General features: G+C 42.0%; 45 protein-coding genes and 2 pseudogenes (1 of these 47 running past the window's edge). 36 read left to right on the plus strand and 11 right to left on the minus strand.

Annotation, left to right across the window (positions count from 1 at the left end):
* From HA044_RS09600 to HA044_RS09635, 8 genes and pseudogenes are all read left to right on the plus strand, one after another.
* Positions 1-852: pseudogene (locus HA044_RS09600) on the plus strand (type VII secretion protein EssC); the annotation flags it as partial.
* Positions 853-866: 14 nt separating this feature from the next.
* Positions 867-1,235 (plus strand): hypothetical protein, encoded by a 369-nt coding sequence (locus HA044_RS09605; RefSeq protein ID WP_187540958.1) that lies wholly within the window; start codon positions 867-869, stop codon positions 1,233-1,235.
* 1 nt (position 1,236) lies between these two features.
* Positions 1,237-3,162 (plus strand): hypothetical protein, encoded by a 1,926-nt coding sequence (locus tag HA044_RS09610; RefSeq protein ID WP_187540959.1) that lies wholly within the window; start codon positions 1,237-1,239, stop codon positions 3,160-3,162.
* Between the two features lie 16 nt (positions 3,163-3,178).
* A complete protein-coding gene (locus HA044_RS09615; RefSeq protein ID WP_187540960.1) occupies positions 3,179-4,231 on the plus strand; it encodes a hypothetical protein in 1,053 nt (350 codons plus the stop codon).
* Positions 4,231-4,605 carry a hypothetical protein gene (locus HA044_RS09620; RefSeq protein ID WP_187540961.1) on the plus strand — a complete coding sequence of 125 codons (375 nt, stop codon included), beginning with the start codon at positions 4,231-4,233 and terminating at the stop codon, positions 4,603-4,605. Before HA044_RS09615 ends, HA044_RS09620 begins: the two co-directional genes overlap by 1 nt.
* A gap of 201 nt (positions 4,606-4,806) precedes the next feature.
* Complete coding sequence (locus HA044_RS09625) at positions 4,807-5,334, plus strand: hypothetical protein (protein ID WP_187540962.1); 528 nt, start codon at positions 4,807-4,809, stop codon at positions 5,332-5,334.
* Positions 5,335-5,656: 322 nt separating this feature from the next.
* Positions 5,657-10,051: a PolC-type DNA polymerase III gene (locus tag HA044_RS09630; RefSeq protein ID WP_187540963.1), complete on the plus strand. Its 4,395-nt coding sequence runs from the start codon at positions 5,657-5,659 to the stop codon at positions 10,049-10,051.
* 289 nt (positions 10,052-10,340) lie between these two features.
* The gene (locus tag HA044_RS09635; protein ID WP_187540964.1) at positions 10,341-11,204 is read left to right on the plus strand and encodes a helix-turn-helix domain-containing protein; all 864 of its coding nucleotides are present in this window, start codon (positions 10,341-10,343) and stop codon (positions 11,202-11,204) included.
* 9 nt (positions 11,205-11,213) lie between these two features.
* Here HA044_RS09635 and HA044_RS09640 read toward each other — a convergent pair whose 3' ends face one another.
* On the minus strand, positions 11,214-12,797 hold the full coding sequence (locus HA044_RS09640; RefSeq protein ID WP_187540965.1) for an ABC transporter ATP-binding protein: 1,584 nt from the start codon (positions 12,795-12,797) through the stop codon (positions 11,214-11,216).
* A 191-nt stretch (positions 12,798-12,988) separates the two neighbouring features.
* Here HA044_RS09640 and HA044_RS09645 point away from each other — a divergent pair, with 191 nt between their 5' ends.
* The 3 genes from HA044_RS09645 to HA044_RS09655 all read left to right on the plus strand — a co-directional run bounded on the left by HA044_RS09645 (position 12,989) and on the right by HA044_RS09655 (position 17,978).
* Positions 12,989-13,252 (plus strand): type II toxin-antitoxin system RelB/DinJ family antitoxin, encoded by a 264-nt coding sequence (locus HA044_RS09645; protein WP_187540966.1) that lies wholly within the window; start codon positions 12,989-12,991, stop codon positions 13,250-13,252.
* A gap of 269 nt (positions 13,253-13,521) precedes the next feature.
* Positions 13,522-16,374: an AAA family ATPase gene (locus HA044_RS09650; protein ID WP_187540967.1), complete on the plus strand. Its 2,853-nt coding sequence runs from the start codon at positions 13,522-13,524 to the stop codon at positions 16,372-16,374.
* 362 nt (positions 16,375-16,736) lie between these two features.
* Positions 16,737-17,978, plus strand: a complete 1,242-nt coding sequence (locus HA044_RS09655; RefSeq protein WP_187540968.1) for an aminopeptidase — start codon at positions 16,737-16,739, stop codon at positions 17,976-17,978.
* A 221-nt stretch (positions 17,979-18,199) separates the two neighbouring features.
* On the opposite strand, the gene def is transcribed toward HA044_RS09655, so the two are convergent.
* Positions 18,200-18,814 carry a peptide deformylase gene (def, locus tag HA044_RS09660; RefSeq protein WP_187540969.1) on the minus strand — a complete coding sequence of 205 codons (615 nt, stop codon included), beginning with the start codon at positions 18,812-18,814 and terminating at the stop codon, positions 18,200-18,202.
* 54 nt (positions 18,815-18,868) lie between these two features.
* Positions 18,869-19,561, minus strand: coding sequence for a cyclic nucleotide-binding domain-containing protein (locus HA044_RS09665; protein WP_187540970.1), 693 nt, complete (start codon positions 19,559-19,561; stop codon positions 18,869-18,871).
* A gap of 145 nt (positions 19,562-19,706) precedes the next feature.
* Between HA044_RS09665 and HA044_RS09670 the strand changes: the two genes are divergently transcribed.
* The 7 genes from HA044_RS09670 (at position 19,707) to trxA (ending at position 27,003) form a co-directional block, all read left to right on the plus strand.
* Positions 19,707-20,873, plus strand: coding sequence for an MFS transporter (locus HA044_RS09670; RefSeq protein WP_187540971.1), 1,167 nt, complete (start codon positions 19,707-19,709; stop codon positions 20,871-20,873).
* Positions 20,874-21,260: 387 nt separating this feature from the next.
* The gene (locus tag HA044_RS09675) at positions 21,261-22,412 is read left to right on the plus strand and encodes an MFS transporter (RefSeq protein ID WP_187540972.1); all 1,152 of its coding nucleotides are present in this window, start codon (positions 21,261-21,263) and stop codon (positions 22,410-22,412) included.
* A 2-nt stretch (positions 22,413-22,414) separates the two neighbouring features.
* A complete protein-coding gene (locus HA044_RS09680; RefSeq protein WP_187540973.1) occupies positions 22,415-23,143 on the plus strand; it encodes a pseudouridine synthase in 729 nt (242 codons plus the stop codon).
* A 222-nt stretch (positions 23,144-23,365) separates the two neighbouring features.
* Entirely contained in the window at positions 23,366-25,435 is a 2,070-nt protein-coding gene (locus HA044_RS09685; protein ID WP_187540974.1) for a Cna B-type domain-containing protein, read from the plus strand.
* 273 nt (positions 25,436-25,708) lie between these two features.
* Complete coding sequence (rpsO, locus tag HA044_RS09690; RefSeq protein ID WP_187540975.1) at positions 25,709-25,978, plus strand: 30S ribosomal protein S15; 270 nt, start codon at positions 25,709-25,711, stop codon at positions 25,976-25,978.
* A gap of 473 nt (positions 25,979-26,451) precedes the next feature.
* Complete coding sequence (locus HA044_RS09695) at positions 26,452-26,676, plus strand: DUF4649 family protein (RefSeq protein ID WP_187540976.1); 225 nt, start codon at positions 26,452-26,454, stop codon at positions 26,674-26,676.
* Positions 26,677-26,688: 12 nt separating this feature from the next.
* Positions 26,689-27,003, plus strand: a complete 315-nt coding sequence (gene trxA, locus HA044_RS09700; protein ID WP_187540977.1) for a thioredoxin — start codon at positions 26,689-26,691, stop codon at positions 27,001-27,003.
* Positions 27,004-27,072: 69 nt separating this feature from the next.
* Here the strand turns inward: trxA and HA044_RS09705 are convergent, their stop codons facing one another.
* The 3 genes from HA044_RS09705 to pepF all read right to left on the minus strand — a co-directional run bounded on the left by HA044_RS09705 (position 27,073) and on the right by pepF (position 30,303).
* Entirely contained in the window at positions 27,073-27,402 is a 330-nt protein-coding gene (locus tag HA044_RS09705; RefSeq protein ID WP_262407565.1) for a thioredoxin family protein, read from the minus strand.
* A 109-nt stretch (positions 27,403-27,511) separates the two neighbouring features.
* Positions 27,512-28,378 carry an excalibur calcium-binding domain-containing protein gene (locus HA044_RS09710; RefSeq protein WP_187540979.1) on the minus strand — a complete coding sequence of 289 codons (867 nt, stop codon included), beginning with the start codon at positions 28,376-28,378 and terminating at the stop codon, positions 27,512-27,514.
* A 128-nt stretch (positions 28,379-28,506) separates the two neighbouring features.
* A complete protein-coding gene (gene pepF / locus HA044_RS09715) occupies positions 28,507-30,303 on the minus strand; it encodes an oligoendopeptidase F (RefSeq protein WP_187540980.1) in 1,797 nt (598 codons plus the stop codon).
* 332 nt (positions 30,304-30,635) lie between these two features.
* On the opposite strand from pepF, the gene HA044_RS09720 reads away from it, so the two are divergent.
* From HA044_RS09720 to HA044_RS09780, 13 genes are all read left to right on the plus strand, one after another.
* Positions 30,636-31,601 (plus strand): hypothetical protein, encoded by a 966-nt coding sequence (locus HA044_RS09720; RefSeq protein WP_187540981.1) that lies wholly within the window; start codon positions 30,636-30,638, stop codon positions 31,599-31,601.
* Positions 31,602-31,648: 47 nt separating this feature from the next.
* Positions 31,649-34,294 (plus strand): SEC10/PgrA surface exclusion domain-containing protein, encoded by a 2,646-nt coding sequence (locus HA044_RS09725; protein WP_187540982.1) that lies wholly within the window; start codon positions 31,649-31,651, stop codon positions 34,292-34,294.
* Between the two features lie 78 nt (positions 34,295-34,372).
* A complete protein-coding gene (locus HA044_RS09730; RefSeq protein ID WP_187540983.1) occupies positions 34,373-35,674 on the plus strand; it encodes a DUF6287 domain-containing protein in 1,302 nt (433 codons plus the stop codon).
* A gap of 101 nt (positions 35,675-35,775) precedes the next feature.
* Positions 35,776-36,507 carry a hypothetical protein gene (locus tag HA044_RS09735; RefSeq protein ID WP_187540984.1) on the plus strand — a complete coding sequence of 244 codons (732 nt, stop codon included), beginning with the start codon at positions 35,776-35,778 and terminating at the stop codon, positions 36,505-36,507.
* Positions 36,508-36,770: 263 nt separating this feature from the next.
* On the plus strand, positions 36,771-38,993 hold the full coding sequence (pnp, locus tag HA044_RS09740; protein WP_187540985.1) for a polyribonucleotide nucleotidyltransferase: 2,223 nt from the start codon (positions 36,771-36,773) through the stop codon (positions 38,991-38,993).
* A gap of 24 nt (positions 38,994-39,017) precedes the next feature.
* Positions 39,018-39,635 (plus strand): serine O-acetyltransferase, encoded by a 618-nt coding sequence (gene cysE, locus HA044_RS09745; protein ID WP_049518232.1) that lies wholly within the window; start codon positions 39,018-39,020, stop codon positions 39,633-39,635.
* 12 nt (positions 39,636-39,647) lie between these two features.
* Positions 39,648-40,514 (plus strand): GNAT family N-acetyltransferase, encoded by an 867-nt coding sequence (locus HA044_RS09750; RefSeq protein WP_187540986.1) that lies wholly within the window; start codon positions 39,648-39,650, stop codon positions 40,512-40,514.
* Between the two features lie 4 nt (positions 40,515-40,518).
* Positions 40,519-41,283, plus strand: a complete 765-nt coding sequence (locus tag HA044_RS09755; protein WP_187540987.1) for a nucleoside phosphorylase — start codon at positions 40,519-40,521, stop codon at positions 41,281-41,283.
* A gap of 41 nt (positions 41,284-41,324) precedes the next feature.
* The gene (cysS, locus tag HA044_RS09760) at positions 41,325-42,668 is read left to right on the plus strand and encodes a cysteine--tRNA ligase (protein WP_187540988.1); all 1,344 of its coding nucleotides are present in this window, start codon (positions 41,325-41,327) and stop codon (positions 42,666-42,668) included.
* Positions 42,661-43,047 carry a Mini-ribonuclease 3 gene (locus HA044_RS09765; protein WP_187540989.1) on the plus strand — a complete coding sequence of 129 codons (387 nt, stop codon included), beginning with the start codon at positions 42,661-42,663 and terminating at the stop codon, positions 43,045-43,047. The genes cysS and HA044_RS09765 overlap by 8 nt, the downstream gene beginning before the upstream one ends.
* Positions 43,048-43,051: 4 nt before the next feature.
* The gene (locus HA044_RS09770; protein ID WP_187540990.1) at positions 43,052-43,915 is read left to right on the plus strand and encodes a helix-turn-helix domain-containing protein; all 864 of its coding nucleotides are present in this window, start codon (positions 43,052-43,054) and stop codon (positions 43,913-43,915) included.
* Between the two features lie 107 nt (positions 43,916-44,022).
* A complete protein-coding gene (locus tag HA044_RS09775) occupies positions 44,023-45,153 on the plus strand; it encodes an ABC transporter ATP-binding protein (RefSeq protein WP_187540991.1) in 1,131 nt (376 codons plus the stop codon).
* A gap of 64 nt (positions 45,154-45,217) precedes the next feature.
* Complete coding sequence (locus tag HA044_RS09780; protein ID WP_187540992.1) at positions 45,218-46,885, plus strand: alpha-glucosidase; 1,668 nt, start codon at positions 45,218-45,220, stop codon at positions 46,883-46,885.
* 59 nt (positions 46,886-46,944) lie between these two features.
* On the opposite strand, the gene HA044_RS09785 is transcribed toward HA044_RS09780, so the two are convergent.
* The gene (locus HA044_RS09785) at positions 46,945-50,163 is read right to left on the minus strand and encodes an LPXTG-anchored zinc carboxypeptidase (RefSeq protein WP_187540993.1); all 3,219 of its coding nucleotides are present in this window, start codon (positions 50,161-50,163) and stop codon (positions 46,945-46,947) included.
* Between the two features lie 114 nt (positions 50,164-50,277).
* Complete coding sequence (locus HA044_RS09790) at positions 50,278-51,240, minus strand: aromatic acid exporter family protein (protein WP_187540994.1); 963 nt, start codon at positions 51,238-51,240, stop codon at positions 50,278-50,280.
* A 96-nt stretch (positions 51,241-51,336) separates the two neighbouring features.
* On the opposite strand from HA044_RS09790, the gene rlmB reads away from it, so the two are divergent.
* The 5 genes and pseudogenes from rlmB to rpsI all read left to right on the plus strand — a co-directional run bounded on the left by rlmB (position 51,337) and on the right by rpsI (position 54,296).
* A complete protein-coding gene (rlmB, locus tag HA044_RS09795) occupies positions 51,337-52,065 on the plus strand; it encodes a 23S rRNA (guanosine(2251)-2'-O)-methyltransferase RlmB (protein ID WP_187540995.1) in 729 nt (242 codons plus the stop codon).
* A gap of 19 nt (positions 52,066-52,084) precedes the next feature.
* Positions 52,085-52,387, plus strand: a pseudogene (locus HA044_RS09800) (NYN domain-containing protein); the annotation flags it as partial.
* Between the two features lie 35 nt (positions 52,388-52,422).
* Positions 52,423-53,286 carry a DegV family protein gene (locus HA044_RS09805; RefSeq protein ID WP_187540997.1) on the plus strand — a complete coding sequence of 288 codons (864 nt, stop codon included), beginning with the start codon at positions 52,423-52,425 and terminating at the stop codon, positions 53,284-53,286.
* Positions 53,287-53,438: 152 nt separating this feature from the next.
* Positions 53,439-53,885 (plus strand): 50S ribosomal protein L13, encoded by a 447-nt coding sequence (gene rplM, locus HA044_RS09810; RefSeq protein ID WP_001044622.1) that lies wholly within the window; start codon positions 53,439-53,441, stop codon positions 53,883-53,885.
* Positions 53,886-53,903: 18 nt separating this feature from the next.
* Positions 53,904-54,296, plus strand: a complete 393-nt coding sequence (gene rpsI, locus HA044_RS09815; protein ID WP_000075973.1) for a 30S ribosomal protein S9 — start codon at positions 53,904-53,906, stop codon at positions 54,294-54,296.
* Between the two features lie 110 nt (positions 54,297-54,406).
* On the opposite strand, the gene HA044_RS09820 is transcribed toward rpsI, so the two are convergent.
* The 3 genes from HA044_RS09820 to HA044_RS09830 all read right to left on the minus strand — a co-directional run.
* On the minus strand, positions 54,407-55,624 hold the full coding sequence (locus HA044_RS09820; protein ID WP_187540998.1) for a tyrosine-type recombinase/integrase: 1,218 nt from the start codon (positions 55,622-55,624) through the stop codon (positions 54,407-54,409).
* Between the two features lie 67 nt (positions 55,625-55,691).
* A complete protein-coding gene (locus HA044_RS09825; protein ID WP_187540999.1) occupies positions 55,692-55,952 on the minus strand; it encodes a helix-turn-helix domain-containing protein in 261 nt (86 codons plus the stop codon).
* A gap of 388 nt (positions 55,953-56,340) precedes the next feature.
* Positions 56,341-57,671: the 3' portion of a hypothetical protein gene (locus HA044_RS09830; RefSeq protein WP_187541000.1), read on the minus strand. The gene runs 121 nt beyond the window's last position; the window shows 1,331 of its 1,452 coding nt (coding positions 122-1,452); its start codon lies off the right edge, out of view; it ends in the stop codon at positions 56,341-56,343.

The following is a 57,671-nucleotide window of genomic DNA, read 5'->3' on the forward strand; positions in this document are numbered from 1 at the left end:
ACGATGGAAGACATCAAGGGACGGGCCCTCATGAAACGTGACGAAGTCGATGTCGTCCAGTTCGCCCTACCAGTCGCAGGGGATAATGATATCCAAATCATCAACAACCTCCGCGATCAAGTCCAAAGCCTCAAAGAGATGTGGACAGGCCGTACCCCAGCAGGCATCCCAATGGTGCCAGATGAGTTGACAGAAGCAGCCTTCTATGGACGTGAGGATGTAGCAACCTTGCTGGATGAAGGAAAAGTGCCACTAGGATTGGATCTGGAAACAGTTGAACCTGTGACATGGGATCTTAAGAAAGGCAACCTTCTCTATCTGACAGACAAAGAAGAGCAAATGACACAATTCGTCAAACAAATTGCCCGCAGTAAGCAAAAGGTGATTGTGTTGGCGCCATCCTACAATGAATTGCCAGAGATGGAAGGTGTAACAATTCTTTCTACGAAGGAAGATTATGTAGCTGGAATCAAGAAAATGGAAGAAAATATCCAATTGAGATTGGAACAGCAAAAATCGCAACATGAAGCAACGATTGTGCTATACAATCAGCTAGAACTTATGAATGATCTGGGTATGGATCTGCAATCTAGTCTAAACTATGTCCTTGAAAAGGGTGCGCGTGCAGGCTATGCTACAGTAGCCATGAGTGGTAGTCAGTTGAATCGAAAAATTGACGAAGTATCAAAATCTATCAAACTCTATAAACAAGCGATCGTGGCCATGCGGATTACAGACCAAAGTGTCCTAAATGTTATTAATCGACCAGTCCGTGAAGAACCACTTGATAGCCAAGTGAACTACTATGTAGAAGATGGATTTGTAAGAAAAGTGAAAGTATTAATGAAATAGAAGGGGGATGAAGTATGGGAAAAGCAGCATTGCAAGCAGACTTAAATAGATGTCTTGGGCAACTGTCAGAAGTAAATGGGAAACTTGGGAAATTAAGAGCAGCATTATCTAATCTACAAGGAGTTTCAACAGCAATAGAGTATGTTTTAGTCAGTCCAGAAAATATTAAGTCTAATTATCATCTTGCTGGTCATCCATATGATGAAGAAGCGCAAACAGAAAAAACCACAGTAGATAAGGCTGTGGAAAAATACGATGAATATAAACAGAATATGATTTCTAGATTAAGTAGTAAAATTAGTGGTTTAGAATCTGAAGCGGCATCTTTAAGAAGTGGTATAAATATGTTGAGTCAAGCAATTGCTAGAGCGAAGGAGGATTAGTATGAGTGATGATGTGATTAAAGTACATGACTTACCAGGGATTGCTCAATATAGTGAGTCAATAAAACAGTTTTCTCAATCTTTAACAACGGCGACACAGGATACGGCTAGAACATTTAACGTTAAAATAGAAGGATCGGAAGGGGAAGCGATTGCAGCCTTTTTAGGACAACTAAATACTTTACAGAATCAGGTTTTCAACCAGATCCCAGCTTTTTTAAATAAATATTCTGCTAATGTTGGGAAATTCAGCTCAGCGGTGTCAGGAGGAGGGTTCACAAAAGAAGCTTGGACAAGCGAGTCTGGTTTATCGACTGTTCAATCAAAATTGACTGGCGAACAAGTGGATAAAGTGTCAGAAGTGGATCAAAAATTGCAATCTGCATTAAATATTGCTACTGATGCATTAGATGAACCTGAAATTAGTATTTCTTCCGTAAAGAGTGGAGCGATTCTGGGCTTAAATGCAAGTTCATTAACTAGACAGGCCACACATGAACCTTTTCAACTTGCGCATGAACTGTTTAATAAAGACCTTCAAACAACAATTGAAGAAGTTTCTGCATTAAGAGGGATTGTAAATCAGGCACAAATTACCCTTAATTTAACCCCAAAGGCAGTCTTTAATATGATTACTCAAGGGTTAAAGATGAATCCAATTGATACTGTTCAAAATATTGATGAAGCAATTGCTCTTGATGCAGTTTATGGAGATGATCAAACAAAGATTTCAAAAGTAAATAGAAAAAATGTAAGAAATGAAGTGATTTTTCATATGGTTGATGGAATGTCCACATGGGTTTTGGAGAAAGATACAAGCAAGTTGGGAAACTTCTATGATGAGATTGGGAAAATGGAGCTATCAGAAAGTTCTGCTTGGCTTGACTCATTTACAATAGTTGGGCGAGTTTTAGCGCTTTCTCATCAGGCAGTGATGGGTGAAAAGTACGAGAAAGTAAATGGTGACTATAGCCAGATGAAAGAAGAATTTTCTAAAGAGAATGCAATTAATGAAATCATTGGGATTAATAGAGGGTTGTATGCGATAAATTTTGGAAAGGGCTATTATACTCCGAATGGAACAAATATTTCAGTAGAAGATCCCAAACAAGTTGGTTTTCAATTTACTAAACGTGGTACTATACGTTTTGCAATAATAGGGCAAGCCTCAGGTTATAAAATGGCAGGTTTTGAAAGTTATCTGGATGAATATGGTAGTGATTTTAAAGTTAATTCTTCACAAGTAACTAAAGATGAAATACTTAATAATTTAAAAGAGTTAGATAAAAAGGAACAAATGGCAGTTTTTGAAACTCTACGTGATATGTCGGCAGGAATCGGGACTGTGATTTTTCCTAAATATAAAGTTGCATTTGAATTATTTAAACTAATTGGGGGCGATGCGCATGATTTTGTAGAGACAAAGAGTCCTGTGGCTGCTTCTCTTGTGAAAGGTTTATCTGATTTGAAGGAGGTAGATGATGAAGAAAAAGAGCAGATAGAAAAATTAAAGATGGAAATGACAGGAAAAGGTGCATGGAAATTTGAGGGAGGAGTAGGTTTTAGCTATAAAAAAATTGTATCGGGGGATACGTATTATAAATTTGAGGTGAGTCAAAGAATTGCAGAAATGGATAATTTTGGTATGAAATTGTTTTTTGAGAAAAACAAAACTCAAGAAGATTTTAAAGAATTTGAAATGATTTTGAGGGATCCAAAAAATGGCTTAGATAATGACGTAATAAATTATGTACTTGGAAAAGAATCGAATCTATCTTTTGAAAGTATGGACAGAAAACAATTAGAACAAGTTAACGAGGCCATTGCGTTGATAGATGAAATCCAAGATGATTCGGAAGCTGATGATGGTGAAAAATATTTTGATTATTTGAAAACAAAATATAAACGGCCTATCAAGACGAAATAATGATGAGAGTAGAATAATGAAAAAAATAATGAGATTAAAACTAGTTCAAGTCCTATTTTTTGTACTCACTGTGATAGTACTTTACTTTGCTTATCAGAATTATCGCAAGCATGAACTGACTCAATTTGTCATGTGGAGTCCGAGACCAAAAATTTCAGATTATGAATTTATTGCTGATAATAAAGCAGTAGCAATTGATTGGGATAACCAAGCTGAATTAAAGGAAGCTGAAGAAGCTAAGAAATATGATCCACGTATTAAAGTAGGAAATATGATGAGAATTAGTGGAGAACGTTATATTGTTCAACAAAGTTATAAATTAAAGTCTGCATCCTATAAATATTGGGAGTTTGAGAAGGATAAAGTTCCTTTTCTAACAAGTAATATCCCAGAGAGCGGAGAGTACTGGTTGTTAGATATATATGATACAAAAGGTGGTAGAATCAAACAAAAAACCTATGATGTATTTAAAATGGTGAGAGAGTACAATAAGGAGTATATTCCGAGAAAAATTCCAGAATATAAACGTTATTTGTATACAGAACAAGGAAGAGTTTACTTGCCAATTAATATGGTTATCAGTCGAAACTCTAAGCTGAAATCTGAAATGGGACTTATTGACATTGAAGCAGGAAAAATTGTAGAGTCTACTCCATCTGGCAAGACTGCTAAATATTTGTACACTAGAGAAAAAGAATTAAAAAGTGATGCTAACTTTGAGGATATACTCAATCAAAACGACAAGCTTTCAAATCAAAGTTTTGGTTTTGTTTTTTCTATTTTTGGTTTTAAAGATAGAATACAAAAGAATCAAGACATTCCTTTAGCAAGCAAGTATCCAAAAGCATATGATATATTGAGTAAAGGTTTGTTTTCTGAATTGTATTTCCTTGGAAAAGAAGATGTTCGTTTTAAAATATCTTTTTTGAAATTAGTTGTTCCAAAAGGTGAAAACATCTTTAAGAATCTTACCATTCCCGAAACTAGTTCGAAAGATGGGAAAGAACATATCGTTCAAAGTGAAGAGGAGTTTTTAGAGTATTATCAAACAAGGTCGGAGGATGAATAATGGGAAGAAAACGAATATTACCAGAGCACATAAGAAGCATTCAAACTAGTTTTGATGATTTAAGTGGTCGATTAGAAGATAAGAGTGAATCATTGATAAAATCGTCTGCTACTCCAAATTTCTCTTCAGCAACGAATGAAGTAAAAACATTAGCTAAAGATTTAGTACCTATCATTCAGTCATTTGATGAGTATTTGAATGCTGTTGCTGATGAATTTTCAAGAGTTGATAATGAAATGGGACATGTTATAGATGGAGGAGTGTTGCAGCAGTTTGCAAATAATAAAAGTGAGACAGAAATGTTGGATAAACAACATATTAGTCAAAAAAGAATTGATTTCTATAATTCACAATTTAACGATTTCCCTGCGTAGCTCATTCTTTTAAGAAAGTAACGAGCTAAATTCTTAATGCTTTAGCTGAAAAAGAAGAGAAACAACAGAGATTTTAGAGAGAACCACGGTTCTCTCTTTTTCATCCACAATTCTCCCCACCTAGTAACGAACTTGCTCTTCAAACTAAATTTCGGTAAGATAGTAAGGAATGATGTATAAAAAATGAATAAGGAGTAACCGATGTCAAAAGAAACTTACTTACAAGTGAAAAAAGAATTTTTGATGCGTTTTGTGTTTAATCTGGGGATTGCGGGAATCGGTCTGGTATTATTGATCGTTATGATCCTTAATCAATCGCGCTATATTCCATACTTGCTTGTGGTGATGGGGATGATTTCCTTGATGAACCAAGTCTTGGTCATGCCAACAAAGACCAAGAAAGTTGCTTGTGAGAAAGAGCATCCGGAGTGGAAGGACTTGTCAGTCAAAGGCGTCAAGGTCGACTCTCAAGAGCAGTCGAAACGCTACGGAGTGAGCCTGATTGCGTTGATCGTGGTCATCGGGGCTTTCTTTGCCATGTACCATCCGACTCTTCAAGCGCAAAAAGAGCAGGAGGAGAAAGTGGAAATCCGTCAGGACTTGCAGCCAGCTGTGGAGAATATCCAAAAGCAAGAACAAAGCTCGAGAGAAGCGGTCCAGTCTCAGATGAAAGACTTGTTGCGGACACCAAGTTCCAGATCAGAAACAGAAGCAACAAGTGGAGAGTGATCCGTCTGGTAGACTTTCGTTGAAGCTGATCTTCGACGAAATACGTTGACTATTTTAGTGATTTGTGATATCATAATATTATAAAAGGTGATACCATACCTACCTAAAGTTGGCAAAACATTAAGGTAATCTTTACCTTTATAAAACGAAGAGTCTTCTGTTTCAGAGGGCTCTTTTGCTATGTTCAATTTCTACTTCTCCCTCGAATTAATCCTTAAATTGTGATAAAATAAGGGTTACGAATGTTTTTGAATGGTCTGTTTTTACTTAGAAAGTGGGCCACTCAAAAGCGAGCAAAAGAATCAAGATCAAGGGAGAAACAATGTCCAACACCTTTGAAATTTTAATGGATCAGCTGGATATGCCGCTGGAGATGCGATCTTCCAGTGCCTTTTTGCATGCGGAGATTCAAGAAGTCGTGGTGCACAAGGTTAGTCGTGTCTGGGAGTTCCGCTTTGCTTTTGCGGAAGTCTTGCCGATTGCTTTGTTTAAGGAATTGCGCCAGCGCTTGAAGGACGAATTTTCAAAGACAGGAAACCAAGCGACCTTTACCATCCAGGTGGCCAATCCGGATTTTTCTGCGGATTTATTGCAGGCTTACTATCGTGAGGTCTTTGAGGATGGGCCTTGTGCGAGTCAAGGCTTTAAGGGGCTGTACCAAGACTTGCAGGTACGTGCACAAGGGCAGGAATTGATCATCTCAGGGCCTTCTTCGGTCGATACAGAGCATTTCCGTAAGAACCATTTGCCCAACCTTGCCAAGCAGTTGGAAACCTTTGGTTTTCCGCATTTCACCTGTCGGGTGGAGTCTGATGATGCGCTGACAGAGCAGGAAGTGGCGCGCTTTGAGGAGGAAAATGAAAAGATCTTCCAAGCGGCTAATGAAGAGACCTTGCGGGCTATGGAATCCTTGGCCCAAATGGCTCCGCCACCAGCTGTTGAAGAAAAGCCAGCTTTTGACTTCAAGGCTAAGAAGGCGGCGGTTAAACCCAAGCTAGACAAGGCCGAGATCACCCCGATGATTGAGATCACGACGGAAGAGAACCGGATTGTCTTTGAAGGCGTGGTCTTTGACGTGGAGCACAAGGTGACACGGACCGGTCGAGTCTTGATCAGCTTTAAGATGACCGACTATACTTCTAGTTTTTCCCTTCAGAAATGGGTCAAAAGTGAGGAAGAAGCTCAGAAGTTCGACATGATCAAGAAGAACAGCTGGCTACGGGTACGGGGAAATATCGAAATGAACAATTTCACGCGCGACTTGACTATGAATGTCCAAGACATCCAGGAAGTCGTCCATTATGCCCGCAAGGACCTGATGCCAGAAGGGGAGCGCCGGGTGGAATTCCACGCCCATACCAATATGTCGACCATGGATGCCCTGCCGGAAGTCGAAGAGCTGGTTGCCAAGGCAGCGGAGTGGGGGCACAAGGCGGTGGCCATCACCGACCATGGCAATGTGCAGAGCTTCCCACATGGCTTTAAAGCAGCCAAGAAAGCTGGGATCCAGCTGATCTATGGGATGGAAGCCAATATCGTAGAAGACAAGGTGCCGATCACCTATAACGAGGTGGATCTGGACCTTAATGAAGCGACTTATGTGGTCTTTGACGTGGAAACGACGGGACTTTCAGCTATTTATAATGACTTGATCCAGGTCGCTGCTTCTAAGATGTACAAGGGCAATGTCATTGAGGAGTTTGACGAGTTTATCGATCCAGGCCATCCTTTGTCCGCCTTTACAACCCAATTGACAGGGATCACCAATGAACATGTCCGTGGGGCCAAACCCTTGGTGCAGGTCTTGAAGGAATTTCAGGCCTTCTGTGAGGGGACGGTTCTCGTTGCCCATAATGCCACCTTTGACGTGGGCTTTATGAATGCCAACTATGAGCGTCATGGTCTTCCGAAGATCACACAGCCAGTCATCGATACCCTGGAATTTGCCCGCAACCTCTATCCAGATTTTAAACGGCATGGCTTGGGACCTTTGACCAAGCGGTTTGGAGTGGGCTTGGAGCACCACCACATGGCCAACTACGATGCGGAAGCGACAGGGCGCTTGCTCTTTATCTTTATCAAAGAAGTCGCTGAAAAGCATGGGGTGACCAATCTCAAGGATCTGAATATCGATTTGATCGATGAAAATTCTTATAAGAAAGCGCGGGTCAAGCATGCGACCCTCTATGTCAAGAATCAGACCGGCCTTAAGAATATGTTTAAACTGGTCTCTCTTTCTGGGACCAAGTATTTCGAAGGGGTCCCACGGATTCCCAAGACCGTGCTGGATGCCCACCGCGAGGGCTTGATCCTTGGATCGGCCTGCTCAGAAGGGGAAGTCTTTGATGCGGTCATGTCGCAAGGGGTGGATGCGGCGGTCGAAGTGGCTAAGTACTACGACTTTATCGAGGTCATGCCACCGGCTATCTATGCGCCCCTCATTGCCAAGGAGCAGATCAAGGACATGGACGAGCTCCAGACCATTATCAAGAGCTTGATCGAAGTGGGAGATCGCCTTGGCAAGCCTGTTCTTGCCACAGGGAATGTCCACTATCTGGAACCGGAAGATGAGATCTATCGGGAGATCATTGTCCGCAGTCTCGGCCAAGGAGCCATGATCAACCGGACCATCGGGCATGGAGAAGATGCCCAGCCAGCGCCACTTCCTAAAGCGCATTTCAGAACCACCAATGAAATGCTGGACGAATTTGCCTTTTTAGGGGAAGACTTGGCGCGCAAGATTGTTATTGAAAACACCAATGCGCTCGCAGAGACCTTTGAGCCTGTCGAAGTGGTTAAGGGTGACCTCTATACGCCATTTATCGACAAGGCCGAAGAAACGGTTGCGGAATTGACCTATAAGCGGGCCTTTGAGATCTATGGTAATCCTCTCCCTGATATTGTCGATCTGCGGATCGAAAAGGAATTGACCTCTATCTTGGGGAATGGCTTTGCCGTGATTTATCTGGCTTCGCAAATGCTGGTGCATCGCTCCAATAAGCGGGGCTACCTGGTTGGTTCGCGTGGATCCGTCGGATCCAGCTTTGTCGCGACCATGATCGGGATTACGGAGGTTAATCCGCTCTCCCCTCACTATGTGTGTAGCCAGTGCCAATACAGTGAGTTCATCACAGATGGGACATATGGATCTGGTTTTGATATGCCGGACAAGGATTGTCCAAATTGCGGCCACAAACTCAGCAAAAATGGGCAGGATATTCCTTTTGAAACCTTCCTTGGGTTTGATGGGGACAAGGTACCCGATATCGATTTGAACTTCTCAGGGGAAGACCAGCCCAGTGCCCACTTGGACGTGCGAGATATCTTTGGCGAGCAGTATGCCTTCCGGGCAGGGACGGTTGGTACCGTCGCAGCTAAGACCGCCTACGGTTTTGTCAAGGGCTATGAGCGTGATTTTGGCAAGTACTACCGAGATGCTGAGGTCGAGCGCCTCGCTCTAGGTGCAGCTGGTGTCAAGCGGACGACCGGTCAGCACCCAGGCGGGATCGTTGTAATTCCAAACTACATGGATGTCTATGACTTTACTCCGGTCCAGTATCCAGCAGATGATGTGACCGCTGAATGGCAGACCACTCACTTTAACTTCCACGATATCGATGAGAACGTCCTCAAGCTCGATGTCCTCGGGCATGATGATCCGACCATGATTCGCAAGCTTCAAGACTTATCAGGCATTGACCCCAATGAAATTCCTATGGATGATCCAGATGTCATGGCTCTCTTTTCCGGGACAGACGTTCTAGGAGTAACTCCTGAGCAGATTGGGACTTCTACGGGTATGCTGGGAATTCCAGAGTTTGGGACCAATTTCGTACGTGGGATGGTCGATGAAACCCATCCGACGACCTTTGCCGAGTTGCTTCAGCTCTCTGGTTTGTCTCACGGTACCGACGTGTGGTTGGGAAATGCCCAAGACTTGATCAAGGCGGGCATTGCCGATCTATCAACCGTTATCGGGTGTCGGGACGACATCATGGTTTACCTCATGCACGCGGGGCTCAAGCCTAAGATGGCCTTTACCATCATGGAGCGCGTGCGGAAAGGGATGTGGCTCAAGATCTCAGAAGAAGAGCGCAATGGCTATATCCAAGCCATGAAGGAAAACCATGTTCCTGAGTGGTACATCGAGTCCTGTGGGAAGATCAAGTACATGTTCCCCAAAGCCCATGCGGCGGCCTATGTTATGATGGCCCTTCGTGTGGCCTACTTTAAGGTGCATCATCCTCTCTATTACTACTGTGCCTACTTCTCGATTCGGGCCAAGGCCTTTGATATTAAAACCATGGGAGCTGGCCTTGAGGCCGTGAAAGCTCGAATGAAAGAAATCGCTGAGAAACGCAAGAACAACGAAGCTTCCAACGTCGAGATCGACCTCTACACTACCCTTGAGATTGTCAATGAGATGTGGGAGCGGGGTTTCAAGTTTGGCAAGCTCGACCTCTATCGCAGTCAGGCAACAGAATTCTTGATCGATGGGGACACTCTCATTCCGCCATTTGTCGCGATGGATGGTCTGGGAGAGAACGTTGCCAAGCAGATCGTGCGGGCGCGTGAAGAAGGAGAATTCCTCTCTAAGACTGAGCTCCGTAAGCGCGGCGGTGTTTCGTCCACCCTGGTTGAAAAGATGGATGAGATGGGCATTCTTGGCAATATGCCAGAGGATAACCAGTTGAGTTTGTTTGATGATTTGTTCTAATTTAAAGTCAACTTGTTCAAATAAGCCGACTAAGTTTCATCTAATTAAGACTTAACAGTAAAACCAGTAGAGATGATTTTTTATGATTTTCATTTCTACTGGTTTTTAGATATGATAGAGTATAAGTAAGTTTTTATCCAAAGACTAAAACTTTAGGAAGTTATATATTGAAATTATCAAAAATGATTGCTATAAATTACTAATAATGATACTCTCAAACAAGAGTAAGCTTAACGGAAGTAGTGTTTGCTATACCTTAATAACTTTTCGATATGGAATGGAGATAAGTATGATTTTAGGTGAAACTTATAGGAAAATAAGAGAAGAAAAGGGGATTTCTATTTCTTCATTAGCAGGTGCTGAAATTTCAAAATCTCAAATATCTAGATTTGAATTAGGAGAAACAGAGATTTCTGTCTTTAAGTTATTGTATCTTCTTGAAAGAATAGGAGTAACACTAGAAGAATTTCTGCTTATCTGTAATCATTATCAACCTTCGGATTTTAATACCTTAATAGCTTCTGTTCAACAGGCTGCATATAATGAAGATGCTCAAGCATTACTAGATATGGTAGAGAAAGAAATAGAACTTTTTCATGGGACAAATTCTCATTACCATAAATTAAATGCTATTTTCATTGAAAGTATTGTTTCGGGAATGGATAAGAATCATCAATTGAGTCATCAAGACGCCTCTTATCTTACAAACTATTTATTTTCTGTTGAAAACTGGGGTTATTACGAAACGCTCATCCTTGGAAATTGCTGTCGTGTTCTATCTCCAGATTTATTATTTAGATATGCCAAAGAGGCGCTCAAAAAAGGGAAGTTGTATAGTTCTATACCTAGAAATAAACAATCTCTCATTCAACTACTTCTCAATTCTTTGATTATAATGATTGAGAACGACTTATATGAGGAATCTTTATTTTTAAAACAGGCTACGAAGAATATATTAGCGGATTCCACAGATTTTTTTGAACAAACTATTTTGCTGTATTTAGATGGATATTTGGAACTGAAATTCTATCATAATCAAAAATCACTTTTAAAAATCGAAGAAGCTTTAAAAATTTTCGAACTCTTCAATAAAACAATCTACAAAAATTACAAAGAATACTTTGAGAAACACATCATTCATTTAGTAGACTAGGCCATTTATCTATAAGGTAATAACGTGATCAAACTCTTCCAATATTTTTGGATTTTGATCATGAGTAATGATAATAACAATTGCATCTTTAATGGATAGAATGTAGTCCATCATTGCTTTGGCTTTTATTGGATCAAGGTTGCTTGTAGGTTCGTCAAATATATATACAGAATATGGTTTGACTAAAAACCTAGCTAAATCAATTCGTTGCTTTTCTCCTTCTGAAATACTTTGGCCTGATTGAGATAGACTCTTATTAAGGAAGTCTTCATTAAATCCTAAGGCTTTTCTTAATTTTTCAGTTAAATAAAGATTTCTGGATAGTTTGATATTCTCTAGGACATTTCCTTCAATCAGAAAATCATTTTTTTGCACAAATGCAATATCTTTATATAACTCCTCTGAGGGAATATCAATATTCTGTTTTCCGTTGATTTTTATTTCCCCATCATAAAGATTTTTGGAATAATAGTTTAGTATTAATTTTACTAAAGTTGTTTTCCCAGCTCCTGAAGCACCTATAATTGCATAGCGTTTGCCTTTTTTAAATTCATAGGAAAAATGATCAAATAATATTTTATTTTCAATTTCATAATGTAATTGGCTAATAGAAATGGTCGAAATGTTATCACAATCAATTGTACTTGTTTTATGGAAAATTTCATGATTTGTCTCATATAGATTTTCTTGGATATTATCAATAATGGACTTGCTACTGCTGATTAAATTTTTATTGTAAAGAATAGATTGTAATGGAGCAAAAACACCGTTTAATAATTGAATACTTGCTACTAGTAATCCAATAGTCAGTAAGTTATTTCTTACAAAAAAGATACCAGCGACCATACAGGATAGTTGAGAGCCAAAACTTAGTAAAATTCCAGTAGTTGAAGCTAAGTCTTTTAAAAATTGATATGTTTTTCTGGACTCTTCAAATTCTAAACTGATTCCCTGAATTTTTTCTTGGGTCCAGCTTTGAATATTTAATAACTTAATTTGTTCAAAACCATTAATAAAGTTTGTCATTTTTGACAAATAGTGATTATTTTGTAGAGAATAATTATTAGTTGATTTAGTCATTAACTTTCCAGGAATTTGTGATAGAAAAATCGTTATACTCGACAATAAAAGAAAGACTAATGCTAATCGCCATTCTATATAAATAATAGCAACCACACTCATGATAAGGCTCCCTAAATTTGCAATTAGAGAGATTTTAGGGATTAATAAATTTTCTTGAATAAGGTCACTGTTTTTGGTGATATTATTTAAGAAATCTGAATGGTTACGATTGTCAATTTGGTTAAACTCACGCGATAAATAATGTAATAAGAGACGCCTTTTTAGATCTAAAATAACTTTTTTTACATATTGGTTTTTAAGATAGGAATAGGAACAAGAAATTAAGAACCACAGTAAAATCGAACCTACAGAAATAGTGATATGAAAGAGTAATCCACTATTTGAATTAGATATACTATCAAGTATTCTTCCTAATTGCAGAGAGAAGAATGTCATTAAAAGAGCACTTGTCAGACTTAATAAAATGAGCAAGAAATATAGTAATTTATATTGTTTCGTAATCTGGTTCATATTTTTCACCTCTTAATCTATGATAGCAACATTATATTCTAAAACTAAAACTCAGACTGATATCTCCCATATTTGGGACGTTAATTTTATTTCTTTACTATATTTTGGCTTATAGACATCCGTTGTATATCCAATGAATTTACATTAGCCTTCTTTTTTGTTAAAACAATAGATAGAAAGAGGGTGAGAGTATGCTAAAGACGAGTATGAGTATTCGTTTGGATAGTGAGGTTAAGGAACAGGCCCAACTGGTGTTTAATCATTTAGGGATGGATATGACCACGGCTATCAACATTTTCCTTCGTCAGGCTATTCAATATCAGGGCTTACCTTTTGATGTTAAATTAGACGACCATGGGAAGTTGCGCCAAGTCGTAACGGATGTAGAGCAAAATCGGAATATGAGTCAACCCTTTGAATCAGTCTCAGACTTGATGGAGGATCTACGTGCTTAAGATTCGTTAGTGGCAGACAATGTCCTGCTCCTTTCCACTGCCATGCTCTAAGGAGCAATGGCTCTAGCCGGCTTATGTTTAGCCTTAAAAGATTAACTGACAGCCTCTATTTTCCTTTTTGAAAATAGAGGTTTTTCAGTCCTCTCTGATCTGATAGGTGTTTTCTTTGGCCCTAGAATGTGTTACAATTTTTAGTGACAAGTGTTTGTAAACAGGAAACAGAAAAACAATGGATGTTCTTCCAAAAAAATGAAACAGAGGAGAAGCGTGTGGCGAGATATTTAGTAGGGCCTTACAACAATAGTTGGAACTTTATGGATGCGGTTGAAAAAGCGCAGGATGGAGATACCATCGAGTTTGAAAATGGGTATGTCTTTCAATGGCCGACAAATAAAGTGATCGAGATCGATAAAAGCCTTCATTTTGTGGGGCATGTGGTTCCAAATCCAAATGGAAATGGGCGCATGTTTAACAACATCATTGAGGCTTCCTTCCGATTTGTAGAGGGAGCTCATGTGACATTTGAAGATCTGTGGTTTAAAGTTGGTGGGGATTATACGGCCTTGCTCTTATGGAATAGCTCAGACATCACTTGTAAACAGGTCTATTTTGAAGTAACTAGTCCAACAAATAATGAATTTTTTATCTATATGGATACGCATTCGAAAATGACATTGGATGGAGTTGGGATGAAGGTTCCGGAAAAACACCAAAGTGCCATCGGTATGTCTGCTTCGGAATTGTCCATTCGGAATTCAACGATTTTTTCTAAAATAAAGCTGAATGAAGGCTCTAAGTTGACCTTAGAAAATGTCCAAATTGAAAAATTTGGTAATAATACGATCCATGCCAAGGACTCAGAAGTGATCGCAAAAAATTCAACGATTACAGGTGGAGATCTGGAAAATGATTTTCCACCAGTTTGGTTGAGGAATGTCATCTGGGAATCTGAAAACTGTAAAATAGAGTTACCTACAGGAACTGGAATCTGTCTTGACAACAATGTTCAATTCAATTCGGATTCGGATCGTATGACCTCCATCAATTCATACAATAGTATGATCCGAGCTCACCAGGCTACATTTACAGAATTTTTATGCGTCTATGAAGAGTCCTTTGCTTCTTTGACTGGAGAAACGACTTTCTTGAATGAGAATGCCCAAACCATTTCATTTGGAGTTTTTGATGAGAGTGTGCTGATGGCTGAGCATATGATTTGTCATAAGATTGCGGATCCCAATATCCGGCTTCAAAGTGGAGCCTTTGTGAAGGCAAGCACCATGACCTATAGGCAGGGTGATGCGCGTGATCTTACCAAGGAAATCGAGGATGGTTGTGACTATCTCATTGGCAGAGAAGTGGCCAAGGGCAATGCGCAAGTCGTTGCTACGGGACAGGCAATGGATGCAACGGTGGCATCAACCCCTGCAACGGGCTCTGGACCAGAGAAGAAACAAGATGCTCTTCAAGAACTCAATAGCCTGATCGGTCTTGAAAAAGTCAAACATGAGATCAAGAAAATGATCAACATGGTGGAATTTAACAAGAAACGAATCGCCAGTGGCAAGGCTCCTGAAAAGCAAACACTCCACGCAGCCTTTATGGGGAATTCTGGTACAGGAAAGACCACTGTGGCCCGTCTCTTGGGACAAGTGCTCTTTGATGCAGGTGTCCTCTCAGGGGAGGAATTCCGTTTCGTGGAAGCAACGGAGTCCGATCTGATCTCTTCGAATATTGGAGGAACCGCTGAACAGACCCAAGCCCTGCTTGAAAAAGCGCGTGGGGGCATCCTCTTTATTGATGAAGCCTATAGCTTGGATAAAAAGGACAGCGGTGCGGATTTTGGGATCGAGGCGATCAATACCATCCTCAAATTTATGGAGGACAATCGCGATGACATCATGATCATCTTTGCCGGCTATACCAAGGAAATGGAAGAGTTCTTAAAGACCAATCCAGGCCTCCGCTCTCGGGTACCAAATAATTTCATCTTTGAAGATTTCACAGGAGATGAGATTGTCCAACTAGGGGAAATGATTTTAAACAAAGGGGACTACAAGCTCGAAGACCGGGACTACTATGCGCGGCATATTAAGCGGGCTTATGATGCCTCACTAGATAAGAGCAATGGTCGTTGGATCCGTAACCTCGATGAGCAATTGACCAAGACCATGGCAGATCGGGTGGTGGCCCAAGGTTCCGATGATATTGAGACTATTTTGAACAGTGATATTGATGCTGTCCTTAACCAAGGCAAGTACCAGGCAGGAGCTGACAAGGAAGAAGATGGGATGGCTGCTCTCAACCGTTTGGTTGGCATTGCCAAGGTGAAAGAGCAAGTCGAACAGTTCGTAGCCATGGCTGAGTTCAACCAAAAACGGGCTGAACAAGGCGGTATCGTTGAAGATACGACCTTGCACTCCCTCTTTCTTGGAAATCCCGGTACAGGGAAGACTACCGTTGCCCGCATTTTAGGCAATATCCTCTTCCAAAAAGGGGTGATCAATCAGAAGAAATTCATCGAAGTGTCGCGGAGCAATCTGGTTGGAGGCTACCAAGGTCAAACAGCCTTAAAGACGCGCGAAGTTTTAGAGAGTGCACTGGGTGGAGTCCTCTTTATCGATGAGGCCTACACGCTCTATACCGGCGTAAATGATGATTTTGGGAAGGAAGCCTTGGATGAAGTCCTCAAGTTTATGGAGGACCACCGTCGTGATATCGTCATTATCTTTGCTGGCTACACGAAAGAGATGCACGACTTCTTGCAGGTCAATTCAGGTCTGCAAAGTCGGATCCCGACTACCTTTGACTTCGAAGACTATAGCCCAGATGAGATCGTCGAGATCGGTTTGTTGGGACTGCGCAAGCAAGGCTACCAAGTCAACGAAGTCCTTTATGGAGAGATCGTCAGAGAAAATTATATGCGGGCCAATGACCATAGTAATGGTCGCTGGGTTCGTAATCTCAATGAAAAACTCTTGCGCCAAGTATCGACTCGGGTAACCCGTGAAGGTAGTACGGATTACAATTCGATTTTGGATCAAGATTTGGAAGCTTTGAGGGAGAATGGCAATTCTGGGCATCCCCATACAGTAGATGATCAAGGCTATGTTCTTCCTTAAGCTAGAAGGAAGAAGAAAAAGGATTCTGCAGGAGCGGAATCCTTTCAGTTGAAGACAAAATCTTTTTAGAAACTTTCCTTAGGTGAATACGGACGTCAGCGAACTTCTATGAAGTTCCATGACTAATTATTGAGCCTAAGGTCTCAATAATTCCGAGTACCTGAAACTTTATTGTTTCAGGTACTTTTTTCACGGCGGAAAGTTTCGGTATTTCTTGATTCATTCTAAAAAGAACTCATTTTTATTTCTTTTCAGAATCACTTAACCTATCTTATATTAAAAAAGGTTGTTTACGTTCTAAAAGAATTCTACATGGACTTATGGTATACTAGGTAGAGATCATCACTTATGAAGGAGTCAATATGGTTTTACCAAATTTTAAAGAAAACCTTGAAAAATATGCGAAATTGTTGGTGGCGAATGGCATCAACGTGCAACCTGGCCATACCTTGGTCTTGAACATCGATGTGGAACAAAGAGAATTGGCCCACTTGATCGTGAAGGAAGCCTATGCCTTGGGGGCACACGAAGTCATTGTCCAATGGGCGGATGACTTTACTACCCGGGAAAAATTCCTCCATGCACCGATGGATCGCTTGGACAACGTACCAGACTACAAGATTGCAGAGATGAACTACCTCTTGGAACACAAGGCCAGTCGCTTGGGTGTGCGCTCGTCTGATCCAGGTGCCTTAAATGGTGTTGATGCAGAGAAGCTTTCTGCCTCTGCCAAGGCCTTGGGTATAGCCATGAAACCAATGCGCATCGCCACTCAATCCAACAAGGTCAGCTGGACAGTGGCTGCTGCAGCTGGTTTAGAATGGGCGAAAAAAGTCTTCCCAAATGCGGCGAGCGATGAAGAAGCAGTGGATCTCCTGTGGGATCAAATCTTCAAGACCTGCCGGGTTTACGAAGAAGATCCAGTCAAGGCTTGGGAAGAGCATGCAACTATTCTCAAGAGCAAGGCAGATACACTGAATAAGGAACAATTCTCAGCCCTTCATTACACAGCGCCAGGAACCGATTTGACCCTTGGCTTGCCGAAAAATCATGTATGGGAATCTGCTGGAGCCGTTAATGCCCAAGGCGAAGGCTTCTTGCCAAATATGCCGACAGAAGAGGTCTTCACAGCGCCTGACTTCCGTCGTGCAGATGGTTATGTCACTTCCACAAAACCGCTTAGCTACAATGGGAACATCATCGAAGGCATCAAAGTGACCTTTGAAAATGGAGAAATCGTAGATATCACAGCTGAAAAAGGCGATCAAGTCATGAAAGATTTGGTCTTTAAAAACAAGGGAGCGCGTGCCTTGGGTGAATGTGCCCTCGTACCAGACCCAAGCCCAATTTCTCAATCAGGGATTACTTTCTTTAATACCCTCTTTGATGAAAATGCCTCTAACCATCTAGCGATTGGAGCAGCTTATGCCACCAGCGTAGAAGGTGGAGCAACATTCACAGAAGAAGAACTCGAAGCAGCCGGCCTTAATCGCTCAGACGTCCACGTCGACTTCATGATTGGCTCAAACCAAATGGATATCGACGGCATCCGAGAAGACGGCACCCGAGTCCCAGTCTTCCGCAACGGAGATTGGGCAATATAGGGAGTAGGACAGAAATCGGTAGACGAAGTCTCGATTTCGTAGTCCTGCCCCCACACAGTTGATTAGACTGGACGAAGAACCGAAAGGTTCGGGTACCGTCAATCAACCACTGTGCTAAGAGACAGAAATCGGTAGACGCAGTCTTGTAAATAAAAAAAGTGAGGTAGAAGTGAAGAATTCACTTCTACCTTACTTTTTTGTCATTGTACGGGCTTTGTATCCTATTCTAATATCAAGAGGCCTTCTTTGATTTCAAATGGGTTGTTTGGGTTGATATGGTCGTAGAACATGATGCCATTGGTGTGGTCGATTTCGTGTTGGACGACGATGGAGTTGTAGCCTTTGAGTTTAATGCGTTTCTTTTCACCGTCTTTTGTGAAGTACTCAACGGTCACGCGCGCGTGGCGGACCACATAGCCTGGAACATTGCGGTCAACAGAGAGGCAGCCTTCCCCGTCTCCGAGAGCCGCATCTTGAACAGAATGGGCAACAACCTTTGGATTGTACATGACTTCTTGGAGGCTATAGGCTTCTTTTGGTGGGTTGCCATCAGCGTCTTCTAGGTTTGGAACCAATACAGCGATAATGCGTTTTGAGATATCCAACTGTGGTGCGGCAAGTCCAACGCCCCCACGAAGGCCGAGTTTTTCAGCCATGACAGGATCTTGAGAATGGTGCAAGAATTGCAACATTTTTTCACCTAGGATGATTTCCTGATCGGACAAAGGGAAGGTCACATCTTCAGCGACTGCTCGAAGTGTTGGATTTCCTTCGCGGATAATGTCATCCATATCAATCAAATGGGATGCTCTTGTAACTTTTTCAATTGCTTTCATTGTTTTACTCTCACTTTCTTTCTACCTTCCATGATAACACAAAAGAACTTGAAATTAAAGTTTTCTGTCAGTTGTTTCCGTGTGTTTGATGGACAAGTCGCCCATTCTTTTTCGGTCTAAAATCGTATAGACCCGTCCGTCTCTTTTGATCAACCCCTCTTCAATCATCTGCTTGATCACGCGGCTGAGGTGGCGGTAGCTGATGCCAAAAAGGAGGGCCAATTGGTTCATCTTGGGCTTGATGGTGCCCTGTTCATCGCAATGCTCAAGGAAATGAGTGGCCACGCGCTTCTTGACCGAGTAGTGGAAATTAGCAGGAGCGAAATAGTTGATCTGGTGCAATTTTTTAGCCAAGGTCTTGGCAGTCGAACGTAGAAAGGTCGGGTCCAGCAGTAGGCGGTCTTTGAAATGCCGAGCAGAGAGCTGAACGACTAGTGAATCCTGGTCGGCAATAACCGATGTGATACAAACTCGATCGAGCAGGAGTTCGATCTCCCCTAAAAGTCCTGGTTTTTCTTGGATTTCAAGGATGGTATCACTGCCGTTTTCAAGGCTGTGGACGATTTTCAGTCGTCCTTTGAGAAAATAGGGAATGACCGCTTGCTCTGTTCCTTGACGGCAGATATAATCCCCTGCTTGGTAGAGGACGAGTTCAAGCTGGCTGAGGCAATCTTTTGGGAAAATCTGCTCCAATTGGTAGTTTGCAATCATTGTTTGAAGTTGGTTAGGGTGGTGAATTTTTTTCATCTGGATCTCCAAAAATAGGACAAATGTCCTGTTTTTCTTTTGCTAAATTGATTATACTAGGATTCGATTGAAAATACTAGTTTGAATAGTTTTTGAAAAAACTAGTTGGATCAAAATGTTCCCAGTAAGGTGTAGAAAATACAAAATGAAACAAACAATGGAAAGAATCAGTCTCTTGAGCTTGTCTCTTATACTGATTTCATCTTTTTCAATTACGGCTGGTTTGCCAGCCATGAAGGCCTATTTTGGCCAGTTGGGCTATTCAGGGGCGCAGGTGGAACTCTTGGTTTCCTTGCCAGCTTTCTCAGTCGTGGCCATGCTCTTTTTAAACAGCTTTGTCGAGCGATGGTTAAGTGAGCGCCAGATGATTATCATTGGTTTATTGGTGATGTCAACCAGTGGACTGGTGCCTTTGGTCCTTCAAGACTATCCCCTTATTTTTCTGAGCCGCATCTTCTTCGGCCTGGGTACGGGGATGATCAATGCCAAGGCCATTTCCATCATTAGTGAGCGCTATAAGGGGAATGATAAGACGCGCATGCTTGGCTACCGTGGCTCTGCTGAAGTGGTGGGAGCAGCCATCTTGACCTTTATGGTGGGCCAACTCCTACCGCTAGGATGGCCAGCCATCTTTTCCGTCTATGGTGCAGGCTATTTGATTTTACTCTTTTATATCCTCTTTGTGCCCTATCCCAAGGAAAACAGGCAAGTAACTGTAAAGGTGCAAAAGAAGGGCAATTCCCTTAGCCTTCGTCCGCCACAATGGCGCTTTAGCCTCATGCTGGCAGTGATTGCTGGCGTGATTATCTGTTTTAATTCCATTATCAGTCTGCGTCTGCCTGAGGTGATCGTCGACGCTCGTATGGGAACGGCGACAACAGCTGGAACAGTCCTAAGTCTGATGCAATTGACAGGGATTGTAGCGGGAGTTGGCTTTGCCAGCTTGACGCATCTCTTCAAAAAACACCTGTTGATGATCATGTGTTTTGGCTTTGGTATTTCTCTCGCCTTGATTGGCTTGTCCACTCAATTATGGCTCCTGGTTTTAGCTACTTTACTAGCTGGATTTACCTACAGTACGGGGGTTACCGGAATTTTCTATCACCTGTCTGAAAAGATCCCAACCAATCTTTTGAATCTGGCGACTTCTCTCGTTTTGATTGGCTGCAACCTCGGATCGGCCCTCTCTTCATTTTTCCTTCAGCTAGTCGCACCTTTCGCTCCCAACAATGCCCTCCTTTTTCTCCTGATTGGAGCTTTGATGGCCCTGACCGGAATTTTTGCCTCTCACTTGTTAGCAAAAACGAAATGATACAGAAATCATTTCTTCAGATTAATACCAGGTCATCTTAGAAACTTTCCTTAGGTGATTACGGACGTCAGCGAACTTCTTCGAAGTTCCATGACTAAGTTTTGAGCCTAGTGTCTCAAAACTTCCGAGCACCTGAAACAAAAATAGTTCAGGCACATTTCTCACGGCGGAAAGTTTCAGCGTATGTTTGAATGAGTCTTGAAAAAATATTTCATTTTAATTTTTTTGCATTAATTAGGTTGTTTGATGTAAAAAATAGTTTATCTACATTCCAACGAAATGATACAGAAATCATTTCGTTTTTTTAATTCTATCTATTGCTTCCTTTTACTAGATCGTGTTATTATAGAGGAAATGTGAAAAAAGTTTAACTTAAAGGATAACCTCATGAAAAAAATCATGGAGAAGGTGAGTATTCTCGCCCTTTCATTTATTTTGACAACCTCATTTTCGATCTCCAGCGCCCAGTCGGAAATGTTTGCCTACTATAAGGACATGCCTCACAGCATGATCGAGCTCTTGGTTTCTCTTCCTTCGGCTGGGATTATGGTCTCGCTGATTTTTAATAAATGGATCGAGCGTCTCTTGTCGGAGCGCCAGATGATCGTGACCGGTCTGGTAGCCTATGCTTTGTGTGGTTTTATTCCCTTGATCAGTCCGGCTTACCCAGTTGTTTTTCTGTCTCGGATTATTTTTGGGATGGCGGTAGGGCTCTTAAATGTATCTGCCATTGCCATCATCAGTGAGCGCTATAAGGGAAAAGAACGCATCCAGACCTTGGGAATCCGTGGTTCGGCAGAGGTTGTGGGGACCGCTGTTTTGACCTTCGGGGTGAGTTTTTTGATTCGTTTTGGTTGGCAGGCAGCCTTTCTCGTCTATGGCATTAGTATTCCGATCTTGCTCTTGTACCTACTCTTTGTCCCTTATGGGAATTCTGCTGACCTCATTGAGGAGGAGCATCGGGAGACCAAGATGACAGGTGGTCAATGGCGGACCGCTCTTGGTCTTGCTGTAGTTGCGGCAGCTATCGTCTTGTCCAATGTCATGATCACCGTCCGTATTCCAAGTGTGGTGGAGCAAGTCGGACATGGCACTGCCCAAACGGCAGGCATCATCCTAGCAGCCATGCAATTTGTTGGAATTTTAGCCGGTTTGGCCTTCTCTCCTTTAACCCATTTGTTCCGTGAGCGGTTGCTACTGGTATCAGGTTTGGCCTTTGGCTTGACCCAGGTCTTGATTGGCTTTTCTTCCAATCTTCCCATTTTGGCTCTGGTGACCATTGCTTCTGGTTTTACCTATAGTGTCGCGCTAACAACTGTCTACCATGTCTTATCAGATAAGATGCCAGCAGGTGTGTTGAGCCAAGCAACTTCTATTGCGGTCTTGGGTTGTAGTACAGGATCGATCGCAACGACCTTTGTCCTCAGTCTTCTAGGAACAGTCTCATCTGCTCCAGCCTTTATTTTTGGATTTTCAGGACTGCTCATGATTTTGGTATCTATTTTTGGTCTATGGATTGTCAAACATAGTGGGAAATGAGCATGCGACTGGATAAATTTTTAGTAGATTGTGGCGTGGGGAGTCGAACTGAGGTCAAGCAGCTTCTTAAGCAAAAGAAAATCGCAGTGAATGGGAAAAAAGAGACAGCAGGAAAGCTGCAGATCGATCCTGACAAGGATCAGGTGACCTATATGGGAGAAGCGCTGGTCCATGAGACCTTCGTTTACTACCTGCTCAATAAACCGGCTGGGGTCATCTCTGCGACAGAAGATGACCATCACCAAACGGTGTTGGATCTATTGGATGAGACCGCTCGTCACAAGGAAGTCTTTCCTGTCGGGCGCCTGGATATTGATACCCACGGCTTGCTCCTTTTGACCAATAATGGCAAGCTCGCTCATGCCATGCTCTCCCCAAAAAAGCATGTTTCAAAAATCTACCGTGCCAAGGTAGCTGGGATCATGGATGAGGCAGATGTGGCACGTTTTGAAGCAGGAATTGTCCTCAAGGACTTCACGACCTTACCTGCAAAACTGCAGATCTTAGAAGTGGATGAAGCAAAGGCAAGCTCCTATGTGGAAATCGAAATTGCAGAAGGAAAATTCCATCAGGTCAAGCGCATGGTCGCTGCCTGTGGCAAGGAAGTGGTGGATTTAGAGCGGATTTCTATGGGACCTCTAGCGCTAGATTCAGGCCTTAAATTGGGAGAGTGGCGAAGGCTTCATCCTTCAGAATTGGCCTCTTTAGAGGTGTTTGGAGTTTCTTTATAAGGAATCGAAAAGATAGCAGTCTGGTTGCAACCATCTGCTTTTTTTCTTTGTATCAAAAAAATGTACTTAAAATACAAAAAGCATATATATTAGCTTGTCTTCTCAAAGTAAATCGATTATAATGAAAAAAGATGGGTTGTGCTAAAAATCACAATATGTAGTGATAATTTTTTGATCAGCCTACCTTATCTAGTAGATTATGAAAAAGGAGAATCTTCGTTTATGAAACAGCGGCTCTATTCTGTTGTGTCAACAGTTGCCCTATTTTTGTTAGTGGCTTTAGGATTTGCAAGGCCTCATCATCTCACTAAAGTACAGGCAGATACGATCAATGATGTCGTGACATCTGTAAACATCTCAAAATCAACGGGTGGCGCGATTACAGATCCACTGGGAGTGTGGGAAAGTTTTCAGGTGGAAGCCAACTTTGTCCTTCCAAATGGGCGAGTAAAAGCGGGGGATCAGACCGTTATCCAACTTGGAGATGGCTTTAAGGTCTTTGAAATGGACACCATTGACCTGCTTGATCCAAGTGGTCAAAAAGTTGCGACGGCAACGGTAGATGATCAACGAAAAGTCATCACCGTGACCTATACAGACTATCCTGAAAGACTGGCCAATGTGACAGGAAAACTGCGCTTTTTTGCGCGTGTAGACCATGCGGTTGTGAAGGAGAAAAAGACGCTTAACTTTACTCTAAAAGTGGACAAGGACGTCATTTCAGGTGGAAAGATCGATTATAGAGGGGTCAATCCAGGCGAGAATCCGCCAACTCCGGAGGTCTTTAGCAAATGGGGCTGGACCAATTCAGGCGATAAATTAAAATTAACCTATACCTTGAACATCAATCAAGGACATACAGCCCTCCATAATATTGATATTTCGGACCAATTGGCCTTTACAGATGGGAAGATCAAGCCTGATTCGATTCGAATTCATACAGGGACTTGGAAGGTTAGCGATGAAGATGGTGCCTATCATTTGCGAGACACCACGAATGTTACCAAGAATTATTTACCTGTAGTGAGTGCAGATGGGCAATCTCTGACTGTCCACATTGGCGATCTAGAGCCTGCACAGGGCATGACGATTCGCTATGACGTCTATTTGGATAAGGTTCCAGCCATCAATACCAAATACAAAAACAATGCGACCATGACTGCGACAGAAATCAAGGAGCAAAATAAGGATGCTGTCATCCGCTATCAATTCCTTGATGGAAACTTTGATGGGGAGAAATATTCATTCACCATCCACAAAAAAGGAGAAAAAGGTCAAGCTCTTGCGGGCGCTGTCTTTGCTGTAACGGCAGACGCTACGGGTGAGCAAGTCGGAACCATCACGACGGATAAGGACGGTAAGGGAACCGTGACCGGATTGACCAAGCAAGCTTACACGGTGCAGGAAATCCAAGCTCCAGTAGGCTATGTGCTCTCTGCAGAGCCTCTCAAGATCAGTCCGGACGATTTTGGAAGGGGGAATAACCTTGAAATCGCCCGTGAAGTCGTGAACAAAAAAGAAAAAACCAGTATCTCTGGCCAAAAAATATGGAATGACAATGACAACCAAGACGGCAAACGACCTTCAAAAATCACTGTCAATCTCCTTGCAAATGGTGTCAAAGTTGCTTCTAAAGAAGTGAAAGCTGATAAAGACGGAAATTGGCTCTATCAGTTTGACAATCTGGATCTAGTCGACGATGCTGGCCATGCTATTGCCTATAGCGTTTCAGAAGAACCTGTGAAAGGCTATGTCGCAAATGTTGAGGGGACCAATATTACCAATAGCCGTACACCAGAAGTGACAGAAGTGGCGGTTAAGAAAGTCTGGGATGACAAGGAAAATAAAGATGGCCTGCGTCCAGATAAGGTAACCGTTCGGCTCCTTGCTGATGGCCAAGAAGTGGCTAGCCAAGAACTAAGTGCAGCGACTGATTGGAAGACAGCTTTTACGAATCTTCCTGTATACAAAGCAGGTAAGAAGATTGACTACACCCTGACAGAGGATTCAGTAGCGGGTTATACGGCTAAGATTGATGGCTTCACCGTCACCAACCATCATACCCCAACGACCCCACCAACAACGCCACCAACTACACCTTCGACAACCCCTCCTACACCGCCATCAAGCACGTCGGAGAAACCTCAATCTTCAACGACACCAAAAGCAGGAAAGAAAAAAATTCTTCCATCAACAGGTGAAGTCGTTGCCTACGGGTTGATCGGAGTTGGCGCACTCTTAGCAGTTGTAGCAGTCGGTTTGCTCTTATGTGGAAAACGAAAAGATAAATAAGATTTTGATATTGAAAAGGCAAATATACTAACAGATATTTGTCTTTTTAACTGCCTTTGTAGACTATTTTTCTTCAAACAGCCTAAAACCTGAATGGGATGATCCTGAATTTGGATCCGCCCTTTAAAATTTATCGTGAAGGGAACACAAGTATTTGACAGAAAGATGAAATCTTGGTAGAATAAGAAGGTCGATCAGACAACTAACTCTTTCTTGGTAGTAGGCCATGCCAAACCTGCCACTCGGATAGAGCATAAAGAAAAGGAGCTTATCATGGCAATCTCAAAAGAGAAAAAAAATGAAATCATTGCACAATACGCACGTCACGAAGGTGACACTGGTTCAGTAGAAGTACAAGTTGCTGTCCTTACTTGGGAAATCAACCACTTGAACGAACACATCAAAGAACACAAAAAAGACCACGCTACTTACCGTGGTTTGATGAAGAAAATCGGTCGCCGTCGTAACTTGTTGGCTTACCTTCGTACAAACGATGTTAACCGTTACCGTGAGTTGATCAACTCTCTTGGTCTTCGTCGTTAATTCAAGATACAAAGGCTGTCAAAAGCACAAAGCAAAAATAGGAAAATCGACGAAGAAACCTCAGTTTCTAGGAAATTTTATCTTTTTTGCCAAGTGCTTAGGCCGTGTTCAATTGAATACAAAAAAGTTGAGTTACTCTATTATGGAGTAGCTTTTCTTTTTTACTAGAATTTCAGTACAATATTCGGCTTGTCGCCTTGTCTAGAATCGTTTTATCCAGCAAGAAACATGATGCTAAGGGCGCCAAAAATCCGTATGAAAATAGGGAAACGACACAGTGTTCGATGAACACAAGGAGTTTCATCTTTTTCACTAGGATTTTAGCCCGAGCTCAAATTAGCCCTCTGACTTCAGAGGGCTTTTTTATTGCCTTTTTTCGAACAAGATTCATCATTCTGATCAAGTCGTTTTATTTGACAGATGTAATGATTGAAGTTACAATTGTTCTATAAAATGAAACAGAGGTTATCGCTATGATTGATATTACTTATCTAGACGGTGCAAAACAAGAACGAGTCATGCATTTTGACTCTTATGAAGAATTTGAACGCTCCCAACAGGCCTGCCTAATCGGGGTTGCGGATTATTTTCCTGTGACAAAATTGACCTATAATGGACATGAGTTGGACTATCAAGGTGTATACGGAGATGTCTTCTTCTATTTGATGAAGCAAGACCTCGATCAATACAAAAACTAAAGGAGAAAGACAATGGCAAAAGCAATTACAGACGCAACATTTGAAGCAGAAACTAAAGAAGGATTGGTCTTGGTAGACTTCTGGGCGACCTGGTGTGGTCCTTGTCGTATGCAAGCCCCTATCCTAGAAAAATTATCCCAAGAACTTTCGGAAGATGAATTGAAAATCCTGAAAATGGATGTGGACGAAAATCCAGAAACAGCGCGTGCTTTCGGTATTATGTCCATCCCAACCTTGCTCTTTAAAAAAGATGGACAGGTAGTGAAACAAGTCGCAGGGGTACACACTGCAGGCCAAATCAAGGCCATTGTGGCAGAATTGAGTTAGTAAAAAAGAGTAAGATGAGGAACAATTTGTTCGATCTTACTCTTTTTTTATAGACGTTTTAAAATTGGCTCAATGAGTCAAGAGATCTATGATTTCATCAATGCTTGATTTACTACCTTTTGTTAAATAGGTTTCTTTACTACCTTTTTTAAAAGATGATAAATTTGGTACTGTTTTGATATTCATATCATGGGCAAAGGACGTGATGTCTTTTCGCTCTTTTGAATCGTTATCAAGGTAATAAACGGTCTGATTCGTTTTTTGAATAGCAACTGCTAATTTGGGAGCAAATTTTTGACAGTATGGGCAGGATTCTCGACCGATATAGAGGATGAAATCTTCTTTATTGTTGATTTTCTCTTGTACCTCAGATAGATGAATCTTTTTGACGTAAGTCATTGCTTCCTTGTAAGAGTTTGGGGTAATAATTTCTTTCTTTTTGAAATTCATGTCTAGGATTGAAAGAAGAGAGATTGTACAAATGGAAAAAATGAGAATTGTAAATTTCTTATTCACAAGCGATTCCATCTCCATCTCTATCTAAGCGCGCGCTATAACCAGGTTGCCCTCTACGAAGTGGTGCAGCACCTGCAGCGCGTGCTTCACTACAATTTCGATAAGCTCCTTGTTGATGTTGTGAAGCAAATGCCTGTTGAGGTTGGGGTGCTACAGCTGTGGCTTGTCGAGCTCGTTCAGCAGCTGCAGCTTGTTGTGCTCGAACGGTAATAGCATTCTGTACTAATCCAACACGGTTATTTAAACGATCCTTTGTGCTTTGATCTGATACATTTGCGATGGCAGCTTGGGCAGGCGCAATGTTTTCTGTTACTTGATTGTTTTCCAACGCTTGTACAGCAACCTCAGCTTGGTCTGCAAGTTGTTTTGCTTCAGCTTCTTTCTTTTCACGTTCTTCTTTTTCTTTTCGCTCCTGTTCTTCCTTCGACTTTTTCTCGCGCTCTTCTTTTTCTTTTCGTTCTTGTTCTTCTTTTGCTTTCTTCTCTTTTTCAGCCTTCTCCGCTTTCTCTTTTGCTTCCTTTTCGCGTTTGACTTCAGCTTCTTTTTTGGCATTTTCATCTTTTTTAGATGGAGAAGAAGCGAGATGAGTAGCTTGGGTTTGCTCTTCTCGTTTGGTGGAAGCTATATTGGGGTTGATTAAGTATGTACCTCCGACTGCAAGAACTGAAGCAATAGCGGCGATATTTCTTTTAGTAGCGTTGGGTTTCTTTTTCGAAAAATACCATGCAAATCCTATACCACCAAAAAAGAGGAGTGGGAGAATGATCTCGGGATTAAAAATCATAAAGATGATTCCGAGACCATAAAGAACGACTTTCCAAACTGGTTGGGCCATGATATAATCAATAAACTTTTTCATTATTTTCTCCATATTTTGCAATGTTTTTCACGATAATCATACCATAAAATGAGAACGCTTTCAATCACTAATTGGTAATTTTTAAGCAAAAAATCAGACTTAGAATAAACTAAGTCTGAAAATCGTACTTATTCTCCCAATTCTGCACTGTAGGCAATAATTTGCTCGACGGTGTCTGAAAGGAATTGGATGGTGTCGCGAAGTGGTTTGTCCGTTGAGATATCTGCTCCGATGATCATGGCTGACTCAAGTGGGGTCTTGCTGCCGCCTGATTTGAGGAGGTCCAGCCAATCTTTGGCTCCGTTTTCGGAGTTCTTCAAGTGCAGGTAACCGGCTGTTGAGATAACCAGGCCAGCTGAGTAGGTGTAGCTGTAAAGCCCCATGTAGTAGTGGCTTTGGCGCATCCAGGTTAGAGCTGCATCGTCATCGATTTCAACGGCGTCACCCCAGAATTCGGTCAAGACTTCCTTCATGATGCTGTTGAGCTTGCTAGCTCCGAAGGTACCGCCTTCTTCGATCAGAGTGTAGACCTTGCGTTGGAAGGCTGCTTCCAGCAAGTGGGTGATGAAGTTGTGGAAGTAGGTGTCTGTCAAACGGTGAGCCAAAGCAAAGCGTTTTTGACGAGGATCGTCAAACTGGTGTTCCAAATAGTCGCTAAGGAGGAGCTCATTAAAGGTAGAAGGAGCTTCCACATAGTAGGTCGACATGTGGGCGTTGAAGTAGCTTTGGTTGTTGTCTGAAAAGATAAATTGACCAGAGTGTCCGATCTCGTGGATCAGGGTATAGACATCGCTCAAGCGTCCTGTCCAGCTCATGAGGACATAAGGATGGACGCGGTATGGATCGGCCGCATATCCACCGGAATCCTTGCCTTCATTGGCCGCAAAGTCGACCCAACGTTCGGTTTGGTAGCGGGCAATTTCGTGTGAATATTCTTCTCCAAGTGGTGCCACAGATTTCATGACCAAGTCATAAGCGCCATCAATGGTAACATCCGGGTTGAGTGCACTATCTAAGTCCAACTTCCAATCAGCGAAGGTCATCTTTTCAAGGCCATTGACCTTGGCTACGTGTTTGAGGTATTTTTGAGCGACTGGAGCGAAGTCTTTCATGATCAGATCAATCTGACGGTCAAACATAGAACGGTCCACTTCCTGCTCAGCTAAGAGATAATCAAAGACAGAGTCGTAGCCCCGCATATCTGCGATTAGTTTTTCAGATTTGACTTGGGCTAGATAGGTAGCAGCCGCAGTATTTTGGTGCTTGCGGAGGCCTTCTGAGAAAGAACGAAAGGCTTTTTCACGGACTTCTGCATTCTCATGGTTTTGGTAGAAGTTTTCATAGGTGACAAAGCTATTCTTGTAAACTTTTCCATCCACTTCAAAATCAGCCATTTCAAAGTCACCTGCCCGCATCTTGGTATAGATGTCTTGCGGTCCGTAGAAGACTTCACCAAGGTTGGTCAAAGTTTTTTCCACATCAGCTCCCAAGTAGTGAGCTTTTTTGATTTTAGCCTGACGAATGGCAAAAGTGAGGTGAGGGAGTTGACCCAGGCGTTCAAGGACTTCTTCATCTGCTTCGACTAAGGCATCATCAAAGAAGGTTAGCTCTACGCTGGCCCAGGTTTCAAAATCCATCCCTGCTTGGGCAATTTCCGCAAAAGCTTCATCACCAAAGTCAGTCGTTTGGGGCATAAAGCTGTAGTTGCCAATGTGGCTGAGCTGAATCTGAATCTGTTCAAAGATGGCAAAGGCAGCTTCAAAGTCTTCAAAAGTGTGGAGGTTGCCCTTGTAGTTACGGACAAATTCATTGATTTCTTCACGGGTCTTTTCAATGGCACGCAAGAAGTCTTCCTGGTCTTGGTAAAGGGCTGTGAGGTCCCAGAGTTCGTTTTCAGGAAATTCAGAACGTTTCTTTAATTCCATAGTGTTTCTCCTTTTGATCAAATAACTATACTAAGTATAGCAGAAAAAAGGGCAGAAACATAGAGGGAGAGGGGAAAATACTTGTGTAAAAATCTTGAAAAGAGCTGGAAAAAAGTTAAGATTAAAAAACTTAAGTCTAACAACTATATTTAGGTAGGGGGGCAGAATGAAATTTTGCTGATATACTAAGTACATCAGAGTATTGCATTTCATGCAATACTCAACACTAATGGCATTCAAGAATATAAGAGTTGTTTCATATTTTGTTGTTACGATGCTTATATTCTTAATTTTAGTAAATTATAGCTAATTAGTGATAGAGGAGGTTGTATATGGAAACAAGAGAAGAAATTGTTTCGAAACTAGAACTAATTCGTGAGAATATTTTAGGATTTATTCAGGCACGTTCACGTCAAGTTACACTTGTTAATCAAATGAGAACAGCAAAATTGATTCATCAAGATGAATATAACGATAACACATTGTCTCATAAATCTCTAAAACTTGCTTTTTCAATTATGGTATTTTCAAGTATTGCAATACTATTAGGGGATTTATTGTATGTCATCTTACTTGGTGCTGTGAATCGATTAATCGGAGATATTATCTTTGAAGTTTTATTCTTATCAGGATTTTTATTTCTATTGTATCGTCGTATGAAAGGTTCAAAGAATAGCTGGATTTATCCAGCAACACTGATTATGGGAGGGATCTTACTGGTATTCCCTCTACGTTTGCTTTTGACTCCTAATCCTATAACATTAATTCTACTTGGAGTATCAATTGTAGCCACCTATTTCATCATTCAAAATAAGCTGGAACTAATGATCGCGTTTGTAAATAAAGGTATTCGTAGTAAAAATGAACAGCATTTAAGAGATTACCAAGCAGTAGTTTCAGAAAACCAACGATTAGAATTGGCCTATCAGCAAGAGGGACGTTTGATGGAAAATTTCCGGAATCAAGCTGTAGCAATTGGCCAGGGATGGTATCCTAAAGATTATTACGCACTAGATGCAGTGAATTATCTAATTCACGCGTTTAATAACTTTAAAGCAGATAGTATAAAAGAAGCGATTAATTTATATGATACATATTTAGACCGAGAAGCACGTCGAGCGTTTGAGGCAGAAATGATCGAACTTGAGAAAGAGCAGATTATTAATCAAGAACGTATGATCAAGCTTCAAGAACATGCAAATATTTTAAGAGCAAGACAAATTGCAGAAACACAAGAAGCAGCAGCTGCATCACGCGCTGTAGCAAGTGAACTTGAGAATATTCGTTATGGAAGATAAGAAATCCGGGATAAATAGGTAGGGAAGTAAATAGAAGGAATATAATTATGAATAAAACAACAAAGAAAAGTATTGCTATCAGTGCTACTATTATCGCTGCAACTGCTGTAACTTCAGTTGTACAAGCTGAAGAAGCGTCAGTTGCTCAACCGCATGCAGAAACACCGGAAACTACTTCAAATATTGACCATCCTGCTGAGGTTACAAAAGAGGCAGTTGATACAGCAAAAGAGCAAGCTGATGCTGCGGCTAAAACAGTAACAGAACAAGAAAAGGTTGTCAGTGCAGCGGATCAAAAGGCTAAGGAAGCTGAAGCTACTGAAAAAACAGCTGCTGAAACCTATGAAAAAACAAAGGAAGCTGCTGAAAAAGCAACTCCAGAAAATATTACAAAAGCTGAAGATACTATTAAAACAAAAGAGGATGGGGTAAAATCGGCTGAAGAAACTGTAAAATCAGCTGAAGAAGGTGTGAAATCAGCTGAAAAAGCGGAATCTGAATCAGAAAAAGCTTATGAAGAGACTACCAAACAAGTAGAAGATGAAAAAGTAAAAGTCGAATTAGCCAAGGAAGAAGTTAAGAAGGCTGAAAAAGCTCTTAATGAAACAACATTAAGCAAAGCACAAGAGACAGTAACGATTGCGGGAAATAAACTGAAAGATGCAGAGTCTGTGAATAAAGCAGCTCAAGACGAATTGACTCGTGCAAAAGAATTCGACGCATCTCGTCAAGCTAAAATCGATGAAACAAAATCAGCTCTCGATAAAGAACGTACTGAAAAGAACATTCCTGCTCTTGAAGATAGCCTTGCATCTGCAAAAGCTAACGTAGAAGCTAAAGAAAAAGCTCTCGCTGAAACAAAAGCTAAAGCCGGTGCCGCTCAATCTGAAGTCGATGAAGCCCAAAAAGCTCTTGATGCAGCAAACGCTCTATATCAAGAAAAACTCGCTAAATTAAAACAAGATGAATCCCTTCGTAAAGTAGTCGTTCCATCTGAATACGCAAAACATGACGTCGAAGACTATGCTTGGTTCATTGCTCATCAAGATGAATATATGAAATTGCAACCAACAGTTGATTGGGAATCTTATAGCCAAAAAGGTATCGGTACAAACAAAGAAATCGTCGACCTTGCAAACCTTACAGTGGCGCAACGTAAAGAACTGGCTGAATTCGCCGCTCAAATGTTGAGCGACATCAACCAACAATACTGGTCACAACGTGAACCTGGCAAAACAGTTGCACCTCTTCAATTGACTGTAGGAGGACAAGAATTCGCAGATAATATTGCTCAAAAATATTCGGATTTTTACAAGAATAATGGTGGGACTCCGGAGATAGTACCGACAAACTTTAAACATCTATTTGATGTGTTAATTAAATATAGTGCAAGAGAATCTCTTGGCCAACTTTTACCTGAATGGCATAAAGAAAACATGGGTGGATACACTATGTTGAACTTGAAACAAGATATTGCTAGTTCTATCCGTCAAATGATGTTTGCTGACGGCGATCAATCAAATGGTCACACTAAACACTTGATTAGTCTTCAAGGTACTGGAATCGGTATCAGCGTAAGTTCTGGTTCACTTCACATCTTGTCAACAAGACAGTCTACAAATCAGGATAAAGCTGATTACATCAGTACGGATGCCGAATATAAAGCATCTTTGACAGCTTCTGTAGAAAAAGAAGAACAAGTACTACAAGCAGCTAAAGATAAGAAAGCGATCGCTGACCAAGCGGTTAAAGCTGCTGAAAATGACCTTGCTTCTGCAAAATCAGCTCAAGTTGACGCTCAAACAGCCTTAAACGCAGCCCAAAACACTATCGCTAAAGCTCAAAAAGCATACGATGACGCTCTCGCAGTTAAAGAACAAACACCTACGGCTCAAACTAAAGTCGATGAAACAGCGAAAGCTCTTGAAGCAGCTAAAGCTGAACTCGCAACGGCTCAATCAAATCTTGCAAACTTGCAACAAGTTCGTGCACAACGCGAATCTGAATTGAAAGACGCTAAAGCTAAATTGGTTGCTCAAGAAGAAGCTCTGAAACAAGCTCTTCAGGCAGCTCTTGATGCTGAAAACGATTTGAAAGCAAAAGGTCTTGCAACAACTGAATCAAAAGCTCAAGTTGAACGTGCTAAACAAGCTGTCAAATCAGCTGAACAAGCTGTACAAGACGCAAAAGATTATCTTGAATTGCTCAAAAACGCTCCTGTGAAACTTGCGGAAGCTGAAAAAGTATTGACTGAAGCTAAAGCTAAAACAGCTGAAGCAAAAGCAACACTCGAAACAGAAATTGCAAAACTTGAAGCATTGAAGTTGAAAGCTAAAGCGTCTCAAGAAGATTACAAACGTGTCTTCGAAGCATACCAAAAACTCGTTCAAGCAAAACAATTGGAAGAAACAATTCGTCGTGAACAAGAACGTATCAAACACGAAAACGAAACTCGTCGCAACGAACCAGTTCGTCATGAATCTACTCAAAACAAAGTGATGAAGACAACTGCTCCAACTGCAACCACAACAGTAACACCTGGTGCAATTACACCAGTCGCACCTCAAACTAAACAAGCAAACACTAAAGAATTGCCATCAACTGGTGAATCTACAAGTGCACTTGGACTTATGGGCGTAGCAATGGCTGCTCTAGGTCTTGCTGGATTGAAACGCAAACGCGAATCAAAATAAAAACACTATTTAGGCTGGGGAAACCCAGCCTAAAATGATATAATTTTAAGAAAAAGATTGTTAAATGGGGAATTTTTTATGAAAAAGGTTATGATTTCACTACTGACGGGTGCATCCGTTTTATCTTTGGTAGCTTGTGCGCCGAAGCGCTATGAACGCCAAAGTAAACCAAAAACGGCCACATCATCGGCGGTTAAAAAAGAAAAGAAGAATATAGGTCAGAAGTATTATCAAGAGGTTTTGGAGCGGTACAAAGCTTATGAATCAGCAATTACTGCCAAAGATCAAACGGCTTTACAAAATGAACTGAAGAAGATTGATGCGACTTCAGAAGAATATGCGTATGTTTTTAATCTTCAAACACTTGGGAGCACTAATGAGTGGGAATATGCTTTTGATGATCTTAATCAAGATGGTAATGACGAGCTACTGATTGGGGATGGCAAAACGATTGCTGCTGTGTATTATTTGAAAGATAACCAGCCAACCTTGCTACATGTAGCCTATGTAGCTTCTGCAGGTGGCTATCGCTCCAGTTTAGATATTTTTGACAATGGGCAAATCGTCTACGCTACTTGGCAATCCCTGAATCCAGAGCAGGAATTGACCCTTTATTCGTTAGAAAAAGGGAAAGCCAAGGAAGAAAAGAAAGCAACCATTCAAATTGGTGGGAACCAAACGGCTGAGCAAGCCCTAGGTGTTTCAGCGAAGAAACTGAATCTTGCAAAGCTCGATTGGAAAAAATTTGACGGTTCAGGGGACTCCAAATCAACATCCAAGGCGGAGAATAAGAAGACAGGTTCTTTCCAAGTCCAAGTCAGTGTGTCGGATCTCCGCATTCGAAAAGAGCCCTCAACCTCAGCTCCCTCTGCGGGAATGATCGCAAAAGGAACTCACACCATTACGGAAACAGTAGAGGCAGATGGACACACCTGGGGAAAGCTTGAATCTGGACAAGGCTGGATCGCCCTTGACTTCACAACGCGTGTGGATGGTTCTAAATCAACTGCTTCAAGTAAGAAAAGTAGTGGGATGAACCTTCAAGAAATTCAGAACGGAAATTTCTCAAGTATCGCAGGGACCTGGAGAAATGGGAAAGGAATGAGTGTAACATTTGATGATAACGGTATATCAAAGATCAATGGTGCACCAACAGATCAGGTTGTAGATCGGTTTAATCATGAATTTGGATACTTAAGCAGTAGTGTTCATTCAACTGCTCCAACTGGTGCTTCAGCAATGAGTTTTTTCCCAGCAGGTCAAGAATTTCCCGCAACATTAAAATATGGAAATTTTTCTGTTGATAATAGCAAGGATATTATTTATTGGGGTCAAAATGTTATTTCAGATCAAAGCGACTTGTTCTATAAGGAAGACTAAAAAAGATTAGCAAACTAACTTATATTTGCTAGTGATTCTCTTCATTGACACTGAGTAAATAGATTTCCTTTAATAAACTAGGATAAATAATAGGAGATATTGTGAAAAAAATTATCATTTTATTACTAACAGTTGGTTCAGTAATTTCCCTAGCAGCCTGCGCTCCAAAACGCTATGAGCGCAAGCATGGGCCTGTGGATTCTTCGTCTGAAAGACAATCATCTGAGAAGGCCGATGAAAAAACAGAAGAAAGCCAGTCAAATGAAGAGAATGAGGAAGCGATTGGAACCTTGTCTAAGGCGGACGAGGCAGATATTCATTCCATTATCGAAAACAGTGCGTCTTTGACCTATTCGCTTCAGGTGCAACCGACTCGCTTGCTGGAGTTGAACAATGATCACGGTGCGATTGACGGTTACCCGCAAGATATGTTCATTGATTACTACAATACCTACACGCCAGAAACCTATCAGTTGCAAGATATCATTGATAAATTGGATGCAGAAAAGACGTCGGACTCTATCCGTAGTTTTTCTCAGGATAAATTGATTCAACTGGTAAATGACAAGAAAAAAGGCTGGCTCTATTCGACAAAAGATAAGGCCTTCTACGAAGTTGTACCTGGTGGTCGTGGGGGAGCGATGCCTCCAATGGAGATTCCTTCGCCTGATGACTGGGTGATCAATGATGATTCCGTTGAAGTGACGACGACCATCCAAGGAACATCTGAACCCTACAGACGTTTTGTCTTGAAACGCAATCACAAGGAATACAAGGGTGGAACCCACAAAACACGCTTTTATGTAGACAGTATGGAATTCGTGAAATCTTAAAATTAAATAGAAGCTATACCTGGATCTAAAATTTTTATATAGGTTTCTAGGAAGATTCGCAGAAAAAGGCCCGTAAAGCCTTTTTCTTTTGGGCTTGAATATGTTAAAATAAAAAGTATACGTGCTTGGATACAAAGATGAGGATATAACATACAGATGGGCTGTTGAAATTCCTATCTCGTTGAGTTGCTTGACGGCCTTGGTATCTTGATCTTTGTAGGCAAGTCGTATAAATATTATCAATCCAAAGGGGATTACGTTTAATGGTAAAACAAGTGTTTCAAACGACTTTTGCGGGTCGAGAGTTGATCGTAGAGACTGGTCAGGTTGCTAAGCAAGCAAATGGGGCAGTTGTCGTGCGTTATGGGGAGTCAACTGTCTTAACGGCAGCTGTCATGTCCAACAAAATGTCAACGGGGGATTTCTTCCCACTTCAAGTCAACTACGAAGAAAAAATGTATGCGGCTGGGAAGTTTCCTGGTGGCTTTATGAAACGTGAAGGACGTCCTTCAACAGATGCGACTTTGACAGCGCGTTTGATTGACCGTCCAATTCGTCCTATGTTTGCGGAAGGTTTCCGTAATGAAGTGCAAGTCATCAATACGGTTCTTTCTTACGATGAAAATGCATCTGCCCCAATGGCAGCGATGTTTGGTTCATCATTGGCACTGTCTATCTCAGACATTCCGTTTGACGGACCAATCGCTGGGGTACAAGTAGGTTATGTGGATGGGGAGATCGTCATCAACCCAACACAAGAACAAGCTGAGCGCTCGCTTCTTGAATTGACAGTTGCTGGTACCAAACACGCGATCAACATGGTAGAGTCTGGTGCTAAAGAATTGTCAGAAGAAATCATGTTGGAAGCTCTTTTGAAAGGGCACGAAGCAGTTAAAGAATTGATTGCCTTCCAAGAAGAAATCGTAGCAGCAGTCGGAAAAGAAAAAGCAGAAGTGGAATTGCTTCATGTAGATGCTGATTTGCAAGCTGAAATCATCGCAGCCTACAACAGCGACCTTCAAAAAGCGGTCCAAGTAGAAGAAAAATTAGCTCGTGAAGCTGCAACTCAAGCAGTAAAAGATCAAGTAACGGCAGTTTACGAAGAAAAATATGCAGACCACGAAGAATTTGACCGTATCATGCGGGATGTGGCTGAAATCTTGGAACAAATGGAACACGCTGAAGTGCGCCGCTTGATCACGGAAGACAAGGTTCGTCCTGACGGTCGTAAGGTTGATGAAATCCGTCCGTTGGATGCGCAAGTCGATTTCCTTCCTCGTGTGCACGGTTCAGGTCTCTTTACTCGTGGACAAACGCAAGCTCTTTCTGTCTTGACCTTGGCGCCAATGGGTGAAACCCAAATCATCGATGGGTTGGATCCTGAGTACAAGAAACGCTTTATGCACCACTATAACTTCCCACAATACTCTGTAGGGGAAACTGGTCGTTACGGTGCGCCTGGTCGTCGTGAAATTGGTCACGGTGCTCTCGGTGAGCGTGCTCTTGCTCAAGTATTGCCAAGCTTGGAAGAATTCCCATACGCGATCCGTTTGGTAGCAGAAGTTTTGGAATCAAATGGTTCTTCATCTCAAGCCTCTATCTGTGCGGGTACACTTGCCCTTATGGCTGGTGGTGTGCCAATCAAGGCGCCAGTAGCAGGGATTGCCATGGGACTTATCTCAGATGGAAATAACTATACTGTATTGACAGATATCCAAGGTTTGGAAGACCACTTTGGAGACATGGATTTCAAGGTTGCAGGTACGCGTGACGGGATTACAGCCCTTCAAATGGATATCAAGATCCAAGGGATCACTGCAGAAATCTTAGCAGAAGCTCTAGCTCAAGCCAAGAAAGCACGTTTTGAAATCCTTGATGTGATTGAAGCAACCATTCCAGAAGTTCGTCCAGAATTGGCGCCAACTGCTCCGAAAATTGATACCATCAAGATTGATGTGGACAAGATTAAGATTGTCATCGGTAAGGGTGGAGAAACCATCGACAAGATCATCGCTGAAACAGGCGTTAAGATTGATATCGACGAAGAAGGAAACGTGTCGATCTACTCTAGCGACCAAGACGCGATTAACCGTGCCAAAGAAATCATTGCTGGTTTGGTTCGTGAAGCCAAAGTGGACGAAGTTTATCATGCCAAAGTAGTTCGGATCGAAAAATTCGGTGCCTTTGTTAACCTCTTTGATAAGACAGATGCCCTTGTTCATATCTCTGAAATGGCTTGGACGCGCACCAACCGTGTCGAAGACTTGGTAGCCATCGGTGATGAAGTGGATGTGAAGATTATCAAGATTGACGAAAAAGGTCGTGTCGATGCGTCTATGAAAGCTCTTCTCCCTCGTCCGCCAAAACCAGAAAACAGCGAAGAAAACGGTGAAAAGACTCATCGCCATGGCGATCGTCCTCGTCACCACAACAAAGACCACAAACCTAAAAAAGATTTCACTATTACACAAAAAGATTCAGAATAAGCAGTAGAAAAGGAGGAGCACGGTATGGGATGGTGGCGTGAAACCATCGATATTGTAAAAGAAAATGACCCAGCGGCACGTACCTCGCTGGAGGTCCTCTTGACCTATCCGGGCGTTAAAGCACTGGCAGCTCACCGTGTTTCCCACTTTTTGTGGAACCATGGCTTTAAGCTCTTGGCGCGGATGCACAGCCAATTCTGGCGTTTTTGGACCCAGATTGAGATCCATCCAGGTGCGACCATTGCTTCAGGTGTCTTTATCGACCATGGAGCGGGCCTCGTTATCGGGGAAACAGCCATTGTTGAAAAAGGCGTCATGCTCTACCACGGGGTGACCCTTGGGGGAACAGGGAAGGATGTCGGCAAACGACATCCGACGGTACGTGAAGGAGCCTTGGTCTCCGCTCATGCTCAGGTCATCGGTCCGATTGAGATTGGGGCCAAGGCCAAAGTAGGAGCGGGAGCGGTCGTGGTCTCCGATGTACCGAGTGATGTGACCGTTGTCGGAGTCCCTGCTAAAATTGTTCGTGTTCACGGTAAGAAGGATGAGCCAATCATTCACCAAGAAGAAGAAAAACGGGAATATTATATGAACAAGCTGGAGCATGCTAAGGAAGCCAGTCATCGGTCTTCTAGTTTGTAAGGAGATCACTACATGATTCAAGCAACCAATACATTGAATGACCACCAACTACTGGAAGCAAAGGCCCTTATTGCTACCTGCCAGAAAGATGACGGAACTTTTCGGGATCCGTATCTCTCCAATATGCTCAATTTTGATCCCAATATGCCCGCCTTTTTCCTTTATTATGAAAAAGGTGAACTTGTTGGCCTATTAACGGTTTATGCAGATGACCCAGATGTGGATGTGACGATACTGGTCCACCCCAATCATCGTCGTCAAGGCATTGCGCGGGCTTTGTATAGAAGTTTTGAGAAAGAAACGGCATCTTATCCCATTGAGTCTGTGACTTTTCAGACAGAGCGTGTTTTTCTAGAGAAGCATCCTGAGTTTGCCAGCAATTGGGGACTGGTCGAGGATGAAGAGACAGAAACCTGGTTAGGTAAGGATAGAAGACCTTATCCGTTAGCAACTGTTTCCAATCTTGAAGTTGTGTTAGCAGATCGTTCCTATCAGGATCAAATTAGTCAGTTAAAATTTGAGGCATTTTCAGAGGAACATGAATCGAGAGAAGTTGTGGATAGATATGTCGCTAAAGCTCTGAAGGATCCAGAAAGTTATCTATATATTTTATTAAAAAACGGTCAGCTTATTGGAACTTGTACAGTTGATTTATCGAGTAATACGAATTACCTCTATGGTTTAGCGATAGCTGAACTTGAACGTGGAAAAGGCTATGGAAGCTACTTAGCAAAATTCCTTGTCAACCAACTCATTGAGCAAAATGATAAGGAATTTCAGATTGCAGTGGAAGATAGCAATGTAGGTGCCAAACGTTTGTATGAAAAAATTGGCTTTGTCAAACAGACTCAGGTGGTTTATTTAGATAGGAAAGAGTGAATAAATGTTACTAGAAGAATTTGAAAATGTACCTGCTGTTATAGAGCCAACTGATCGAAGCCTTCTTAGTGGTGGAGAGATTCGTGAGACGATTATTCTGTCTTTTAATGGAGAGATAGTGGAAAGAGTCAAGCAGATGGACGGAGTCTATGAAGGTGGCTATCTTACCAATCTAAATGGCAAATTTCCATGGTATATCTATGAAGTAGATGGACTTAAGCTTGCAGTTGCTATGGCTACTATTGGAGCTTCGATGGTTGTGGGTTTCTTAGAAGAACTCAAAGCGAGAGGTTTTAACAACTTTATCGTTTTAGGGTCTTGTGGAGTTCTGGACCAGTCTATCCAAGCAGATAAAATTATCCTACCAAGTTCAGCTTTACGTGATGAAGGGACCAGTTATCATTATGCTCCAGCAAGTGATGAGATTTCTTATGATGAAACGCTTCTCTCAACTATGGAGAACGCTTTGAACAAAGCTGGTATTGAGCATATTCGAACAAAGTCTTGGACGACAGATGCCTTTTATCGTGAAACAGCAGCTAAGGTTAAACGAAGACTTGCAGCAGGAGCGAAAGTTGTAGATATGGAAGCTTCGGCTATCATGGCTTGGGCTCAATATCGACAAGCCAAGGTCTATCAATTTTTCTACACGGCTGACTATGTGGATCATCACAATCATGAATGGGATGCTAGACGCGAAGATAGAAAAGCAGATGCTATGACCTTCTTTGATATTGCTGTCGATATTGCGTTAGAGTTGGAAAAATAAGAATATAGATTCAAAATATAGAAACAGAAAGGAAATGAAGCGTGTTAAAAATTTATGATACCATGTCTCGTGATTTACGAGAATTTATCCCCATCGAGGAAGGGAAGGTCCGCATGTATGTTTGTGGGCCAACGGTTTACAACTATATCCACGTAGGGAATGCCCGCTCAACGGTAGCCTTTGACACGATTCGTCGCTACTTTGAGTACCGTGGTTATGAAGTTGCCTACATTTCCAACTTTACCGATGTGGATGATAAGATCATCAACCGTGCCAAAGAAGAAGGCATTACGCCTCAGGAAGTGGCAGATAAGTACATCGCTGCATTTCGTGAGGATGTGACGGCTCTTGGCGTGAAACCTGCAACTCGTCACCCTCGTGTGGTTGAGTTTATGGAGGACATCATTCGTTTTGTGACCGACTTGATCGAAAAAGGCTATGCCTACGAGAGTCAAGGGGATGTTTATTTCCGTGTGGAAAAATCCCACAACTATGCTAAGTTAGCCAATAAAACTTTGGAAGACTTGGAGTTGGGTGCTTCTGGTCGGACAGATGAGGAAACAGCTCGCAAGGAAAATCCGGTGGATTTTGCCCTCTGGAAAGCTGCCAAACCAGGTGAAGTTTCTTGGGACAGCCCTTGGGGACCTGGTCGTCCTGGCTGGCACATTGAGTGTTCGGTTATGTCGACCGGGATTTTAGGCGATACTATTGATATCCACGGTGGTGGAGCTGACCTTGAGTTTCCGCACCATACCAATGAAATTGCCCAGTCAGAGGCTAAAACTGGTCAAACCTTTGCCAACTACTGGATGCACAATGGCTTTGTCAATATTGACAATGTCAAGATGTCCAAGTCTTTGGGTAACTTTATCACTGTGCATGATGCTTTGAAGACTATCGATGGCCAAGTCCTTCGCTTCTTTTTTGCAACTCAGCACTACCGCAAGCCGATTAACTTCACAGAAAAAGCTGTGCGCGATGCGGAAATCAACCTCAAGTATTTGAAAAATACCTATGAGCAACCGTTCACAGGAGAAGTGGATCCAGCAGACTTGCAAGGCTTTGTGGACAAGTTTATCGTGACTATGGATGAAGATATCAATGCGGCAAACGGGATCACCGTTGTCTTTGAATTGGCCAAATGGATCAATTCAGGCCATTATAACCAAGACGTTAAGGACGCCTTGGCCAAGATGTTAGAAGTCTTTGGAGTGGTCTTTGTCGAAGAAGTCTTGGATGCGGATATTGAAGCCTTGATCGCTGAACGTCAGGAAGCGCGGGCTAAGAAAGATTTTGCGCGAGCAGATGCCATTCGCGATGAATTGGCTGCGCAAGGAATCAAGCTTTTGGATACAAAAGAAGGTGTAAGGTGGACACGTGATTGATGTCAATCTAATCAATGGGATCGCCCTTGCCTTTGAAGGGGATGCGGTCTATTCCATGTATATTCGCAGGCACCTAATTTTTCAAGGGATGACCAAGCCCAATAAGCTTCACAAAGCTGCAACCCGCTACGTCTCTGCTAGAGCTCAGGCCAGCTTGATTGAAAGCATGCTGGAGCAAGACATTCTGACGGAAAAAGAGTTGGAGATCTACAAGCGCGGTCGCAATACCAATAGCCATACCAAGGCCAAAAATGCGGATGTCGTGACCTACCGCATGTCGACGGGCTTTGAGGCGGTCATTGGTTATCTCCATATGACGGGTGAGATCTCTCGTTTAGAAGAGCTGATTGACTGGTGTATCCAGGAAGTAGAAGGGTGATAGAATGGATATCTTAGATTGGTTTCCTGAAGGAGAAATTCTAGAGCATCCGGTGCAAAAGGCTGGAACGGTAACGCTTGCTCTGCCTTCTCATCGCTGGTTGCTCTTACCAGAAGAGAAACTGACAGATCGGGAGCAAAGGTTGTTGCAACTCTTAACAGATCAAGTTGTCGATGCGCCGACAGACCCTTGGTATCGTTATTTATTAGAAGGTCAAGGAGATTTGCCTATTCCTTTGAAAAAACTCCAGGTCCTTCATTGCCATCTGACACATGCCCAGGCTGAGGGTTTTGCCTCCTGGCTTGAGATGATGCGTCTTCTGTTTCCAAATTATGTGACAGATTTTCAGGTCGGTAGTCAGGATATTCTCTTTATCTTGGATCAAAGTCAGTTTTATTCGGTTGCAGCGATCCTCAGAGATACCTTATCGGCCATGGAGTATGACTTTAACCTTGGGATGGTCTTGGTCTTGGGTCAAGTCTGGCCTATCCAAGCAGGATTGCCCCTTACCACACTGGTTCAAGCTGAACGCGCGGTGATCCAGACTTGGGGCTATAAGGATCGGATCTCAGCTGTCCATCGCTTCTCCCAGCTCTACCTTTGGGCCCTGAATGAATCGATAGAAGAGCTTGCGACGATCAAGCAAGGCTTGCATCAGTTGATTAGCAGTCAGGATCAATTAGAAGAAATTATTTTGGCCCTGTGGGACAATGCGGCAGTGGTGACCAAGGCAGCTCAACAGCTCTATTTGCACCGCAATTCTCTCCAATATAAGATTGATAAGTGGGAAGAATTGACCGGTCTTTCGCTCAAGGAATTAACAGATCTGAGCCTGTGTTACCAGGTTATTTTAGAAGATCATCTCTAGTTTTGTGCACCTTGCACAAAACTCTTTTTTTATTTTGTTCAGGCTGCCATGGAAATGTGAAGCGTTTTCAATTACAATAGGATTACAAATATCAAAGGAGTACCATCATGGTAGAATTAAATCTTAAAAACATTTACAAAAAATATCCAAACAGCGAACACTACTCAGTTGAAGACTTCAACTTGGACATCAAAGACAAAGAATTTATCGTTTTCGTAGGACCTTCAGGATGTGGGAAATCAACGACGCTTCGTATGATTGCAGGTCTTGAAGACATCACAGAAGGAACTGCCTCTATCGATGGAGTAGTTGTCAACGACGTAGCTCCAAAAGACCGTGATATTGCCATGGTATTCCAAAACTACGCTCTTTACCCACACATGACTGTATACGATAACATGGCTTTTGGTTTGAAATTGCGTAAATACAGCAAAGAAGACATCGACAAACGCGTCCAAGAAGCAGCTGAAATCCTTGGCTTGAAAGAATTCTTGGAACGTAAACCAGCTGACCTTTCAGGTGGTCAACGCCAACGTGTGGCCATGGGTCGTGCCATTGTCCGTGATGCAAAAGTGTTCTTGATGGACGAACCGTTGTCAAACTTGGATGCTAAATTGCGTGTATCCATGCGTGCCGAAATCGCTAAAATCCACCGTCGTATCGGAGCTACAACCATCTACGTAACTCACGACCAAACAGAAGCGATGACTCTTGCAGACCGTATCGTTATCATGTCTGCTACTAAGAACCCTGCTGGTACTGGTACAATCGGACGTGTAGAACAAATCGGTTCTCCTCAAGAAGTGTACAAAAATCCAGTGAACAAATTTGTAGCTGGATTCATCGGAAGCCCAGCTATGAACTTCATCAATGTGAAATTGGATGGGGACCGTATCGTTGCCAATGGCTTAGATTTGAAAGTTCCAGAAGGAGCTTTGAAAGTCTTGAAGGAAAAAGGCTACGAAGGAAAAGAAATCATTTTTGGTATCCGTCCAGAAGATGTGAATACAGAAACTGCCTTTCTTGATACGTTCCCTAAATCAGTTGTCACTGCAACAGTCTCAGTTTCTGAGTTGTTAGGTTCTGAGTCTCACTTGTACTGCCAAGTTGGGGATAGTGAATTCGTTGCAAAAGTAGATGCGCGTGATTACCTTGGAACTGGTGAAACCATCGAACTTGGATTTGACTTGAACAAGGCTCACTTCTTCGATAAAGAAACTGAAAAAACAATTTACTAATCATTGAGTTCGACGGAGGCTGAGACGGATTGTCTCAGTCTCTTTTATATGAAGGAGACAAGACATGGAAAAAGATTGGTGGAAGGGGAAGGTCGCTTACCAGATCTACCCGAAAAGCTTTAAGGATAGTAATGGAGATGGTGTTGGGGATTTAAAAGGCATCACGGAAAAACTCGATTACCTGCAAAAATTGGGGATTGATATTCTCTGGCTATCTCCTGTTTACAAGAGTCCTTTTATTGACCAGGGCTATGATATTTCAGACTATTATGCCATTGACCCTCTTTTTGGGACCATGGAAGATATGGAAGAGCTAATTGCGGAAGGCAAGAAGCGGGGCATTTCCATCATCATGGACTTGGTGGTCAACCACTGTTCTAGTCATCACGAATGGTTTCAAAAAGCTCTAGCGGATCCAGATGGCCCTTATGCGGACTACTTTTATTTCATCGAAAGTGACAAAGAACCCAACAACTGGGAAAGTTACTTTGGAGGCAGTGTTTGGGAGCCGGTTCCTGGCACCAACAAATACTATCTTCATTCTTTCCACAAGGATCAGCCGGACCTCAATTGGCAAAATCCAATCGTGCGCGAAGAAATTTACACCATGATCAACTGGTGGTTGGACAAGGGGATTGCGGGCTTTCGGATCGATGCCATTATCAATATCAAAAAAGATTTAGAATGGCGTTCGTTGCCATCAGATCGGGAGAATGGCTTGGTCCCAGTGCCGGAATCATTGGTGAATGCTCAACCGATTGAACCCTTCTTGCAAGAGTTAAAGGAGCGCACCTTTGCCAAGTACAATGCCTTCACAGTAGGGGAAGTGTTCAATGAAACCGACGAAGAGTTGCATTTCTTTATCGGAAAAGATGGCGTTTTCTCATCGATTTTTGACTTCAAGCAAACCTGCTTAGGACAGGAAGGAAAGGGCTGGTTTGACCATACTCTTCCAACAGCGGAAGACCTCAAGGAAAGTATTTTCCAAGCGCATGAGCGCGCAGATAGGATTGGGGTTCTCTCGACCATCATCGAAAACCACGACGAACCTCGTGGGGTGTCCCATTATATCGCAGAAGGTCCAGTAAACGACACCAGTAAAAAAGCCCTGGGAACCATTCAGGTTTTGCGCAAGGGAATTCCGTTTATCTATCAAGGTCAAGAAATTGGAATGGAGAACCAAGTCTTTGAATCAGTGGAGGACTTTGATGATATCGCGACCATCAATGGCTACCATGTAGCTAAAGAAGCTGGTTTGAGCGAGGAAGAAGCCTTAGCAGTGATTGCCAACTATAGCCGAGACAATGCGCGGACGCCGATGCAATGGTCAGCAGAGCCAGGTCTAGGCTTTAGCAATGGACCTGCCTGGTTGATCAGTCCCAAACCAGATGATTCCATCAATGTGGAAGATCAGGAAAAGGATCCAGATTCTATTTTGAATTATTACCGCCAGTTAACAGCTTTGTATCGCCATCCCCTCTATGGAAATACCATCCGGTTTGGAGATATGATCCCAGCTTATCGGGACCGTGAGAATATCATCGCCTTCGAACGCCGTGGGGACAAGCGTCTCTTGGTAATCAGCAATTTCCAAAATCGTGAGGCCACTTTGGAGTTGCCAGCTCCGATCAAAACGCTCGTTTTAAATAATACCGCAGGGGTGTTCCAAGAAGGAGACCAAGTGTTAGAATTGGCCCCTTACCAAACCATTGTGTTGGAATTAGTGGAATAGCAAAGAACCTTCGCAAACGCGAAGGTTCTTTTCATGTCATCCAAGTCTAAAGCTGAAACTTATTTAACTTCTTTCTTTTTCAAGAGGAGGAAGCCTCCGCTAACGGTTAGCAAGAAGCCTGAAAGAATGAAGTGCGCCGTTGTGTCTTCTCCAGTTTGTGGCAATTGTGCCTTGGATGGACTTTCTTGGAAGCTTTGTCCCACTTGGTAAGTCAAGGCTTGCATACTTTCTCCATTTTCAGTTGTTATTTCTTTTTGTGGAAGGAGAACTTTAGGAGTCTCCTTCTTGGTCAAGATTGGCTGTGGAGTGGTTGTTTGGTTATGAATTGGAACCACCACTTGATCTGGTTCTTTCGCTGGAACGTAATCCATCAAGCTTGCTAACTTGCTGCCAAAGATCGCATTGGTTACCCAGCGGAAGAAGTGGACAGGGTGTTGACGGTTGGTTGGATTTCCTGCATAGACAAAGAGTAGTTGTCCCATCAGTTCTCCAGAGATCGCCATAACTTTGTTGGCTAGAACATCGTTATGTGGCCACCAACCTGCAATATAATAATCGCTCGGAGCAATACTCATCAAGGTTTTGAAATGCTCTGGAACCTTTTCAATCCAGTTTCCTGAGTTGGAGTAGAAGAGGGTATTCTTCTTGTATCCGCTGGTCAATGGATCCTGATCATCAATGATCGCCTTCATTAAGCCTTCGTAGTCACTACCGCCTTTTAATTTTTCAGCGTCAAATCCTGCAAGAACTCCCAATTTTTCCAGTTTTTGCATGGCTTCCCCGCCGATGACGAGAGTTGGTTTCTTACCAAAGATGGAAGCGTCAAAGCGGTTGCTTTCCAAAATAACAACATCCGCTTCTTCTGGAGTATTGACAATTTGGAAGCCTAATTTTTCAAGGACCAGACTAGTATGAGCAGGCGCATCGACTCCAGCCCAATTATAGTGGTAGTTTGGAGAGTAGACCTTCATCGGTTTTAAGGTTGGTCCACTTGGCACTTTGTAGAGGGCATCGCCATAGATGGCATGGTTTGGTAGGAGCGAAGCAAAGGTATCACGGTCAACGATGTAGCCATCATCTGTCAGGTAGACTGATTTTCCTTGTGCAATAGCCTGGTTGACAGCTTTAACGGCACTGGCAGAGGTATTTGCGATCACATAGTAAGGCGCTTTTGGATCGATCTCAGAGGTCCGAGTCGCGCGGGTAGTTGTGACTTCTCCTAGCTTGCCTGTAAAGAGACCGTCCTTGAAGACTGGTTCTGCTTTGAACCCTCTCATATCAGGGAAGTTGACGAGAAGTTCCGCATACATAGCAGCCCAGGCGGATTCATTAGAACCTTTATAGAGGATATGGTTGGCATAGCCTCGTTTGGCTTGGGCCATGTCAATGACCAGGTCTCCTTTTTTGTAGGTAGCAGTATCTTCTTTGAGCTCTTTAACGAGGACACCATTGCGTTTGAAGTAGTCGATCATATTGAAGGCTTCTTGGGCATCATTGTCCTTGTCGAGGCTCATTGGGATGACGTAGTAGTCTGGGAAGAATTTCGGGCGACCATTTTTCACACGTCCAACGATTTCCCCATTTGGCCCGACCAGTTCGTTTTCTGCTTTTGGATCTTCGATTTTGTTGAGGCCACGAAGGTAGAAGTTAAGGCGCATTTCAAGAAGCTTGTCTGGATCTTGGTTGAGGAAGTCAATGCCTCCGAGGACAGCATTGCGACCAGCCTTATAAGACTCTTGGTTGGATTCTGGAATTTCAATGGTGTGGCCTAAAATACCGTGGTAAACGGCGTAAACGCCTGTGTAGCCTGAGAAGGAATCATCCCAGCCATCGCCCCAATCCAGTTTTGGAATGATGTAACTATCGTATTTGGAATTGGCAACCCCTGCACGACCCATATGGTGAGCATTTTCCAGCATGAGGTCGGACATGAGGTCGTATTCAAAGTTCGGATCATGCGGAGGTGTTGCAGGCTCAATCAAGAATTCTTTGATAAAGCCATGAATATCGTAGAGAGCGATCGGATTCCACTTGTTGATCATTTGGATGACGGTACGCACTTCAGGGTTGGTTTGGTAGCTAGCATCCCGATTTGGATCAAGCCCGTTTGCTAGGGCCCGCAAGTTGAGAGCATCTCCGTCTGGGTTTTCGGTAAAGTCAAACAAGAAGATGAATTTATTAAGCAAGCTTGGAATGTCGAGAGTAACTGTTTTAGCATTTCCAGCTTCATCTGTGGTGTTAAAGCTCACCTTTTCCTTGGTCGCAAAGGTATTGAAGAGGCCTGTGATGATGTCGATTCCTGGTTGTTCATCCGCATGCGTATTATGAACTAGGACAGGCAGTTTGTAATCCAAGGTCTTGTCCTTCAGTGCGGCCAGCATTTCGCTTGGTTTAGTTAAAGCTGTAGGATTGGTGCTAGACAGGTAGTGATCGATGCTGGCTTGGTCCTTACTCACAATTCCCATCTTCATATCCCGGCCTTGAGCGCTCTTACCAAGAGTTTCTAGCTGCACTAAACGATCAGGCTTTGCTTCTTCCTTGGATTTCTCAATAGCAGCTAGCATCTCTTCGTGTGTATGGTAGTCTTGGTAAGGTCGAAAAACAAGAGTTTTATTGATGGTCACACCTAAGTCTGTATTGGTTCCGACCAGCTCATGGTTGCCGATGTAGTTACGGTAAGTCCGGCGGATATTATTTGGGCTACGAAGGCTAAGGTCTTCCCCAAAGAGATCTTGCACTTCAATATGGAGATCCAAATCATTGCCGCTTGCAGTTTCTGTGATAGTAAGGAAGGGTTCCTTACTCAATGTTCCTGTTTCCATATCCCAGGTTTTCCACTCCGAGAGAGGCTTGTTGTCCAAGGTCCAGTTGATCTTGCCAGCAGCTTGAGCTTTTTCTTGGACTTTGTCGTCAATCGTGCTCTTTTCAGAGAGATAAATGGTGCTATTCTCCAATCGTGTCGCTTGGTCAGTGATCGTTGCAGCACGGTTAGTTGTTGGAGCAGCTGCTGTAGTAGGAGTTGCTTCAGAGGTCGCTTCTGGTTCCGCAGGATTGGCAAGGACTGCGGTGTCTTCTTTTTCAGCTGTAGAAGGACTGACAGTCTCAGTTGCCACAGCTTGCTTAGAAGCAGGTATCGCTTCGAGGACCGTGCTGGGTTCTGTTTGAGGTGCTTCTAAGCTATCTGCTGATACTTGGCTTTGTCCGATAACGGAAAGCAAGACGGCTGCTGAGAGACTGAGTGTCGTAGTGTACAAATGTTTCTTATATGAAGACTTCATATAGAAGGCCCTCCTTAAAAAGTTATTTTCCAGTTCTAGTATATCATTTAAGGAAAGCGTTTACAATAGATTCTCGAATAAAGAAGCCTTTGCATTTTGCAAGGGCTTCTCTGTCTATTTCGTCTCCTGATGAAATTGCTGGTAAAAATGGACCTTGACCTGGATGAAGGTTTCTAAATCTCTCAACAATTGGAGCAAGGTGGCGCGTGTTTCGAATTCTTCACGGGTCTTAGGCAATGGTCGCTCCCGAAAGATTGCTAGATACTGAGTGATATCGTCGAGAAGATCCTGGGCAGGATTTTTCTGGCTCAATTGCTGGGCGGTCTTTTTAAAAAGTTGCGCGAGGATGAGGCTTTCACTCGCTGCTAACTGACAGCGGTTGACGTTTTCTGCCATATCCCGCAGGATGTCGTTTTGGCGTTTGCGCATTTCGAAGTAGTGAATGTGGTAGTTGGTTTGATGGAAAAGATGGTTGGAATGGTCCAGATAGACCAGATTCAAAGCGTCCTTTAGGATATCATCCAACTCCTTGATCAAGCAGGCATCGTTGCGACCATCTCCTTTCCCAAGCATGTCTGCAAAACGACCAAGGATCTTTTTCAGTTGGTCTTCGACAACATCGTGATAGTGATCGATCGCTGTCTGATTAGAAGGCATATAGAGATTGGCCAGCAGGGCAAAGCTGGTCCCGATTAAAAAGAGGGCAAGTTCATTGAGCAAGAGCCCCCAGGAAGTAGACTGCTCAATCAAGAGATGGGTGACGAGGACCGTACTAGGCGTGATGCCGATCTGCCAGCCCATTAGAAAGGCACAAGGAGCATAGAGAGCGATAAAGACTCCCAGTGCCCAAAGGTTGAATCCAAAAAAGGAAAAAGCGAGGCTTCCGATCACAAGGGCTAGCAAGGTCGACATAAAGCGTTGGTAGCCTTGCTTGATGGTGCTCCGACGGGTATCAGAGACACTCAAAATAGCAATGATACCAGCTGAGATGGCATAGGTCAAGCCCAGAGCAGCAGCAAGGGCAGCTGCTAAACAGGTGACCAAGGTGAGCTTGATGGTTCGTTGAAAAAGAGGCATGGTTTCCTTTCTAGTTTGTTAGTTTCGCTGAGATAGATTTCATTTCATTATATCATGAATTGGCCTCATTCTCCTTTCTTGTGGTATACTAGTTCTATGGAAAATAACGATATCGTATACGGTGTCCATGCAGTCACCGAGGCTTTACAAGCCAATACAGGCAATAAATTATATATTCAAGAAGATCTCCGAGGAAAAAATGTCGACAAGATCAAGGCCTTAGCAACTGAGAAAAAAGTGTCGATTTCTTGGACGCCAAAGAAAACCCTGCAGGAAATGACAGAAGGAGCTGTTCACCAAGGCTTCGTTCTTCGCGTGGCAGCCTTTGCTTACACAGACTTGGCAGAGATTCTGAAACAGACAGCCCAAGAAGAGAACCCGTTGTTGTTGATTCTCGATGGCTTGACCGATCCGCACAATCTTGGGTCCATCTTGCGGACAGCTGATGCGACCAATGTCTCAGGGGTCATCATTCCTAAGCACCGGGCAGTCGGGGTAACCCCGGTGGTGTCAAAAACCTCTACCGGAGCAGTGGAACACATTCCCATTGCGCGTGTGACCAATCTCAGCCAAACCCTAGACAAGTTAAAGGAAGAGGGCTTCTGGATCTTTGGAACCGACATGAACGGCACGCCATCTCATCAGTGGAATACGGCTGGTAAGTTGGCTTTGATCATTGGTAATGAAGGAAAAGGGATCTCAACCAATATCAAAAAGCAAGTCGATGAGATGATCACCATTCCTATGAATGGCCATGTTCAAAGCCTCAATGCCAGTGTGGCAGCAGCCATCCTCATGTATGAGGTCTTTCGCAACCGACTATAAATAGTAGAAAGGCAATGATATGAAACGAAAAATCTTATTGGTTGACGGCTACAATATGATTGCCTTCTGGCAGGAGACCCGCCAGCTCTTTCAAAAAAGTGAGCTTGATGCCGCCCGCACCATCCTCCTGCAAAAACTGAGCCATTATGCTAGCTTTGAAGGGATAGAAGTCATCTGTGTCTTTGATGCCCAGTATATGCCAGGAGTGCGGCAGACCTACGATGAGTTCAATGTTCAGGTGGTCTTTACCGGTGAGGATGAGACGGCAGATGACTATATCGAGCGCTTGGCGGCAGAGCTCAATACGCCCCTCCACCAAGTATTGCGACAATTACAAGAAATGATGGGAGACAAGAAATGACATTTGCTATTTTAACAGATTCGACAGCAGATTTGGACCAAAACTGGGCCAAGGAACACCAGGTCACCATTCTCGGTTTGACCATTGAGTTAGAGGGAACAGTATACCAGACAGTAGGAGAAGGTCAATTGACCAGCCCTGAGCTGTTAGAAGCCATGAAAAATGGGGCCAAACCGACAACCAGTCAGGTCAATGTGGGCCAATTTCAGGAAAGCTTTGAGCAGTTTGCCAAAGAAGGAAAAGCTGTGCTCTATGTCGCCTTTTCATCGGTCTTATCTGGGACCTATCAGAGTGCCGTCATGGCACGTGATTTAGTCTTGGAAGACTACCCAGAAGCGATAATCGAAATTGTTGACCCCAAAGCGGCAGGAATTGGAGAGGGCTACTTAGTCATGCGGGCGGTAGCTGCGCGTGATGCAGGCCGTTCATTAGCAGAAGCCAAAGAAGAGATCATGGCTCTAGCTCCAAAACTGCGGACCTATTTCCTCGTCGATGATCTCTACCACCTCATGCGTGGTGGTCGCCTTTCAAAGAGTGCTGCGATCATGGGAAGTCTAGCCAGCATCAAGCCCATTCTCTGGATTGATGCGGAAGGGAAGTTAGTGCCTATTACGAAAGTCCGTGGCCGCAAAAAAGCCGTCCGAGAATTACTGGAGTTGATCAAAGCTGATATCGGTGAAAGCACAGCCTTGGTCTCTTATACAAACGATCTAGAAGGAGCCGAAGCGTTGAAGGCAGAAATGCTTGCGCTTGATGGCATCGACGAAGTCCTTGTGATGCCTCTTGGACCAGTCATTTCCGCCCACGTCGGCCCAAATTCCTTGATCGGATTTGTCATAGGAAAAGAAAATCGCAAATAATTTTCCAAATCGGTTGACTTTTATCTTAGAATTTTGATACAATAGTAGGCGGTATTGTTTACCCCATTTGTAAGGCCCCGGAACCTTTCAAATACCCTGCGGACCGGAACATCCGCCCTGTAAACAAAAACGACATTCATATAGGAGAAATCATGAACAAAACTACATTCATGGCTAAACCAGGCCAAGTAGAACGCAAATGGTACGTTGTTGACGCAACTGATGTACCTCTTGGACGCCTTTCAGCAGTTGTTGCTAGCGTGCTTCGCGGAAAAAACAAACCAACATTCACACCTCACACTGATACAGGTGACTTCGTAATCGTTATCAATGCTGAAAAAGTTAAATTGACTGGTAAAAAAGCGTCTGATAAGATCTACTACACTCACTCAAACCACCCAGGTGGATTGAAATCAATCTCTGCTGGTGAACTTCGTTCTAAAAATGCAGTACGTTTGATTGAGAAATCAGTTAAAGGTATGCTTCCACACAATACTCTTGGCCGCGCTCAAGGTATGAAATTGAAAGTATTCGTTGGAGCTGAACACACTCACGCTGCACAACAACCAGAAGTTCTTGATATTTCAGGACTTATCTAAGGAAAGGAACAATAAAGTATGTCACAAGCACAATATGCAGGTACTGGACGTCGTAAAAACGCTGTTGCACGCGTTCGCCTTGTTCCAGGAACTGGTAAAATCACTGTTAACAAAAAAGATGTTGAAGAGTACATCCCACACGCTGACCTTCGTTTGGTCATCAACCAACCATTCGCAGTTACTTCAACTGTAGGTTCATACGACGTTTTCGTTAACGTTGTAGGTGGTGGATACGCTGGTCAATCAGGAGCTATCCGTCACGGTATCGCTCGTGCCCTTCTTCAAGTAGACCCAGACTTCCGCGATTCATTGAAACGCGCAGGACTTCTTACACGTGACTCACGTAAAGTTGAACGTAAGAAACCAGGTCTTAAGAAAGCTCGTAAAGCATCACAATTCTCAAAACGTTAATCAACACGATTATATCAACGTTTCGAAACACTTCATGGTTCACACCATGGGGTGTTTTTTTGATTATTTTTAGCAAAATTCACACCACTTTTCACACCAAATTCACACCATTATTTTTTAAGATTACGAAAGGCAATTTCTCCAACAGCCATTGGAATTACATTTGAAGTGTTGACATAAGTCTTAGTTGTAATCGTATCACTGTGAGTGAGTGCTTCAGAAATAGCTTCCATAGAGGTTCCAGCTTTCTTAGCGAGCGTGGCTCCTGTATGTCGTAATTTATGAGGGGTTGCATGTGCAAGTTCTGGATGACGACGCTTAACAGATTTCATCTTGTTGTTAAGATAATCAGCATGGAGACAACTGTTTACATTTCCCTTTGTATCAATATACGTAAATACATACTGATCAGGAGTTTGGATAATATTGAATTTAGTCAGTTCAATTTTTTGTTGTTTTTTCCATTCCTGAAGTAAGTTAGTTAACTCATTAGGAATTCGAAAAGTTGTCTTCTTATTTCCTTTGGTAGACTTTGGATTTTTGTATTTATCTAAAGCTTGGACTAACTGAATTTCTTGTTCCTGTGTATTGATATGCTTCCATTGCAAAGCGTAACTCTCTGATTTTCTATCTCCCAAGAAAAAAGTAGTATAGAATAAAACATAGTCTTTGAATAGAATCTTTTCAGTCTCTAAATCTTTTTCAAAAGCTGTAAACCATGCTTGAAGTTCTTCTTGAGATAGAGATAAATCTTCATCTTTTTTTGATTCCTGTAGCTTGATGTTCTTAGTGGCTTTGATACGGCTTATCGTTTTTGATAGGCGATTAGTTTCGATATACTCTAATTCTTCTGCCCAGTCAAAGATAGAGTTAACGTAGCTCCTGATAACTTTGAAATTTGCATATTCTTCAGCCTTTTGAGTCAATAGATTTAGTACAACTTGTTTATTTTGATTAAGAAAGTCTATTGAATAATTCCCAAGTAAGGGTAAGATGTGTTTTCTAAAAGCAATTTCTGTTCCAACTATAGTTGCTTGAGAAGGTGGTTTAGCAGTAGAAGTAGTCTGACCTGCTTTGTAGGATTCCCACCAAACGTTTTGATAGAAATCTGAAAAGAGGATAGAACCGCTATTCTCCCATGAAGCAGATCCTCCACTAAGAATTTTATCAATCTTATTTTGAAGTTCTAGTTCGTATCTTTTTGCTTCACTCTTTATTTTGAACCGTTTTTCAATCACTTTCTTATCAATACCTAGCGAAGATTTAACCTCCTCAGGAATATAAACACGTAAGCGATAGGTTCCGTTTTTAGTTTTTGTAATAGACATAGTATTCTCCTTTTGAATTGAGCTAGAAAATACCATGGTTACATTATAACAAACCACCATAGAATTTCTACTGCTTTTGTAACCAGCGATTGATTTCTGTTTTGCTAAAGCGAACAGTTTTTCCCACCTTAATGCAAGGTAAGCCTTGCTTAATCCAGCTGTCTAAAGTATTGTTGGATATATTCAAATAATCACAAGTCTGCTTTTTATTTAAAAATTGATTGGTATTTTCATTAATATCTAAAAATTTATCCAGTTCTTTCTTAACAGTATCTGATATTAGTAATTGAAATTGCCGAATCATTTCGTCTGGAATAAATAAATTCATAAATAGTTCCGTTTATTTCTTTCTATTAATATTTTTATAGGAGCATTAGTAAATAACTATTATCAAGTGCATTCTCTGTTTTCTGTTTATAGAATGTATAGATTGCTTCCCTACTATAAAAACTGGTATATAATCCTCTTGAAATTTCTATATTTTATTGCGATAATAGAAGTAAGTAATAGGAATTATTACTAGTATATTTTGGGTTTGTTTCTGACACCGACCAAAGTTTAGAAACAAGCTCTTTTTTATTTTTACTTAAAGTAACTTTCATATCCTTATCCTTTTGAAAATATTCGAATAGTAGTTGCGGTACATATTTATATACGCTCCTTGATATATCAACGTTTTTTGACACTGAAAAATAAATTTGCTATTAAAATAATTGCTAAATTAATATTCCGTCTCTTAATCTTTTTAAGGTGAGTTTTAACCTTTTATCTTGAACATTTTTTCTTGTATTTTTTGTAATTGTGTTATTGAAGATCTTATTTCGTTCTTCTAAAGAGTATATTTTTAGTGGAAAAGTTTTATAAGAAGTTGTGGAAGGGGTTATACGAGTACCTAAACCATATTTTTTTGCTTCTTCTAGTGAATCGAACATTACTCTTATTATTTCTAAAACATGCCAACTAGTCATTTTTCCTAATGCATGTTTTGTTTCCGTATTTACTTCGTGGGATTGGAGCCTTTCTAAGATTCTTCTTTTAGTTGTACCTCTATTTGTTTTTAAAAATTCTAATGGAAGAAATGTAATGATTTCTTCATCAATTAAATCAGATACTGTAGTATTTGATAACTGATCAATAACATAGAGTAAAAATACTGTCATATAATCTTGAGGCTTACATTCCTTATAAATCTTCTTTAACTTCCTATTGCACGAACTAATTGATTTCTCGAGGATTTCTACATATTCAAAGATAGCTAAAGACAAGATAGATTCCAAATATTGAATAATCTTTTCATCAGTTAATTCTGTTAAGAAATGGGAATCTAATTTATTGGCTATATTACTATCCGTTAATTCGATTTCATATCTGAAGATTTCTAGATTATTTAATGATGAATTTATTTTACGGATTTGTTTGTTCTTTTTTGCTTTCTCAATTTTATTATAAAAAGTGTGTATTTCTTTTTGATTAATTTTACTCGTTATCATTGAAAAACCGTCTGCATTTTTACTTGTTCTATGGTTTTTTAAATCTGCTTTCTTTTCTTTTACAAATGATCTTATTAATAATTGACGAGTTGGTAAAGACGGTAATTTATCAAAAGCAATTGTAAATGCTAATTCAATCTTCTTAAACCTAACATAATCCAGATTAAATTTGATTTTAATCTTATAATCTGTTTCTAACTTATGTAATACCTCTAGTAATCTTAATTTAATCCCATTAATGCCTGAAGTTTGAAAATTAGGAGAAGGACCGTTAAGTTGGATTGCAGCAAATTTCTTTTTGTAATCTTCTTCTTTGAGACTAATTGTTACTTTTCCTAAATCTACCGATTGAATGGTGATTTTATCTAGTTCTCCTTCGGAATTGAATTCTAAAGAAGCAGTCTCTTTAAAGATTCGATCATCAAAAACAATAGGGTCACAAGTTACTTCTGGGCTAAGAATTGAGACTGTACAGTTATCAATACCCCAATAAGCTGGGGTAACTGAGAAACAAGATTTTATATTATTTTCGTTTTTTTTCTGTAGTTCTAGTAATT

The organism is Streptococcus sp. IMAU 99161, from assembly GCF_014435245.1.
In the GTDB taxonomy this organism is placed as follows: domain Bacteria; phylum Bacillota; class Bacilli; order Lactobacillales; family Streptococcaceae; genus Streptococcus; species Streptococcus lactarius.

Excerpts from the sequence above, each read along its gene's own strand:
- HA044_RS09605 (WP_187540958.1), top strand. The coding sequence starts at position 867 with ATGGGAAAAGCAGCATTGCAAGCAGACTTAAATAGATGTCTTGGGCAA.
- HA044_RS09610 (WP_187540959.1), top strand. The coding sequence starts at position 1,237 with ATGAGTGATGATGTGATTAAAGTACATGACTTACCAGGGATTGCTCAA.
- HA044_RS09615 (WP_187540960.1), top strand. The coding sequence starts at position 3,179 with ATGAAAAAAATAATGAGATTAAAACTAGTTCAAGTCCTATTTTTTGTA.
- HA044_RS09620 (WP_187540961.1), top strand. The coding sequence starts at position 4,231 with ATGGGAAGAAAACGAATATTACCAGAGCACATAAGAAGCATTCAAACT.
- HA044_RS09625 (WP_187540962.1), top strand. The coding sequence starts at position 4,807 with ATGTCAAAAGAAACTTACTTACAAGTGAAAAAAGAATTTTTGATGCGT.
- HA044_RS09630 (WP_187540963.1), top strand. The coding sequence starts at position 5,657 with ATGTCCAACACCTTTGAAATTTTAATGGATCAGCTGGATATGCCGCTG.
- HA044_RS09635 (WP_187540964.1), top strand. The coding sequence starts at position 10,341 with ATGATTTTAGGTGAAACTTATAGGAAAATAAGAGAAGAAAAGGGGATT.
- HA044_RS09640 (WP_187540965.1), bottom strand. The coding sequence starts at position 12,797 with ATGAACCAGATTACGAAACAATATAAATTACTATATTTCTTGCTCATT.
- HA044_RS09645 (WP_187540966.1), top strand. The coding sequence starts at position 12,989 with ATGCTAAAGACGAGTATGAGTATTCGTTTGGATAGTGAGGTTAAGGAA.
- HA044_RS09655 (WP_187540968.1), top strand. The coding sequence starts at position 16,737 with ATGGTTTTACCAAATTTTAAAGAAAACCTTGAAAAATATGCGAAATTG.
- def (WP_187540969.1), bottom strand. The coding sequence starts at position 18,814 with ATGAAAGCAATTGAAAAAGTTACAAGAGCATCCCATTTGATTGATATG.
- HA044_RS09665 (WP_187540970.1), bottom strand. The coding sequence starts at position 19,561 with ATGAAAAAAATTCACCACCCTAACCAACTTCAAACAATGATTGCAAAC.
- HA044_RS09670 (WP_187540971.1), top strand. The coding sequence starts at position 19,707 with ATGAAACAAACAATGGAAAGAATCAGTCTCTTGAGCTTGTCTCTTATA.
- HA044_RS09675 (WP_187540972.1), top strand. The coding sequence starts at position 21,261 with ATGAAAAAAATCATGGAGAAGGTGAGTATTCTCGCCCTTTCATTTATT.
- HA044_RS09680 (WP_187540973.1), top strand. The coding sequence starts at position 22,415 with ATGCGACTGGATAAATTTTTAGTAGATTGTGGCGTGGGGAGTCGAACT.
- HA044_RS09685 (WP_187540974.1), top strand. The coding sequence starts at position 23,366 with ATGAAACAGCGGCTCTATTCTGTTGTGTCAACAGTTGCCCTATTTTTG.
- rpsO (WP_187540975.1), top strand. The coding sequence starts at position 25,709 with ATGGCAATCTCAAAAGAGAAAAAAAATGAAATCATTGCACAATACGCA.
- HA044_RS09695 (WP_187540976.1), top strand. The coding sequence starts at position 26,452 with ATGATTGATATTACTTATCTAGACGGTGCAAAACAAGAACGAGTCATG.
- trxA (WP_187540977.1), top strand. The coding sequence starts at position 26,689 with ATGGCAAAAGCAATTACAGACGCAACATTTGAAGCAGAAACTAAAGAA.
- HA044_RS09705 (WP_262407565.1), bottom strand. The coding sequence starts at position 27,402 with ATGACTTACGTCAAAAAGATTCATCTATCTGAGGTACAAGAGAAAATC.
- HA044_RS09710 (WP_187540979.1), bottom strand. The coding sequence starts at position 28,378 with ATGAAAAAGTTTATTGATTATATCATGGCCCAACCAGTTTGGAAAGTC.
- pepF (WP_187540980.1), bottom strand. The coding sequence starts at position 30,303 with ATGGAATTAAAGAAACGTTCTGAATTTCCTGAAAACGAACTCTGGGAC.
- HA044_RS09720 (WP_187540981.1), top strand. The coding sequence starts at position 30,636 with ATGGAAACAAGAGAAGAAATTGTTTCGAAACTAGAACTAATTCGTGAG.
- HA044_RS09725 (WP_187540982.1), top strand. The coding sequence starts at position 31,649 with ATGAATAAAACAACAAAGAAAAGTATTGCTATCAGTGCTACTATTATC.
- HA044_RS09730 (WP_187540983.1), top strand. The coding sequence starts at position 34,373 with ATGAAAAAGGTTATGATTTCACTACTGACGGGTGCATCCGTTTTATCT.
- pnp (WP_187540985.1), top strand. The coding sequence starts at position 36,771 with ATGGTAAAACAAGTGTTTCAAACGACTTTTGCGGGTCGAGAGTTGATC.
- cysE (WP_049518232.1), top strand. The coding sequence starts at position 39,018 with ATGGGATGGTGGCGTGAAACCATCGATATTGTAAAAGAAAATGACCCA.
- HA044_RS09750 (WP_187540986.1), top strand. The coding sequence starts at position 39,648 with ATGATTCAAGCAACCAATACATTGAATGACCACCAACTACTGGAAGCA.
- HA044_RS09755 (WP_187540987.1), top strand. The coding sequence starts at position 40,519 with ATGTTACTAGAAGAATTTGAAAATGTACCTGCTGTTATAGAGCCAACT.
- HA044_RS09770 (WP_187540990.1), top strand. The coding sequence starts at position 43,052 with ATGGATATCTTAGATTGGTTTCCTGAAGGAGAAATTCTAGAGCATCCG.
- HA044_RS09775 (WP_187540991.1), top strand. The coding sequence starts at position 44,023 with ATGGTAGAATTAAATCTTAAAAACATTTACAAAAAATATCCAAACAGC.
- HA044_RS09780 (WP_187540992.1), top strand. The coding sequence starts at position 45,218 with ATGGAAAAAGATTGGTGGAAGGGGAAGGTCGCTTACCAGATCTACCCG.
- HA044_RS09785 (WP_187540993.1), bottom strand. The coding sequence starts at position 50,163 with ATGAAGTCTTCATATAAGAAACATTTGTACACTACGACACTCAGTCTC.
- HA044_RS09790 (WP_187540994.1), bottom strand. The coding sequence starts at position 51,240 with ATGCCTCTTTTTCAACGAACCATCAAGCTCACCTTGGTCACCTGTTTA.
- rlmB (WP_187540995.1), top strand. The coding sequence starts at position 51,337 with ATGGAAAATAACGATATCGTATACGGTGTCCATGCAGTCACCGAGGCT.
- HA044_RS09805 (WP_187540997.1), top strand. The coding sequence starts at position 52,423 with ATGACATTTGCTATTTTAACAGATTCGACAGCAGATTTGGACCAAAAC.
- rplM (WP_001044622.1), top strand. The coding sequence starts at position 53,439 with ATGAACAAAACTACATTCATGGCTAAACCAGGCCAAGTAGAACGCAAA.
- rpsI (WP_000075973.1), top strand. The coding sequence starts at position 53,904 with ATGTCACAAGCACAATATGCAGGTACTGGACGTCGTAAAAACGCTGTT.
- HA044_RS09820 (WP_187540998.1), bottom strand. The coding sequence starts at position 55,624 with ATGTCTATTACAAAAACTAAAAACGGAACCTATCGCTTACGTGTTTAT.
- HA044_RS09825 (WP_187540999.1), bottom strand. The coding sequence starts at position 55,952 with ATGAATTTATTTATTCCAGACGAAATGATTCGGCAATTTCAATTACTA.